At 32.4% G+C, this 57,671-nt stretch carries 55 protein-coding genes, 1 tRNA gene and 1 other RNA gene (1 of these 57 running past the window's edge); 38 read left to right on the forward strand and 19 right to left on the reverse strand.

The window, feature by feature from the left end:
* Positions 1-131: 131 nt before the first annotated feature.
* A complete protein-coding gene (locus tag ACU68U_RS04700) occupies positions 132-1,070 on the reverse strand; it encodes a linear amide C-N hydrolase (RefSeq protein WP_446762834.1) in 939 nt (312 codons plus the stop codon).
* A gap of 1 nt (position 1,071) precedes the next feature.
* On the reverse strand, positions 1,072-2,457 hold the full coding sequence (murC, locus tag ACU68U_RS04705; protein WP_446762835.1) for a UDP-N-acetylmuramate--L-alanine ligase: 1,386 nt from the start codon (positions 2,455-2,457) through the stop codon (positions 1,072-1,074).
* 146 nt (positions 2,458-2,603) lie between these two features.
* Between murC and ACU68U_RS04710 the strand changes: the two genes are divergently transcribed.
* Both ACU68U_RS04710 and ACU68U_RS04715 read left to right on the forward strand, forming a co-directional pair.
* The gene (locus tag ACU68U_RS04710; protein WP_446762836.1) at positions 2,604-3,389 is read left to right on the forward strand and encodes a PfkB family carbohydrate kinase; all 786 of its coding nucleotides are present in this window, start codon (positions 2,604-2,606) and stop codon (positions 3,387-3,389) included.
* Positions 3,390-3,491: 102 nt separating this feature from the next.
* Positions 3,492-4,364 (forward strand): YitT family protein, encoded by an 873-nt coding sequence (locus ACU68U_RS04715; protein WP_154271631.1) that lies wholly within the window; start codon positions 3,492-3,494, stop codon positions 4,362-4,364.
* A gap of 158 nt (positions 4,365-4,522) precedes the next feature.
* Here the strand turns inward: ACU68U_RS04715 and grdD are convergent, their stop codons facing one another.
* The 7 genes from grdD to ACU68U_RS04750 all read right to left on the reverse strand — a co-directional run bounded on the left by grdD (position 4,523) and on the right by ACU68U_RS04750 (position 11,239).
* Positions 4,523-5,668 carry a glycine/sarcosine/betaine reductase complex component C subunit alpha gene (grdD, locus tag ACU68U_RS04720; RefSeq protein WP_002835450.1) on the reverse strand — a complete coding sequence of 382 codons (1,146 nt, stop codon included), beginning with the start codon at positions 5,666-5,668 and terminating at the stop codon, positions 4,523-4,525.
* A 10-nt stretch (positions 5,669-5,678) separates the two neighbouring features.
* Positions 5,679-7,226: a glycine/sarcosine/betaine reductase complex component C subunit beta gene (grdC, locus tag ACU68U_RS04725; RefSeq protein ID WP_154271630.1), complete on the reverse strand. Its 1,548-nt coding sequence runs from the start codon at positions 7,224-7,226 to the stop codon at positions 5,679-5,681.
* Between the two features lie 39 nt (positions 7,227-7,265).
* Positions 7,266-8,576, reverse strand: a complete 1,311-nt coding sequence (gene grdB, locus ACU68U_RS04730) for a glycine reductase complex selenoprotein B (RefSeq protein WP_154271629.1) — start codon at positions 8,574-8,576, stop codon at positions 7,266-7,268.
* 18 nt (positions 8,577-8,594) lie between these two features.
* On the reverse strand, positions 8,595-9,071 hold the full coding sequence (gene grdA, locus ACU68U_RS04735) for a glycine/sarcosine/betaine reductase complex selenoprotein A (RefSeq protein ID WP_080545251.1): 477 nt from the start codon (positions 9,069-9,071) through the stop codon (positions 8,595-8,597).
* A gap of 59 nt (positions 9,072-9,130) precedes the next feature.
* The gene (locus ACU68U_RS04740; protein WP_094206886.1) at positions 9,131-10,423 is read right to left on the reverse strand and encodes a glycine/sarcosine/betaine reductase component B subunit; all 1,293 of its coding nucleotides are present in this window, start codon (positions 10,421-10,423) and stop codon (positions 9,131-9,133) included.
* A gap of 99 nt (positions 10,424-10,522) precedes the next feature.
* Positions 10,523-10,843 carry a thioredoxin TrxA gene (gene trxA / locus ACU68U_RS04745; RefSeq protein WP_002835444.1) on the reverse strand — a complete coding sequence of 107 codons (321 nt, stop codon included), beginning with the start codon at positions 10,841-10,843 and terminating at the stop codon, positions 10,523-10,525.
* A gap of 21 nt (positions 10,844-10,864) precedes the next feature.
* Positions 10,865-11,239 carry a GrdX family protein gene (locus ACU68U_RS04750; protein WP_094205388.1) on the reverse strand — a complete coding sequence of 125 codons (375 nt, stop codon included), beginning with the start codon at positions 11,237-11,239 and terminating at the stop codon, positions 10,865-10,867.
* A gap of 330 nt (positions 11,240-11,569) precedes the next feature.
* Between ACU68U_RS04750 and selA the strand changes: the two genes are divergently transcribed.
* Together selA and ACU68U_RS04760 are read left to right on the forward strand one after the other, a co-directional pair.
* Positions 11,570-12,958: an L-seryl-tRNA(Sec) selenium transferase gene (selA, locus tag ACU68U_RS04755; RefSeq protein ID WP_154254473.1), complete on the forward strand. Its 1,389-nt coding sequence runs from the start codon at positions 11,570-11,572 to the stop codon at positions 12,956-12,958.
* A 262-nt stretch (positions 12,959-13,220) separates the two neighbouring features.
* Positions 13,221-14,354: a YkvI family membrane protein gene (locus ACU68U_RS04760; protein ID WP_094206888.1), complete on the forward strand. Its 1,134-nt coding sequence runs from the start codon at positions 13,221-13,223 to the stop codon at positions 14,352-14,354.
* A gap of 192 nt (positions 14,355-14,546) precedes the next feature.
* Here ACU68U_RS04760 and grdA (ACU68U_RS04765) read toward each other — a convergent pair whose 3' ends face one another.
* Together grdA (ACU68U_RS04765) and trxB are read right to left on the reverse strand one after the other, a co-directional pair.
* Positions 14,547-15,023 (reverse strand): glycine/sarcosine/betaine reductase complex selenoprotein A, encoded by a 477-nt coding sequence (gene grdA / locus ACU68U_RS04765; protein WP_080545250.1) that lies wholly within the window; start codon positions 15,021-15,023, stop codon positions 14,547-14,549.
* Positions 15,024-15,195: 172 nt separating this feature from the next.
* Positions 15,196-16,128: a thioredoxin-disulfide reductase gene (trxB, locus tag ACU68U_RS04770; protein ID WP_446762837.1), complete on the reverse strand. Its 933-nt coding sequence runs from the start codon at positions 16,126-16,128 to the stop codon at positions 15,196-15,198.
* A 438-nt stretch (positions 16,129-16,566) separates the two neighbouring features.
* On the opposite strand from trxB, the gene ACU68U_RS04775 reads away from it, so the two are divergent.
* On the forward strand, positions 16,567-17,958 hold the full coding sequence (locus tag ACU68U_RS04775) for an alanine/glycine:cation symporter family protein (RefSeq protein ID WP_446762838.1): 1,392 nt from the start codon (positions 16,567-16,569) through the stop codon (positions 17,956-17,958).
* Positions 17,959-18,211: 253 nt separating this feature from the next.
* Here ACU68U_RS04775 and ffs read toward each other — a convergent pair.
* From ffs to ACU68U_RS04790, 3 genes are all read right to left on the reverse strand, one after another.
* An RNA gene (gene ffs / locus ACU68U_RS04780) (signal recognition particle sRNA large type) lies at positions 18,212-18,475 on the reverse strand.
* A tRNA-Ser gene (locus ACU68U_RS04785) sits at positions 18,475-18,565 on the reverse strand. Before ACU68U_RS04785 ends, ffs begins: the two co-directional genes overlap by 1 nt.
* A gap of 170 nt (positions 18,566-18,735) precedes the next feature.
* Positions 18,736-18,990: a GlsB/YeaQ/YmgE family stress response membrane protein gene (locus ACU68U_RS04790; RefSeq protein WP_094206893.1), complete on the reverse strand. Its 255-nt coding sequence runs from the start codon at positions 18,988-18,990 to the stop codon at positions 18,736-18,738.
* Positions 18,991-19,179: 189 nt separating this feature from the next.
* Here ACU68U_RS04790 and ACU68U_RS04795 point away from each other — a divergent pair, with 189 nt between their 5' ends.
* From ACU68U_RS04795 to ACU68U_RS04810, 4 genes are all read left to right on the forward strand, one after another.
* Positions 19,180-20,079: a Ppx/GppA phosphatase family protein gene (locus tag ACU68U_RS04795; RefSeq protein WP_446762839.1), complete on the forward strand. Its 900-nt coding sequence runs from the start codon at positions 19,180-19,182 to the stop codon at positions 20,077-20,079.
* Position 20,080: 1 nt separating this feature from the next.
* Positions 20,081-22,270, forward strand: a complete 2,190-nt coding sequence (locus tag ACU68U_RS04800; RefSeq protein ID WP_154271936.1) for an RNA degradosome polyphosphate kinase — start codon at positions 20,081-20,083, stop codon at positions 22,268-22,270.
* Positions 22,271-22,317: 47 nt separating this feature from the next.
* Entirely contained in the window at positions 22,318-23,100 is a 783-nt protein-coding gene (locus tag ACU68U_RS04805; protein WP_446762840.1) for a P-loop NTPase, read from the forward strand.
* A 157-nt stretch (positions 23,101-23,257) separates the two neighbouring features.
* Positions 23,258-24,241, forward strand: coding sequence for a helix-turn-helix domain-containing protein (locus ACU68U_RS04810; RefSeq protein WP_446762841.1), 984 nt, complete (start codon positions 23,258-23,260; stop codon positions 24,239-24,241).
* A 59-nt stretch (positions 24,242-24,300) separates the two neighbouring features.
* On the opposite strand, the gene ftsH is transcribed toward ACU68U_RS04810, so the two are convergent.
* Both ftsH and ACU68U_RS04820 read right to left on the reverse strand, forming a co-directional pair.
* Positions 24,301-26,187 (reverse strand): ATP-dependent zinc metalloprotease FtsH, encoded by a 1,887-nt coding sequence (gene ftsH, locus ACU68U_RS04815; protein WP_227905543.1) that lies wholly within the window; start codon positions 26,185-26,187, stop codon positions 24,301-24,303.
* Between the two features lie 9 nt (positions 26,188-26,196).
* Complete coding sequence (locus ACU68U_RS04820) at positions 26,197-26,634, reverse strand: MarR family winged helix-turn-helix transcriptional regulator (RefSeq protein ID WP_446762842.1); 438 nt, start codon at positions 26,632-26,634, stop codon at positions 26,197-26,199.
* A gap of 124 nt (positions 26,635-26,758) precedes the next feature.
* Between ACU68U_RS04820 and ACU68U_RS04825 the strand changes: the two genes are divergently transcribed.
* The 9 genes from ACU68U_RS04825 (at position 26,759) to ACU68U_RS04865 (ending at position 33,427) form a co-directional block, all read left to right on the forward strand.
* A complete protein-coding gene (locus tag ACU68U_RS04825) occupies positions 26,759-27,433 on the forward strand; it encodes a hypothetical protein (protein ID WP_446762843.1) in 675 nt (224 codons plus the stop codon).
* A complete protein-coding gene (locus tag ACU68U_RS04830; RefSeq protein ID WP_446762844.1) occupies positions 27,433-28,971 on the forward strand; it encodes a chloride channel protein in 1,539 nt (512 codons plus the stop codon). The genes ACU68U_RS04825 and ACU68U_RS04830 overlap by 1 nt, the downstream gene beginning before the upstream one ends.
* Positions 28,964-29,926, forward strand: coding sequence for a hypothetical protein (locus ACU68U_RS04835; protein ID WP_154271941.1), 963 nt, complete (start codon positions 28,964-28,966; stop codon positions 29,924-29,926). Before ACU68U_RS04830 ends, ACU68U_RS04835 begins: the two co-directional genes overlap by 8 nt.
* Positions 29,927-29,928: 2 nt before the next feature.
* On the forward strand, positions 29,929-30,510 hold the full coding sequence (gene yedF, locus ACU68U_RS04840; protein WP_311437300.1) for a sulfurtransferase-like selenium metabolism protein YedF: 582 nt from the start codon (positions 29,929-29,931) through the stop codon (positions 30,508-30,510).
* Entirely contained in the window at positions 30,510-30,764 is a 255-nt protein-coding gene (locus ACU68U_RS04845) for a DUF3343 domain-containing protein (RefSeq protein WP_002835422.1), read from the forward strand. Before yedF ends, ACU68U_RS04845 begins: the two co-directional genes overlap by 1 nt.
* Positions 30,765-30,767: 3 nt before the next feature.
* Complete coding sequence (locus ACU68U_RS04850; protein ID WP_316094581.1) at positions 30,768-31,607, forward strand: mechanosensitive ion channel family protein; 840 nt, start codon at positions 30,768-30,770, stop codon at positions 31,605-31,607.
* Positions 31,597-31,824 carry a DUF951 domain-containing protein gene (locus tag ACU68U_RS04855; RefSeq protein ID WP_373276985.1) on the forward strand — a complete coding sequence of 76 codons (228 nt, stop codon included), beginning with the start codon at positions 31,597-31,599 and terminating at the stop codon, positions 31,822-31,824. Before ACU68U_RS04850 ends, ACU68U_RS04855 begins: the two co-directional genes overlap by 11 nt.
* Before the next feature lie 17 nt (positions 31,825-31,841).
* A complete protein-coding gene (locus ACU68U_RS04860) occupies positions 31,842-32,831 on the forward strand; it encodes a GtrA family protein (protein WP_446762845.1) in 990 nt (329 codons plus the stop codon).
* A 122-nt stretch (positions 32,832-32,953) separates the two neighbouring features.
* Entirely contained in the window at positions 32,954-33,427 is a 474-nt protein-coding gene (locus ACU68U_RS04865) for a hypothetical protein (protein ID WP_156849831.1), read from the forward strand.
* Positions 33,428-33,497: 70 nt separating this feature from the next.
* Here the strand turns inward: ACU68U_RS04865 and ACU68U_RS04870 are convergent, their stop codons facing one another.
* A complete protein-coding gene (locus ACU68U_RS04870; protein WP_156849830.1) occupies positions 33,498-34,001 on the reverse strand; it encodes a GNAT family N-acetyltransferase in 504 nt (167 codons plus the stop codon).
* A gap of 138 nt (positions 34,002-34,139) precedes the next feature.
* On the opposite strand from ACU68U_RS04870, the gene ACU68U_RS04875 reads away from it, so the two are divergent.
* The 19 genes from ACU68U_RS04875 to sufU all read left to right on the forward strand — a co-directional run bounded on the left by ACU68U_RS04875 (position 34,140) and on the right by sufU (position 55,250).
* Complete coding sequence (locus ACU68U_RS04875) at positions 34,140-35,321, forward strand: arginine deiminase (protein WP_094203393.1); 1,182 nt, start codon at positions 34,140-34,142, stop codon at positions 35,319-35,321.
* Positions 35,322-35,323: 2 nt separating this feature from the next.
* Positions 35,324-36,313, forward strand: a complete 990-nt coding sequence (gene argF, locus ACU68U_RS04880; RefSeq protein WP_154271948.1) for an ornithine carbamoyltransferase — start codon at positions 35,324-35,326, stop codon at positions 36,311-36,313.
* Positions 36,314-36,495: 182 nt separating this feature from the next.
* The gene (locus ACU68U_RS04885; protein WP_446762846.1) at positions 36,496-37,722 is read left to right on the forward strand and encodes an O-antigen ligase family protein; all 1,227 of its coding nucleotides are present in this window, start codon (positions 36,496-36,498) and stop codon (positions 37,720-37,722) included.
* 99 nt (positions 37,723-37,821) lie between these two features.
* On the forward strand, positions 37,822-38,655 hold the full coding sequence (locus tag ACU68U_RS04890) for an MBL fold metallo-hydrolase (RefSeq protein WP_154272987.1): 834 nt from the start codon (positions 37,822-37,824) through the stop codon (positions 38,653-38,655).
* Complete coding sequence (locus ACU68U_RS04895; protein WP_094203397.1) at positions 38,630-39,457, forward strand: tRNA 2-thiocytidine biosynthesis TtcA family protein; 828 nt, start codon at positions 38,630-38,632, stop codon at positions 39,455-39,457. Before ACU68U_RS04890 ends, ACU68U_RS04895 begins: the two co-directional genes overlap by 26 nt.
* A 22-nt stretch (positions 39,458-39,479) precedes the next feature.
* Positions 39,480-40,673 carry an FprA family A-type flavoprotein gene (locus ACU68U_RS04900; RefSeq protein ID WP_412970191.1) on the forward strand — a complete coding sequence of 398 codons (1,194 nt, stop codon included), beginning with the start codon at positions 39,480-39,482 and terminating at the stop codon, positions 40,671-40,673.
* A gap of 182 nt (positions 40,674-40,855) precedes the next feature.
* Entirely contained in the window at positions 40,856-42,520 is a 1,665-nt protein-coding gene (locus ACU68U_RS04905) for a formate--tetrahydrofolate ligase (protein ID WP_256369395.1), read from the forward strand.
* A gap of 157 nt (positions 42,521-42,677) precedes the next feature.
* On the forward strand, positions 42,678-43,778 hold the full coding sequence (gene gcvT / locus ACU68U_RS04910; protein WP_094224482.1) for a glycine cleavage system aminomethyltransferase GcvT: 1,101 nt from the start codon (positions 42,678-42,680) through the stop codon (positions 43,776-43,778).
* A 12-nt stretch (positions 43,779-43,790) separates the two neighbouring features.
* Positions 43,791-44,171: a glycine cleavage system protein GcvH gene (gcvH, locus tag ACU68U_RS04915; RefSeq protein ID WP_094224483.1), complete on the forward strand. Its 381-nt coding sequence runs from the start codon at positions 43,791-43,793 to the stop codon at positions 44,169-44,171.
* Positions 44,171-45,517, forward strand: a complete 1,347-nt coding sequence (gene gcvPA / locus ACU68U_RS04920) for an aminomethyl-transferring glycine dehydrogenase subunit GcvPA (protein WP_446762847.1) — start codon at positions 44,171-44,173, stop codon at positions 45,515-45,517. Before gcvH ends, gcvPA begins: the two co-directional genes overlap by 1 nt.
* Position 45,518: 1 nt before the next feature.
* Positions 45,519-46,973 (forward strand): aminomethyl-transferring glycine dehydrogenase subunit GcvPB, encoded by a 1,455-nt coding sequence (gene gcvPB, locus ACU68U_RS04925; protein ID WP_156849827.1) that lies wholly within the window; start codon positions 45,519-45,521, stop codon positions 46,971-46,973.
* Entirely contained in the window at positions 46,973-48,382 is a 1,410-nt protein-coding gene (lpdA, locus tag ACU68U_RS04930) for a dihydrolipoyl dehydrogenase (RefSeq protein WP_304115425.1), read from the forward strand. The genes gcvPB and lpdA overlap by 1 nt, the downstream gene beginning before the upstream one ends.
* Before the next feature lie 168 nt (positions 48,383-48,550).
* Positions 48,551-49,753 carry a S1C family serine protease gene (locus tag ACU68U_RS04935; protein WP_446762848.1) on the forward strand — a complete coding sequence of 401 codons (1,203 nt, stop codon included), beginning with the start codon at positions 48,551-48,553 and terminating at the stop codon, positions 49,751-49,753.
* Positions 49,754-49,955: 202 nt separating this feature from the next.
* A complete protein-coding gene (locus tag ACU68U_RS04940; RefSeq protein WP_002835400.1) occupies positions 49,956-50,231 on the forward strand; it encodes a hypothetical protein in 276 nt (91 codons plus the stop codon).
* A 116-nt stretch (positions 50,232-50,347) separates the two neighbouring features.
* Positions 50,348-51,097 (forward strand): Fe-S cluster assembly ATPase SufC, encoded by a 750-nt coding sequence (gene sufC, locus ACU68U_RS04945; protein ID WP_002835399.1) that lies wholly within the window; start codon positions 50,348-50,350, stop codon positions 51,095-51,097.
* Positions 51,097-52,509, forward strand: a complete 1,413-nt coding sequence (gene sufB, locus ACU68U_RS04950; RefSeq protein WP_446762849.1) for a Fe-S cluster assembly protein SufB — start codon at positions 51,097-51,099, stop codon at positions 52,507-52,509. Before sufC ends, sufB begins: the two co-directional genes overlap by 1 nt.
* 9 nt (positions 52,510-52,518) lie before the next feature.
* Positions 52,519-53,568 carry a SufB/SufD family protein gene (locus tag ACU68U_RS04955; protein ID WP_446762850.1) on the forward strand — a complete coding sequence of 350 codons (1,050 nt, stop codon included), beginning with the start codon at positions 52,519-52,521 and terminating at the stop codon, positions 53,566-53,568.
* On the forward strand, positions 53,558-54,808 hold the full coding sequence (locus ACU68U_RS04960; protein WP_278730765.1) for a SufS family cysteine desulfurase: 1,251 nt from the start codon (positions 53,558-53,560) through the stop codon (positions 54,806-54,808). Before ACU68U_RS04955 ends, ACU68U_RS04960 begins: the two co-directional genes overlap by 11 nt.
* Positions 54,795-55,250 carry a Fe-S cluster assembly sulfur transfer protein SufU gene (gene sufU, locus ACU68U_RS04965; protein ID WP_002835395.1) on the forward strand — a complete coding sequence of 152 codons (456 nt, stop codon included), beginning with the start codon at positions 54,795-54,797 and terminating at the stop codon, positions 55,248-55,250. The genes ACU68U_RS04960 and sufU overlap by 14 nt, the downstream gene beginning before the upstream one ends.
* 120 nt (positions 55,251-55,370) lie before the next feature.
* On the opposite strand, the gene ACU68U_RS04970 is transcribed toward sufU, so the two are convergent.
* Together ACU68U_RS04970 and ACU68U_RS04975 are read right to left on the reverse strand one after the other, a co-directional pair.
* A complete protein-coding gene (locus ACU68U_RS04970) occupies positions 55,371-55,871 on the reverse strand; it encodes a hypothetical protein (RefSeq protein WP_227905520.1) in 501 nt (166 codons plus the stop codon).
* A gap of 89 nt (positions 55,872-55,960) precedes the next feature.
* Positions 55,961-57,082 (reverse strand): FAD:protein FMN transferase, encoded by a 1,122-nt coding sequence (locus ACU68U_RS04975; RefSeq protein WP_446762851.1) that lies wholly within the window; start codon positions 57,080-57,082, stop codon positions 55,961-55,963.
* A gap of 130 nt (positions 57,083-57,212) precedes the next feature.
* Between ACU68U_RS04975 and glmU the strand changes: the two genes are divergently transcribed.
* On the forward strand, positions 57,213-57,671 hold the start of the coding sequence (gene glmU / locus ACU68U_RS04980; RefSeq protein ID WP_446762852.1) for a bifunctional UDP-N-acetylglucosamine diphosphorylase/glucosamine-1-phosphate N-acetyltransferase GlmU. Its footprint extends 906 nt past the window's final position; only the first 459 of its 1,365 coding nucleotides appear in the window; its start codon is at positions 57,213-57,215; its stop codon lies off the right edge, out of view.

Genomic DNA, 57,671 nt, shown 5'->3' on the forward strand with positions numbered 1-57,671 from the left:
CTATTGATTTAAGTCCTCCTGATTCACCTGATAAGTATTCTAGTACTAATTTTATTTTAAATTCTTTTGTGTATTTTGGCATACAAAAACCCCTCCATCCGTATTCCGGATTTTGGGGTTCAGGTCATTGCCTATCCTTTTTGAATTCTCTTAAATTCTAATTTGTTTTCAAAATAGTATGAGTATATTTCATTTTCATCTGGTATATCATCAAAATCTATCAAATAAGTTTGGGTATTAGAATGTGTTCTAACGGCCATAGAAGCGGTCTGTGTGTCGAAAGCACTTATATACCTAGTAAATGTATAGTAATCATGTGAATCGTTCCTAAAGAAGCCCTCAGTGATTTTTAGAGGCTCTAAGATACTAAATGCTGATGAGTATGCTTCGTTTACATTATTAGATTTCTTGTGAGTTGACAGGATGTATTTTGCTCTGATGAATCTACTGACAGGGTCATAGGCTCCTGTCAAATCTTTTATCTGATTAAACTTGGACAAATCACCGACGGATTTTTCATATCTTTTAACGTGTGAAGAATATTTTGGTGAATTAGTCATTACTTTAGGATTGTCTCCACATGGGACTAATTTGTGATTTTTGTATTCTAAAACTGTTGAATCACCTGTTCTGTCCACAAACATAAAGTGGAAATCAGGGCATATCACAGAATTTCCATCAACATCTTTGTTAGCTAGGTGAATATTGTCCAAATCATTTAACAATTCTTCAACTGTTTTGTAATTTCCAAGTGCAAAATTCATGAAATCTAGTGAATTTGTGTTTATTTTCCCTTCAACTGGATGATTGCTAAACAAATTATTTGCGATAAACATATTAGTACAACCGCACAGTCCGTGTTCATTTACACCATCTTTGATTGGGTACAGATTTCTAAAACACATTCCCATCATTTTATATTTTGAACGCATTGGTTTGTGATACAAATCATCAGCATAATGAAATCCTCTTGGAATATAAATCATGTTGTATTCCAAAGGAACTTCAAAATCAAGAGTACGTGCCATCACAGAGCCTTGTGGATAATCTACAATAATTGTTGTACACATATTATTCGACTATCATCTTCGCAAGTACATCAGGGTTTCCACAACCAGTAGTCAATACCATGTCATTGTCTGAAACTTTAGAACGAAGATAATCACGTGCTTCTTCAAAAGTTTTGTAGTATTTTGCATTCACGCCATTTTTAACTAGTTTTTCGACCAAATCTGTAGAATGAATGCTGTTGTCGAATTTTTCCCTTGCAGCGTAAATTTCTGTTACAATGACTTCATCACAATCGTAGAATGCATTGGCAAAATCATCCAATAGCATCTTAGTTCTTGAGTAAGTATGGGGTTGGAATACGCAGTAGAATTTGCCCTTTTTGTGCTCATCTAATGCTTTCAACGTATTTTTGATTTCAGTAGGGTGATGGCCGTAATCGGTCTTTATTTCACAACCTTTGTAAAATCCTACAGTTTCCATTCTTCTATGAAGATTTTGGTATTCCTTCATATTTTTTCTTATTGTATCGATATCGATGTGGAATTCGTAACATGCGATAATCGCAGCCACTGCATCGTATATGTTATGACGTCCAATTATAGAAAGTGAGAATTCTTCGTCTTTGTCAAACTTTTTAGATGAAATTACAAATGTAGGATTGCCATTTTCATTAAAAGTTATATCGTGGACGTTGTAATCAGCCTTTTCATTTTCTATACCAAATGTTATGATTTCTCCTTTGATGTGAGATAATAGAGGTTCACAGTTTGGATCGTCTATGTTTATAATAGCTTTGGAATTTTCGTCCAAGTTTTTCATGTAGCCAATGAATGTTGCAACAATGTGGTTCAAATCCTTATAGTAATCCAAGTGGTCTTCATCGATATTCAAAATAATAGCCATTGAAGGATAGTAATTGAGAATATTTGCTTTGTATTCACAAGCTTCTGTAAGCATGTATTCACTATTTCCACAGTGAACATTGCCTTGAATTTCGTCTAATTTTCCACCTAAAAGTATAGACGGATCAACTTTTGCATCAATTAATATTTTCGCAATCATTGAAGTTGTAGTTGATTTGCCATGAGATCCACTAACTCCTATGGAGTATTTGTAATTTCTCATTAGTGCTCCAAGGAAGACACCCCTGCTTACAACATCTACTCCAAGTTCTCTTGCAGCAACTAATTCTTCGTTGTCGTCTAAGATTGCATCAGTGTATACAATTAAGTCAGGATTTTTGATATTTTCTCTTTTTTGTCCGATAAATATTTCAACTCCTAGACTTTTTAGTCTATTAGTTTCGTCAGATTCTTCTCTATCACTTCCAGAAACTTTGTATCCGTAGTGGTTTAATAACTCAGCGATACCACTCATTGATATTCCACCGATTCCAATAAAATGTATATATTTAAATTTGTGCTCTTCTATATTAAAATTGAACATAAGCCCCTCCTTATTTCCAACTGTTATTATATCACAAAAAATTGAGAAATATTGAGCTTTTAAGAGCCTAAAAATCTACAAAAACATTAAGATTTATTTGATATACAAATGTGGTTTTAGTGTTATAATTAGATGGAGGAGAAAACATGAAAGATATATTACTAATCAACGATATGCCAGGATATGGGAGAGTCGCTCTTAGTTGTATGATTCCTGTGCTAAGCAACAAAGGTAAAAGCGTTTTTAATTTGCCAACAGCTGTTGTGAGTAACACTTTGGATTATGGCAAATTTGCTATATTAGATACGACAGAATACATGAAACAAGCTACAAAAGTATGGGAAGAATTGGATTTTAGTTTCGATTTAATAGCTACAGGATTTTTATACAGCTTAAAACAAGTGGACATAATTAAAAAATTCATAAAAAAACAAAAAAACTCACCAGATGTTATTGTTGATCCAATTATGGCAGATAATGGAAAACTTTATAATGGATTGGACGATGACAATATTGAAAATTTCAGAAAACTTATAGATATAGCTACAGTAATTATTCCAAACGAAACAGAAGCTAGAATGATTACTTGTAAGATGAATGAACCGATTAATGATGTGGCAGAAAAACTTATCCAAATGGGTGCAAAATACGCCGTCATTACAAGTGTAGAAGAAAATAATGAACATTTTGTTTTCTGTATGGATGAGAATTTTGTATCAGATAAAATATATTATGAATACATCGACACATCTTATGCGGGAACAGGGGATTTGTTCTCAGCATTATTCATAAGTCAATATTCAGAAAATAAATCAATATTTGAGTCAGCAAAGTATGCTAGTTTAAAAACGACTGAACTACTGAAACTTTCCTTGGATATTAAGGACAAGGCTCGTGGACTACCAATAGAAAGATTTATAGATATCTTGTAATTTAGAATTATCAAATAATTATTAGAAATTAATGAATATATCGTTGTAAATTGTATATTCAATTGTTATAATATTATTGCAAAAAAATACTAGGGGGATAATATGATTGATTTAGACGCTTTAGAAAAGAGAAATAAAAGAAAAAGCGTGATTATGATGGCAGTTGGTGTCATTCTTATTGCATTGGGAATTCATTTTTTCTTAGCACCAAATAAATTGTCATTAGGTGGGGCAGCTGGTATGGCAATTGTAATAGGTAATTTCGTTCCTATTTCAACGGGTCCAATTTTGATTATCATCAACACGGTTTTATTTATTGTAGGATTTATCATGCTTGGTAAGGCATTTGGACTTAAAACTATAATATGTTCTTTGGGACTTAGTTTATTGGTGTGGATTTTGGATATTTTATTTCCTATGGACAAACCATTGTTTGAAGGAAAAATGATTCAACTTATTGCAGCAGTAATGATCTACGGAACAGGAGTAGGAATTGTACTTAATAACTACGCATCAACTGGCGGCTCTGACATATTCGCTAAGATATTGAATAAATACTTGGGAATTGAGTTGGGTAAAGGATGTTTGATGGTGGATTTCCTTATAACATTATCAGCATGGTATGCCTACGGAACAGAAATAGCTATATACTCACTTGTAGGTACTGTACTTAATGGCTTAATAATAGATTTTACCATCAATGGTATGAATACATCAAAACTTTGCACGATTACCACATCAAAGCCTGATGAAGTAAGCAAGTTCTTAGTAGACAATCTTACAAGATCTGCTAATATATACACAGCAAAGGGTGCTTATTCTGGAATGGAAAAAGAAATCGTTCAAACAGTTGTAAGCAACAGAGATTTTATTATGCTAAAGAAATACATCCAAGAAATAGATCCATTAGCTTTCGTTATTGTTTGTAATGCAAGTGAAACATACGGTTGGAGATGGAGAAATATAATAGAGTAATTTAATTAAAGACAACCTTAGATTATTAGTTTGATTAAACTTTTAATCTGAGGTTTTTTTAGTGGGGAAGAAGAGTAGGGAAAAATTGAGAAAAATATTAAAATAGCTCAAAAAAAAGATGTGTGAAAAATCACACATCTTTTTAAAAGCCTATAGAATTATTCTATATAACCATTTTGTTTTAGTATTTGTGATGCTTTATCTAAGTTTGCATCAGACACTTGAACGATTGGACCAGTGCAGCCCATACCGCTTTCAGCGTATATATTTTCTTTCCATAAAGCTTGAACAGCATCTTCAATTTCAAGAATATCAATTCCTGAGATTGTTGCAGATACAACTTCTTTGTCTGGCATTTTAACTTCTTCAGAAGATTCCTTTGGAGCTTCTTTCTTAGTTAAAGAATCTAAGATGCCTTTGAAGTCAGCCTTTTCAGCTTGTTTATAGATAGATTTTTTATTGTTATCAATTCCACCAGCTACTGTTTGGTAAGCATATTTTAAAGCATTTGCAACTACAGGAGCACCTGAAGCACGAGATACTATAAATATGTTTCTTTCGTAGCCTTCACCGATACCAGGACCATATCCAAAACCAGTAGTTTCGTAGTTACCACCTGATGTGAATGAACCGAACATCTTCATTAATAAGTTACCTGTTAATGAATCAGTTACCATTACATCACAGCTTCCCATAAGAAGGTCATTACCTCTCATTACGATACCACCATCAGCTCTTTGGCTTTCAGCAAATTCGATATCAAATCCGTTGTCTTTGAAGTGTTTCAAAGCTTTTTCTACTTGTCTAGCACCATCGATATTCAAAATACCAACTGTTGGTTTTGCGATACCACAAGATTTAGCTGCGATAACACCTGCAACTGCATTTCTTACCATAGCTTTTGTTCTTTCTGTATCACTAGTTCCTGTAGTAGTAGCTAAGAACATTTCTTTGCCAGTACCAGGAGTGATTACTCTACCAACTGTTGAAACACCGATAGGGAAGTTGTAGTGAAGAGTTACACAGGCTTGAATTTCGCCACTGTCAAGTAATTCTTCCATCTTTTTGTACATATCTTCATCGTTGTCAACTTCATAAGTTTCATGTTCGTCATCAACTTTTTCACCGATAACAACTACTTCAAAAAGATCAGAATCAGCTAATTCAATAGCTTTTTTCATGTTTTCAACACCGTGTTCACTACCTAAAGTAGTAAGACCGATTTTTACTTTCTTACCAAATTTTCCGCTTTCGATAGCTTCAGATATTTCAAGAAATACTTCGGAAATTTTTTTATTATCCATGTCTACACCTCTATTCTGCTAAAAGATTTTCAGCTAGTTTTCTCATGGATTCTGCGATTACTTTCTTAATTTGATCCTTTTCTGATTCAGATGAAACTGATGATTCATCTTCCATTTTACCATCATTTCTTTCCATAACGATAGATACACCATCAAATAAGTTAGTCATTCTACCTAGGAACAAACTACCTTTACCAACGAACATTACTCTGTTGTAATCTCCTTCAGTTAAGTCTTTAATAGCATGTCCTGCATAAGGAATACCTGATGGGATGTGTCCTTGTGTTGGAGCCCAACCTACTAAGCCTTTTTCTTTAATGAAATTAGCTAATTCTTTTCTGTCTAAGTCTCCTTGTTTAACAGCAAGGGCAGCGATCATCTTATAGTTAGCTTCAGGAACATTTCCAGCACCAGCAGGTTTAGTGATATCTGGGTTTTGCATTTCTACAGAGTATTTATCTACATCAGTAATCTTTAATCCATTTTCTTCTAATGAATGAGATACTAAGCTTGAGATAACTGCTTGTGGTGAAGAACCAGTCTTAACTGTGTGACGTCCTACGATGTCAGTTCTTAATACTGGGTGAACACCATCATTTTCTGAGATTAAAATTGCAAATCCACCAACTACGTCTTCAAGAACTGGGAAGCCCTTTTTAACGTGGTCTTTAGCGTTCATACCTAATTTAGCAGTTGAACCACCTGCTACTACCATAACATTTTTATAAACACCAGATTTAACTAAAGCACTTGCTTCGATTAATGAGTGAATAGGAGCTGCACAGAATCCTCTTGTATCAGAGCCTGTTGCATTTTGTAATCCTACGATTTCAGCGATAGATTTAGCGAAGTTACCGCCACCTCTTTGGTTAACGTCTCCGCAGGCTTCTTCTGAACATTCGATTACATAATCTATATCATCTCTGTTAATGTCATTCTTAGTAACTAATTCTACAGCTGCTAGTACACCTGAAGCTTTTACTACTAAGTTTTCGAACATTGTGTGAGCGCTTAAGTTTACGTCGATATCATGTGCTGCTTTGATATAACCACATACTTTTCCGTCATGGTATAAAGCTTCTGCCATGTGAGTGTCGAATAATTCTTGAGCATTTGAAATATCAGATCCTTTTAGGTGACCAAAATATGGTTCTAAAATAGGATATTCTTCTTCGATAACTGGTTTGATTTCGTTTACGAATTCTTCAGAAAGTTTTACTAAGTCGAATGCATCAGACATTTGTAATAATGCGATGAATACGTCTTGTTTTACGATTTTACCCATTTTACCATCAGCCTTACCTTCTTCGTAAGAGTGATCAGTAAATGGCATTTCGTAATTTTCAAGTTCTTGAGGAGAAACATTTCCTATATAAACTTGGTTAGGAAGATATTTTACTACCTCATCAAAACTTCTAATGTGTTTTCCAACTTCTTTTAAGAATTCAGAATCTGGGTTTACTACTCTTTCAGTTTGACATGTTGATCCATTTTGGATAATCATATCAGGAGTGTTGACTAATACATAGCCAGCTCCCTTTAATACTGGAAAATTCATCTGTTAACTATTCTCCTTTATTATTTATTTATATTTGAATTAGTCTTCAAAAACTGTTTGATCTTCTACCTCTGTAGTTAAAGCGTTTAATGCTTTCATAACAATCTTTTTACGAAGACTATATTCTTCTTCTTTAGTTAATGCTGGGTTTCCTAATGGGTGAGGAATAGCAATAGCTGGGACAATTCTGTTAGCACCTACTGTTAATGAGATAGGAGTAACTGTACAAATATGAACAACAGGAAGTCCTGTACGTTCAATTGCTTTTACCATCGTTGCACCGCAACGTGTACAAGTACCTCAGGTACTAGTAAGAACAACTGCGTCTACATTGTCAGCTAATAATTTTTCACCAATTTCTGTACCAAAAGCATCAGCGTTAGCAACGGCAGTACCATTACCTACAGTTGAATACCAAGTTTCGTGTAATGAACCAATAACGCCTTCTTTTTCTAATTCTCTCATAACATCGATTGGTAATACTCTGTCGCCATCTTCATTAGCGTATACTGGGTCGTATCCACCGTGAGCTGTTTCAGAGTTTTCATCTGTCAAATCATTGATTCCTGAGAAATCATAAGAACCGTATTTAGTTGCTGAAGATGATTCGATGTGATCTGGGTTTCCTTTTGGAACTGTACCACCAGAAGTTACAAGAGCGATTCTTGCTTTTGATAAATCTTTGATAGCTTTACCAGGTTCAACTCTGTCGAATGCAGGCATTGGATATTCTGTTTCGAATTCTTCGCCATTAATTTTCTTAATAAGCATTTCAACAGCTCTTTGAGAACCGATTTTGTCTGAGAAGAAGTTAACACGAACTCCTCTTTCAATATATCCTTCTTCTTTAGGAGCGCCAATTTCTTCTCCCTTAGCAACCTTAGGACCTAATTTACCGATTTTCTTCATAGCGTCTCTCATACCAGCGGCACTATTCTTAGTTTCTACGATATAAACGTCCTTTTTGTACATATCTGCACCTGGGTTTTCAGGATACATACCTGTTAATACAGGAATATTTAATTCATCTTTAACTGCTTTAGCCATTGTACCAGCAGCAACACCGTATCTACCAGCGTTGAATGCAGGACCAGTTACTACGAAGTCTGGGTTAGCTTCTTTGATCATTCCCAATACTTCTTTTTGAGCAGATTCCATATTTTCACCGAAATATGAGTCACCACATACTACAGTTCTAACTACTTCAAAATCTTCTCCCAATGCTTTAGCTAATTGAGCAGAGATAGGAGGTAATTGTTCTGCTATAAATGGTTTTATATCAGCTTTTTCTTCTCCACCAATACCAGCGAAGAATTGGTTTATATAATGAACAACTTTAATTTTATCCATTAAGCTTACTTCCTTTCTTTATAAAAATTTACAATAATCGCTTCTGATATCGTTCATTTCTTCAGCGATTTCATCAACGTCAAGAACCATTTCCATCATACCAACTTGTTCATCATAAACGTCAGCATCGAATTGTTCTTTACATTCTTCTTCAACAACATGGTAAACTAACAATCCAAGTTCAACGCCTGCTAATGGGCCTGCGAATGTTGGGTCACCTGCTGTTACTGTTTCAGCTGCAAGACCTGCAGCTTCAGCTTCTGCGGCACCTAGAAGAACCACTACGTTTTCAGCTCCGTATTGTTCAGCGAAGTCTTTAACTCTCTTTTGGTTTTCTAAGTCCATAGCTCCTGCACTAGTTCAGACGAAACATTCTGTAGATGAGAAAATTACTTCTGTGTTAGGAACTGTGTTTACACATGTTTCAATTGCAAGACCTGGAATTCCATCACGGTCTCCAATTATGATAACTTTTTTATTTTCTAAAAATCCCATAATTATCCTTTCTTAAGTTTATATTTTATTTAGTTTTGAATAAATCTTTTTTATATTAATTAATAAGTTTTTGCTGTTAATCTGTTGAATCCAGTTTCGTTAGTAGCACCAGTAATTGCTTGGATTTCTACTTCGATAGTACCGTCATCTTTTAATGCTCCATCAGATCCACCTGCGATAGTGTCAACGAATTGGATATGACCAATTACTTTGTCCATCTTTGGTAAAGTGATGAATTGGTTAGCATTACCACCAGTTACTACTGCGTTTGCAGCTGGGTCAGCATCTGCTAATGATTGAGAAGCACCGTCACGTCCTGCATATTCATCAGTGATGATAACAGTTTGGATTCCTTTGCCTTCAATCTTCTTACAGTTCATGATTAAGTCAGTATCTGGGTTACCGAAACCTTCTTGTGATACGATAGCAGCGTCAGCTCCTAAGAATTCACAAAGTTTTGCAGTCATGTCAGAGTGTCTGATCTTATCCATCAAGTATACATTTTCGTTAGTAATTACAACTCCTAAGAAGTTGATTGATTTACCGTGTTCTTTGTATAATTCTCTGATTACACCATTGTTTAAGTGAACGTAAGTTGGGTTTTTGTCACAAGCACTTACACAGTTACCTGAACAAATTGCTCCGTCCATGATTTCAGTTGGGTATAAGAAAGTTGGAATAATTTTCTTAGCGTCAACTCCATAAACATAAGTGTCGTGTAATAAACCTTGAGTTTGTAACATGTAAACATATACAACTTTTGGTAATTCTGGATATTGTTTAACTTGTTCTAAGATTGGAAGAGTTTCGAATGTTTCCCATTCATCTGCTTCTAAATCTTTTGCTAATCTACCGATGAAATCAGTGATTCTTAAACCAGCCATTCTAACGCCAGCTTCGTGATTGTGTTGTTTAACACCTTCAACTGGTTCGATAGTTACTACTAAGTTAACTGTCTTAGAGAATGGAGTGTATTCAGCACCTAAACCTGACATATCGATGATACCTTCTTGGAATCCTACGATTTTACCTGTTGTAACAACAGCAATGTCTTTAAGAGCGATAGTTTTACCTGAACCAACAGGATCAACTTTGTTTAAAATTCCTGGGAATACTTCTCCACCTTCAACTTTAACTCTTGGTTCGTTAACATCCTTAACTGGTGTTATACGAGTGCTTTCGCCTGGATGAGCGATATCAAAATCAATTGATTCTAAGTGTTCATCATCAGCTACACCTGATACATCTGCTAATTCTTTCTTATTAAGATACAAAATGTGGTCTTCGATTCTTGACTCACCTTCATCAAAGATGATGTCTTTAATAAAAATCTTACCTAATTCAAGACGCATATCTTAACCTCCTATAATAATTTTTTATTTAAACTCAATAGGGGAGTGACCCCTAATGAGTTTTTAACTAATTTACTTCTACTTTAATCTAGTTTTAGATTAGTTGTAGTGTTTTTGGATCATTGCTTCTATGTTTTCCAAATTAGCGTCATCTTTATTGATTTCATCAATTTTTTGACCGTCTTTGTACATTAACATAGTTGGTAATCCTAATACTTGTTGTTTGATAGCAACTCTTCTAGCTGAAGTAATGTTTAGTGAACAGAATTTAATTTTGTCACCGTATTTTTCAGCTAATTCATGAACGCCTGGCATAAGTGCCTTACATGGTTCACATCCGTCACTCCAGAAGTCTACGAATACTAATCCTTCAGCTTCTAATACTTCTGGTTCAAAAGTTTTCTTGTCTAATTCTAACATTTCAAATGCCTCCTAAAATTTTTATATTAATATTCTATCCAAAGTCTGACTAATGATGTCGAAATCGACAACCCTGAAATCATCTAAGATTTCGGGCGGCCAACGCTTTGGTTTAGAAATATTCATAAACTTAGTTGCAGTGTTGATAGATTCTTCAATCATCATCAAAGAATCAGTATCAAATTTGTCACCCTTTTCCAAAATAACAGATCTAAAAACAGTTTCGTTTGGTTTTACTGATCCATAAAGTGGGTGAGTGACTAGGCGATAATTTTGATGAATTAAATCGCGAGCTTTTTTCAAAATTCCGATGTAGTCGATATCAATGTATTCAACTGTTACATCATTCCTTTTGATAGCATCTTTAAAAAATTCATTGTTTGTGATTAATAACATCTTTTACCCTACCTGTCTTTTGATTCGTTATAAGCTATTTTCTAGCTCAATATTATTATATAACAAAATCACTCAAATGTAATCATATATAGAAAATCATAATAACCGCTCATAAAAAATCACAAATTACTTTATCAAATGAAATTTAATTTGTTAAAACCAAAACATTAAAACGTAAATAAAAAATTCGAATTCTATTCTGATTTAAAAAGCGATTACGATCTTCCAATCGCTATATGATAGACAATTCTCTGCTCTTATATTATAATTTACTCATAAGTTAATGTCAAATACGTATATAATATATAGAAGAAAATGGAGGACAAAAAAATGGGAGCTAATTTACAAGAAATGTTCAAGAAACTTCCTCAAGTTTCAGAAATTTTAGAATCGGAAGAAATTTTAAAGGCTTATGAAGAATATCCTGAAAGTTTAATTAAAGATTCTGTGAGAGAATCCATAGAATTTTTTAGAAATAGAATATTAAATAAAGAAGAGTTTGATTTTTATAACAAAGATGTTATTGATAAGGCATTTGAACTGATGGACAAAAATTTTTCTCCATCATTGAAACCAGTAATAAATGCTACAGGAGTTATTTTACATACAAATCTTGGTAGATCATTATTAAATGAAAAAGTAGTTGATAATTTGTGTAAAATCGCAGGGAATTATTCTAACTTAGAGTACGACTTAGATGAAGGAAAAAGAGGCTCCAGATATGTTCATGCTGTAGAACTTTTAAAAAGAATCACAAAAGCAGAGGATGCTGTAGTTGTAAATAATAATGCGGCGGCTGTTTTTCTTGCCTTAAATACTTTAGCTCAAAATAAACAAGCTATTATAAGTAGAGGAGAACTAGTTGAAGTCGGAGGATCTTTTAGAATATCTTCAATTATGGAAAAATCTGGTGCAAAATTAGTAGAAGTTGGTTCAACTAACAAAACACATTTATATGATTATGAAGATAATATTAATGAAGAAACTGCTCTTATAATGAAAGTTCATACTTCCAATTATTCTGTAGTAGGATTTAGCGAAAGTGTAAGTGGAGATGAATTGAGAGATTTGTGTGATGAGAAAGGCATACATTTAATAGAAGATTTGGGTTCAGGTTCGTTGATAGATTTGTCAAAGTTTGGGCTTAGTTATGAAAGAACTGTGAAGGATTGTATTAATGAAGGAATTGATTTGGTATCATTCTCTGGCGACAAGATTTTAGGTGGACCTCAAGCAGGAATTATTGTTGGAAAGAAAGAATTGATATCTAAAATTAAGAAAAATCAATTATTAAGAGCGTTCAGAGTTGATAAGTTTACACTAGGTGCTTTGGAAGAAACTCTAAAATTCTACTTAGATGATGAAAAGGCAATTGCAAATATCCCGACATTGAAGATGATATCCATGCCAAAAGAAGAAATTCTCAAAAAAGCAGAAAAACTTAAATCTATGATAGAAAAAGAAGTAGATTTGAATATGGAAATTGTGGAATCTCAAAGCGAAGTTGGAGGTGGGGCATACCCATTAGACAAACTAAATTCGTATTCTATTGCCATTAGACCAAAAATGAAAGTATCAGAATTTGAACGTAGACTTAGACTATCTGATGAACATATTATTGGAACTGTTCATGATGATACATTCTTCATGGATTTAAGGTGTGTTTTTGAAAAAGATTTTGAAAGAATTGTAAATGTAATAAAATCTAATTTATCGTAGAGAACTCTGAGGAAAATCCCGGATTTTTAATTCGGGATTTTTGACTATTTGAACAAAAAATTTAGAAAAAATGTAGGAAAATATTTACAAAGTTAGAATTAATATGTTATAATGACTAAAAAGGATTTGATCCTTGTTTTTTTATTGTTTATTGTTTTAATGTAAAATTTTTAAGTTAATAATATTTAACTCTTTGCATTTTTTGGAAAACGATACACATTAAATAATGTCAATCAGAAGAAAAATCAATAGGAGGTAAATTATGAAAAAAAAGTATAACATAGGTCAGGTAATCACCTATGCTGGAGCGTTTATCGCATTACTTATAGGATCTGGATTTGCAACGGGCCAAGAAATTTTACAATTCTTTTCTTCATATAGACTATATGGACTTATAGGAATTATGATTTGTTTTGGTTTGTTTACGTTTGCAGGATTATCATTCTTAAACGACGGTTATTATTCAAAATTTGAAAAACCAAACCAAATTTACAAATTAATGTGTGGAAATAAGATAGGAACTATCGTAGATTACTACGCGGTATTTTTTATTTTTTTATCTTATACAGTAATGATTGCCGGTGCACAAGCGACAGCTGTTCAACACTTTAATGCACCGAAATATGTAGGTGGAGCTATTATGGCTGCGGTTGTTATTTTAGTCGTAATGCTTGGACTAGGTAAGATTGTAGATGTTATTGGTAAGATTGGACCAGTTATTGCGATAATGGCAATAGTAATAGGGTTAATTTCTATATTCATGAATATGGGTAATTTACAATCAAGTCTTGATCTTATAGAAAAATTAGTTAACAGTGGAGAAATTAAAGTAGCTAGTAAGAACTTCTTCCTAGCAGCTGGATCATATGTAGGGTTCAATATGATATGGCTAGTTGCGTTCTTGGCAGAAGTTGGAAACACTGCAAAAAGCTTAAAAGATGCTGAAGCTGGTGTTTTCATAGGTTCTACTGGATTTTCAGTTGCAATATTCATAATGAGTATAGCAATCATATTATCAATTCCTGATTTGTACGATTCACAAATTCCGGTATTGGTTTTAGCCGGTAAAATTCATCCAGTTCTTGCAACAATATTCTCTATATTTATAATGTTGGGTATATTTACAACATCTGTTCCTTTGTTATGGACTGTAACAGGAAGATTCTTTGATGAAGGAACTAAGAAATACAAATTATTTACTTTAATAGCTGGTATTGTTGGGGCAATCATTGGATTGACTTTGAAGTTTGACTCATTAGTAAACATCGTTTACGTTGTTAATGGATATATAGGAATGGTTCTATTAGCATGGATGATAATTAGAAGTGCAACTGGAAAAGCTAAAAAACAAAGAATGGAAGCAGCACAAAGAAATAATATTGAATTTGAAGATTAAATTAGTCGGCGATTTGTATCGCTGACTTTTTAATGAGTTTATTTATAAAAATTTACTATTAATCAGATAAATTAATAACAAAATAATTTATTGTAAAAATCGAATATCTAACAAAAAAACAGCCTAATTAAAGGCTGTTTTCTTTTTAAATAATAATAAGAAGAATATTCACTTTAAGTGAAATGTTAGATTTTATAAAAATTTACAATAATCGCTTCTGATATCGTTCATTTCTTCAGCGATTTCATCAACGTCAAGAACCATTTCCATCATACCAACTTGTTCATCATAAACGTCAGCATCGAATTGTTCTTTACATTCTTCTTCAACAACATGGTAAACTAACAATCCAAGTTCAACGCCTGCTAATGGGCCTGCGAATGTTGGGTCACCTGCTGTTACTGTTTCAGCTGCAAGACCTGCAGCTTCAGCTTCTGCGGCACCTAGAAGAACCACTACGTTTTCAGCTCCGTATTGTTCAGCGAAGTCTTTAACTCTCTTTTGGTTTTCTAAGTCCATAGCTCCTGCGCTAGTTCAGACAAAGCATTCAGTACTTGAGAAAATTACTTCTGTATTTTCTACTGTGTTTACACATGTTTCAATTGCAAGACCTGGAATTCCATCACGGTCTCCAATGATTATAACTTTTTTATTTTCTAAAAAACCCATAATACATCCTTTCTGTATTTTAAAATATATTTTTCATTCTAATAAGAATGAAATTACCACAATCGAACGCCTATCGTTCGTTGACATCATTATAATATCATAATAAAAAAAAATTGCAAATTTCACAGCGGAAATCTGCAATTCTTTTATAGAAAATCTCAATAAATGAAATTTAGAATTTATCTACGTATTTTTCAGCTTGAGTGGCAGCGATAGCGCCGTCTGCAGCAGCTGTAACTACTTGACGTAGAGTTTTTTGTCTAACATCACCAGCTACATAAACGCCTTCAACGTTAGTGTGCATTTCTTCGTCAGCTAAAACATATCCGTAATCATCTAATTCGATTTTACCTTTGAATACATCAGAGTAAGGGATTGTACCTACGAATACGAATACACCCATAGTTCCGTCATCTTCGTCACAGTGGTATTCTTCTTCGTTACCTGATTCTTTGTCAACCATAACGATTGATTCCAAGATTCCTTCACCTTTGATTTCTTTAATAGAAGTGTTGAATCTCATAGATAAGTTATCGCAAGCTTTTGCTTCGTCTTCAGCAGTCTTATCACATTTTAAGTGATCGCCTCTAACTAAAAGAGTAACTATTCTAGCAAATTTTGTTAAGTAAGTAGCTTCTTCAACTGCAGAGTTACCACTACCAACAACGAATACTTCTAGGTCGGTAAAGAAATCTGCATCACAAGTTGCACAGTAAGATACACCTTTACCAGTGAATTCTTTTTCACCAGGGCATCCTAATTTTCTTGGAGCAGCACCAGTAGCTATAATAACAGATTTTGCTTCTAATACATCTCCGTTTTTTAATGTAAGTTTTTTTACTTTGTCAGAAAAATCAACGTCAACAACATCTGCTCTTCTAATTTCAAGACCGAAGTTGTCGATTTGGTCAGCCATTTTTTTGATTAAGCTTGGGCCAGATTCTCCAACAATTCCACCTGGATAGTTTTCAATAGAATCAGTAGTAGTAATTTGACCACCAGTTTTTTCTTTTTCAACTATCAATGTGTTCATTTTAGCACGTGCAGCGTATAAACCAGCTGATAAACCAGCAGGGCCAGCACCAATAATAATTAAATCATACATGTAAATTCACTCCTTAAATTTCTTTTGAGTAAGAACTCTATAAATAATAATATCATAAAAGGTCAAAAAAATCACTATTAAGCGTTTAGTTAATGTTAAAAAATAATTATAACAAAAATGTAACAATTAAGCTATTAGCATAATATAGCAGTTAGTTTACAATAAAACAATAAATGTCTGTAAAATAATAAAAATTTTAGTAAAGTTATTGCATTTTACTAAAAACATAGTATAATAATAGTAAGAGATATGAAAAGATTTTCATAAGTGATTTGGTTAGATTTACTTAGTCAAGCATTAGCATTAATTTATTTAATAATCCAGGATATAAGATTTTAAATGCTTGACAGAGGCAAATTTGAGAGAAGATTTGTTGTATCATAGTATAATCACAATAAAGGTTTTCAAGTATCTCAAAAAATTTAAGGAGGAAATTTTATGGATCAAAAAGCATTAAACGATACCATAGTGGCCATCAACAGTTTTCTAAGTAACAACATTTTATTGATTGCACTTTTAGGTTGCGGTATATTCTATACAATCTATTCAAAAGGCGTTCAATTTAGAAAATTAGGCGCAGCATTTAAACAAACTTTTGGAGGAGTTTTCTCAAAAGAAAAGAAATCTGAAGATGAAGGAGTATCTTCTTTCCAAGCATTAGCGGTAGCTATAGCAGCTCAAGTAGGTACTGGAAACGTTGCAGGGGTTGCAACAGCAATCATGGCAGGTGGTCCAGGTGCAATATTCTGGATGTGGCTTGCAGCAATATTAGGTATGGCTACAATCTATGCCGAAGCAGTTTTAGCACAAAAATTTAGAGAAAAGGACGATGAAGGTAACTTTGTCGGAGGTCCTGCTTACTACATTAAAAATGGTATTGGACCAACTCATCCTGGATTAGCAAAAGTAATGTCAACAGCATTTGCAATTTTAATTGTAATAGCATTAGGATTCGTAGGAAATATAGTTCAATCAAACTCAATTGCAACAAGTGTTGTAGCCGCTACAGGTGGTAAACTTAATCCTATTATTGTAGGTATTGTAGTTGCAGTATTAGCTGGTGGAGTATTCATCGGTGGTATTAAGAGAATTGCAAACTTTGCTCAATTAGTAGTTCCAATTATGGCTTTGATTTATATAGTTGCAGCTATTATTATGATGGTAAAATTCCATGAACATATTATCCCAGCTTTCAAACTTATATTTGAAGCAGCTTTCAACCCACAAGCAGCTCTAGGTGGTGCTATGGGTATCACTATAAAAGCAGCAGCAGCAAAAGGTGTTGGTAGAGGATTGTTCTCTAACGAAGCTGGTATGGGTTCTACACCACACGCTCACGCTACAGCTCACGTAGCTCATCCTGTATTACAAGGTTACACAGCTATGGTAGGTGTATTCATCGATACAATTGTTATTTGTACAGTAACAGCATTAATGATTTTAGTTACAGAATCTTGGACAGATAAAAGTCTTAACGGTGCATTAGTTACTCAAGAAGCTTTCACTAGAGCTTTTGGACCAGCTGGTACAATTTTACTAGCAGTAGCACTAGGCTTCTTCGCATTCACTACAATAGTTGGATGGTATTACTTCGGTGAAACAAACATCAGATTCTTATTCGGTCAAAAAGGTTTGTGGCCATACAGAATTTTAGTATTGTTATGTATCATTGCAGGTTCTTTACAAGAAGTAGACTTAGTATGGAACACAGCAGACTTAACAAACTCATTAATGGTTATACCAAACATTATCGCTATCATTATGCTTCATAAACACGTAAAAAATATGAGCTTGCATTATGAAACAAATGGTAAAGAAGGTTCATTATAAAATAAGTCAAGATTTATTTATAAGAGATAAAAAACATCACGAAAGTGGTGTTTTTTATTTTCCTAAAATTCTATTGAAGAATAAATGTAGTTTGTTTTGTGTAAAATGATAAGAATTTGATCTGGAATATGAGAAAATAAATGGGAATTTAAAAGTAAGTATTCAAAATTTTAAAATTAAACAAGAAAATTAAAAAGTGAATTGTATTTAAAAGAATGCAAAAAAAATTACCAGATAAATCTGGTAAATATGTAAGCACACCCGAGTCTGTTAGAAAAAGCGGAGGCGATTCTTAATAGTTAGCTCAAAATAGGCACCCTCACATCACACAGAAATAACTGCTTATGGCTGCTACCTTCCGATCCTGACCAGGTTCACAGGTTCCTGTTGCGTGAGACCCACTTCTCAACACCACTTTTTAAGTTCATACCAACACTTTTAATCCCGCGCTCGGGAATTCGATCCTGCTGTAGCGATTGCAGGTTACAGGGCATCGCTAATTCCCCATCTAGTGCATGGCGGAGAGTAAGGGATTTGAACCCTTGAAACACGTTAATGTTTACATGATTTCCAATCATGCTCCTTCGGCCAACTCGGACAACTCTCCAGATATCGTATTGTTAAATTATAATATGATAATTAACATTTGTCAAATTTTTACATAGTTAACAATAATACAAGAATTTTAAAATATCAAGCAGATAATTATAATAATTACCGTATTAGAGGAAACAAAAAAGTAGTATGCCTTAGTTGACATACTACATAAAATTCAATTTATTTTCTCTTTTTAATAGCATTAATAATAGATAATAATATTACTGAACCTAAAATTGCAACTAGGATGCTGTAAATATTAAATCCATTTACTCCGCTTTTTCCGATAATACTCATTATCCAGCCACCGATTGTAGCTCCGACAATACCGCAAAGAATGTTAGCACCTGCTCCCATGCTTGCATCATTACCAGTTATTTTAGATCCTATCCATCCTGCTAATGCTCCTACTATAATCCATGATAAAATTCCCATATATAATACCTCCTTATTGGTCATAATCTCTTACAGTTTAATTTATACCCTCGGTTTTGCAATTCTAAACATAGATTGTAAAAATAATTGGGAAAATTGTAAAATTAACGTAAACAATTTGATAATTTATTGTAAAACACTTAGAAAAACAGATAATATATAGTAAAATTAAATAAAGAGGTGTTATTAATGATTTATGCAGTCATAGATATAGGTTCAAATACAATAAGATTATCAGTATATAAGGTGATTAAAGATTCTGTCAAAAATCTTTTTAATCAAAAGTCCACAGCATCTTTAGCATCGTTCATTGAAAAAGGAGTCATGAATGAGCACGGCATTCAAAAACTAATCAATACATTAAATGAATTCAAGAATTTAATATCAAATTTCGAAGATATTTCAAAAACCTTTGCAATTGCTACGGCGTCAATTAGAAATTCTTCTAACAGACGTGAAATAATTGAAAGGGTAAGGACAGAGGTTGGAATTGATATTGAGTTGATTAGCGGAGAAGAAGAAGCAAAGTTGTCTTTTTTAGGTGCGGGAATTGATTCAAAAAGTGGAATTCTTACTGATATAGGAGGAGGAAGTAGCGAAATAGTAGTTTTCGAACAAGGAAAAGTTGTTAGAACTTCAAGTTTAAATATCGGATCGCTTGTAGCTTTCGATAATTTTTCAAAAAATTTGTTCATGACAAATGATGAGAAGAAACTGTTAGAAGATGATATCAAATTAATGCTTGCTTCTAATAATCTCAACAGAGTACAACACGATATCTTGTGTGCGGTCGGAGGAACTGCTCGTGCTTGTCTCAAATTATACAATGAAATTTATGACAAAGAGTCTGGTAATGTGATTATTACTATGGATGGACTAAAAAAATTGATTAATACACTCATGAGTATGCCTGATAGAGAAAAAATGAAACTTATTTTAAAGGTAAAGGCGGATAGGGTTCACACATTAATTCCAGGAATGATTATTTTGTATAGAATTTCTAAATATTTTTATGCCGATATTATTAGAATTAGCATGACTGGAGTTAGGGAAGGTTTTGTTTATAATAAAATTTTAGGAAGGGGATAAAATGTACGATATTTCGTTTACGCAAAATAGGGAACTATCGTGGTTGAAATTTAACGAAAGAGTTCTTGAAGAAGCATCAGAAAAGAACGTGGAATTATTTGAAAGATTGAAGTTTTTCTCAATATTTGATACTAACTTTGAAGAGTTTTTCATGGTTAGAGTGGGTAGTCTTACTGATATCAATGATATGAAAAAGAAGGTTATAGACAATAAATCATTGATGAATGCACAAGAGCAATTAGATTGTATTATGGATGAATCTAAAAAGTTATATGAGAAAAAAGATTCTGTTTATGAAGATTTAAAACAAGATTTACAAAAAGAAAATGTAAATATTTGTAAAATAGATGAACTCAATGATAGAGAAAAAAGGATATTGTATTATTATTTCAATTCTACGATTGCCCCTATTCTTAGCTTTCAAATAGTAGACAGGGTTCATCCATTCCCTCAAATTCCTAATTTGGCAATTGTAGTATTGTTTCAATTGACTTCTCAGTCTAAGAGTAAGAAACAATTTATGGGATTGATTCAAGTTCCAGATAAAATTAAAAGATATGTAAAATTATCTGACACAAGAGTTGTACTTATTGAAGATGTTATCAGAGAGTTTGGTCAAGAAATATTTGATAATTACGAATGTGAGTCAAAATACATTTTGTCTGTAACTAGAAATGCAGACATCGAATACGATGACGAGGATTTGGAATTTGATGATGATTACAGATCATATATGAAAAAGATGATAAAACTCAGAAAAAGATTGAGACCTGTAAGACTTGAAATTAACGAATTTCCAAATGATGAAACTAAAGAATTTTTGTTGAAAAACTTAAATTTGACAGAACATCGTATGTTTGTGACAAAAAGTCCGATGAGATGTGGATTTTTGTTTGATTTGGTATACGATATGCCAAAGGATGTAATTCAAAAATATACGTATGAAGAATTTTCTCCACAAGATTCTTCGATGATATCAAAAGAAAAATCGGTTATCGAGCAAGTTTACGATAAAGATTTGTTCCTTTCGTTTCCTTATGAATCCATCGATCCATTTATAAGACTTTTGAATGAGGCTGCTGAAGATGAGTCAGTAGTTTCAATTAAGATAACAATTTACAGATTGGCAAAAAATTCTGAAATCACTAAAGCTCTTATAAAAGCTGCCGAAAATGGCAAGGAAGTTGTGGTTCTTATGGAATTGAGAGCGAGATTTGATGAAGAAAATAATATTTTGTGGTCATCTAGATTAGAAAATGCTGGTTGTAGAATTATTTACGGATTTGACCATTACAAGTGTCATTCTAAGGTTTGTTTGATTACTAAAATTAAAGATGACAAGATTTCGTATATCACACAAATTGGTACAGGAAATTATAACGAAAAAACAGCGAAACTATACACGGATTTTTCGTATATGACAACTAGACATGAAATTGGTGCAGATGCTAAGGCGCTTTTCGATAATTTTTTGTTAGGGAATTTGAATGGTGAGTACAAACATTTGATGGTTAGCCCTCATTCTATGCAGGTTGGACTTGATAAATTAATCGATGAACAAATTGAAAAGGCTAAGTTTTCAGATGATGGTTATATTAGAATCAAAATGAATTCAATTTCAGACAGAAAATTAATAGACAAACTTTCCAAGGCTTCTTGCAAAGGAGTAAAGATTGATTTGATGGTGAGAGGAATTTGTTGTTTGGTTCCAGGTATAAAAGATAAAACTGAGAACATCAATGTTTATCAAGTAGTAGGAAGATTTTTGGAACATCATAGAATTTATCAATTTGGTAAGGCTGAAAATTGCAAAGTATACATTTCATCAGCAGATTTTATGACTAGAAATATTAGAAAAAGAGTGGAAGTTGCAGTTCCAATTTACGATGATTTTATTAAGAGCAGAATATTGAATTTCATGGATATTATGTTTGCTGATGATACTAAAATCAGAAAATTAAATCCTGATAAATCATACTCAAAAGTTGAAAATACTGATAATAAAAATGCTCAAGAAGTATTGATAGAAATTGCAAAAGAGAATGCTGAAAAACAAAAATCAGAATTTAACAATGAGAGTAGAGTTATTAATTCAAAATCTAGTAATTCTATAACTCAAGATAATAATGATAATAAAAGAATGAATTTATTCGATAAAATTAAGAATTTCTTCAAAAACTTGACACATTAATAAATTATGTGAGAATATTTAGGTATAATTTTTAATGGGGTGAAATTATGACAGAAAGAAAAGTTCCTAATTTTTTGATCGAATCAAATACAGGAAGTAATATAAAAAACATCGTCGGAATAGTAAGTGGTAAAGGTGGAGTAGGAAAAAGCCTTGTTACTTGTCTATTGGCAAACGAAATGGCAAAAAAAGGATATAAAGTTGGTATCATGGATGGTGATATTACAGGGCCATCTATTCCGAAATATTTTGGATTAACTGAAAAGGCAACAGCTGACTCAGAAGGTCACATCAACCCAGTTACGACATCTAATGGAATCAAAGTTATCTCAATGAATTTGATGCTTCCAAAAGATGATGATGCAGTAATTTGGAGAGGACCTGTAATCGCAGGCGTTGTTAAACAATTTTATCAAGATGTAAATTGGGGAGATTTAGATTATTTATTTGTGGATATGCCACCAGGAACTGGTGATGTTCCATTGACAGTATTTCAATCAATTCCAATTAAAGGAATTGTTGTAGCGATGTCTCCATCAGGACTTGTTGAAATAATTGTAAAAAAAGCATTGCATATGGCAAAAATGATGGGCAAAAAAGTAATAGGTGTAGTTGAAAATATGAGCTACTTGGAATGCCCTGATTGTGGAAAACACATCGAAGTTTTCGGAACAAGCACTGTTGATAAAATTGCCGAAGAAGAAAATATCGATACAGTTTGCAAACTTCCAATTAATCCAGAGATTTCAAAATTAACTGAAAATGGAAAGATAAGTGAAGTCGAAACAAATTATTTGGAAAATATTACAGAAAAAATAGAAACTTTATAAAACTTATAAAACTAGCTCGTTTGGGGCTAGTTTTTTTCATAAATGAGGGAAATATCAAAATTGCAACCGGTGGTTGCGTAATTTCAAATCAAAGTTTGTAGCAATCAACTGCAAGATTTCATAAAATTAAATTAACAAAAATCCAAGGAGGTTTGAAATGATATTAAGTGACAAGATAGTTCTTCTTAGAAAAAAGAATAATCTAACTCAAGAAGAATTGGCAGAAAAGTTAGGCGTTAGCAGACAATCTGTATCGAAATGGGAAATGGGAAACTCAATTCCAGATATCAATAAGATTATTCAATTGAGTGATGTTTTTGGAGTAAAAACAGACTACTTATTAAAGGATGAAATTGATGATATTGAATATTCGGATGATACTGTCGAAGAGTTGGAGGCTAAGAAGATAATTAGCGCAGAAGATGCTAATGATTTTATGAGTGCATACGAAGAATATTCAAATAACGTTGCTGAGAGCATAAGCTTATTCATAATATCTCCTGTTGCAGTTTTGGTATCTCAAATCATAGCGTTAACAACAAATGTTAAGAGCGAAGATTTTTTCGCCATAGGAGGAATTGTTGTATTATTTCTTATAATTGCTTTTGGTGTATATAAATTGATAGTGAAGGCGAATTTAATTGAAAAATATGACTTTATTTCAAAAGAATCATTTAATTTATCATATGGCGTAAAAGGATTAGTTGAAAAGAAAAAGGAAGAAAGAGAACAAAAAGATAATAAAGCAATAGCCACTGCGATAATAATGTATATATTATGTGTGATTCCTGTCATACTTGTATCTATATCAGATAGCGAAGTATTGCAATTATCGTCTGTAATATTGTTGTTAATTATTGTATCAGTAGCTACTAATATTTTAATCAAAAAGCTTTCTGTGATATCAAGTTATAACATGCTACTTCAAGTAGAAGATTACACTATGAAAAATAAAAAATTGAGAGAAAAGATGAGCGGATATATTACAGCCTTCTGGCTAATAATCACAGCAGTATATCTTGCAGTTAGTTTGTATACGAGCAGATGGGAAATCACTTGGGTGATTTTTGCAGCAGGAGCGGTTTTATTTGCGGCATTTTATTTCATCTTAAAATCTCATTTCAACAATAAAATGAAATAATAAATCAAAAAAACATTCTCTAATGTTGAGTAAACTCAAAATAGAGAATGTTTTTGTTTTTATAAATCGCTAACTGTAGTATCATCGACTTCTTCTTTTTTCACTGTGTTTTCATCTATTTCAGGTTTCTTTTCATCTTCAAGATTAAGAATTTCCATGAATTCTTCGCCTGTGATAGTTTCTTTTTCTAGCAAGAATTTTGAAATTTCGTGAAGTTTATCGATGTTTTCAGTTAAAATATTTCTAGCTTTTTCGTGAGCAGCTTTTATTATAGATTCTACTTTATTATCTATTTGACCTGCTTTATGATCGCTTGCAGCTAAAGTATTGCCACCGCCAAGATATTTTGAGTTTGTAGTTTCCAAACTCATCATGTCGAATTCGTCAGTCATACCGTACTGAGTGACCATCGCACGAGCGATTTTTGTAGCTTTTTCTATATCATTTGAAGCTCCAGTAGTTCTTGTGTTAAACACAACTTCTTCTGCACTTCTTCCTCCTGTTAATGTAACTATCATGTTAAATAGTTCTTCTTTGTTCATGAGGAATTTTTCTTCTTGATCTACTTGCATTGTGTAGCCCAACGCACCGCTTGTTCTAGGAATAATTGTAATCTTAGTAACTGGGGCGGAATGTGATTGCATTGCAGCAACTAATGCGTGTCCAACTTCGTGATAAGCTATAAGTTCTTTTTCTTTTGGAGTTATAACTGTGCCTTTTCTTTGTTGACCAGCTATTACAACTTCAACAGATTCTATCAAATCTTCTTGTGTTACGATATTTCTTCCCATTCTAACAGCTCTTAGTGCAGCTTCATTTACGATATTTGCCAATTGAGCACCACTTGTACCTGCTGTCATCAAAGCAACAGCTTTGTAATCCAAATCTTTTTCGATTTTGATTTTACGTGCGTGAACTTTAAGAATATCGATACGTCCTTGTAAATCTGGAAGTTCAACAGGAATTTGTCTGTCAAATCTACCAGGTCTAGTAAGTGCTGGGTCTAAAATTTCAGGTCTATTAGTAGCAGCTAGTATAACAACTCCTGAATTCCCACTGAAACCGTCCATTTCATTTAATAATTGGTTAAGAGTTTGTTCTCTTTCGTCGTTACCAGAAATTCCAGCAGTATCACGTCTCTTACCGATAGCATCTATTTCGTCGATGAATACAATACAAGGAGCTTTTTCTGCTGCTTGTTTGAACAAATCACGAACTTTACTAGCTCCTAATCCGACAAACATTTCAACGAATTCTGAACCACTCATTGAAAAGAATGGAACTTTTGCCTCACCAGCAACAGCTTGTGCAAGCAAAGTCTTACCAGTTCCAGGAGGGCCCACTAATAAAACACCCTTTGGCAACACTGCACCAATTTCGTTGTATCTTTTTGGATCGTGCAAGAAGTCGACAACTTCCAACAAAGCATCCTTAGCTTCTTCTTGACCAGCAACATCTGTAAATTTCTTTCCAGTTTGACTTTCAACGTAAATTTTTGCATTGCTCTTACCAAATTGTAATGCATTGCCTCCCATTTTTTTAGTAGCTTGGCTCATTGCTAATTGCAAGAACCCAAATATTATTATAAATGGCAAGACAAATTGTAAGAAAATTGATAAAAGTGGTGCATATTTACTAGGAATGTCGCTTGAAAATTGGACTTTACTTTCCAATAGACGATCAACTAATTTTTCGTCTCTAATCAAACCTGCTTTATAAATGACGTTGTTTTTATCCTTTGCTTTGAAATTGATATGAGTGTCTAATATTTTTACCTCTTTAACTTCTCCTTTATCGAGCATTTCGATAAATTTATTGTAAGGTACTTCTTCTTCTTTTGTTTTTGAAAAAGTAGGGAAAAGCAAGCCGGCAACCACAGCATAAAGAACTATAGCTATAAGATAATAAATTATTATCTTCTTCTTATTTTGCTTGTTTTCTTTCATATTTTGCCACTACATTAATTCAATGTTTAATTTTTCGTTTAATAAATTCAAACTTTTGATAATACTATTGTATTCTTCGTTAGTTAATTTAATTTGTTTTTTGTATTTTTCAGAAATTTCTTCAACGATATTGTTGATGATTTTCTTACCTTTTTCTGTCAAACGAACAGTAACAATTCTTTCGTCTTTTTCAGATCTTTTTCTTGAAACATATCCTTCTTTTTCTAGTGCTTTACACAAGTTAGAGATGTTTCCACCAGCCATACCAACTAAAACTCCGATATCACCGATAGTCAAATCATCATTTTTGCCTAATTCAAATAAAGTTTTAACTTTCATAATAGTTAATCCGTATTTATCTGAAATTGGTGCCAATAAAGCGTCTGTTTTACGATAAGTTTCTCTCAACAATTGAGATAACTCTGTGTTAATTAAATTGTAATCCATATTTTCCTCCATTTAATTTTTAAAATATTATGTGTTTTGATATAATAAAATACACATAAGTGGTTATCCACTAATTACAGTATATATGTTAATTATATAGAAATTATGGAGATAAATGTAAAATATGGAAAATTTTAATAAAAAAGACTATAAAAAATTGTGGGTGAATTTTGAGTCTAGTACACAAGCTATGGATTTACTCGTAATTTTATATAATATAGAAATTTTTGAAATATCTTTAATTACAATAGAATCTGATGTAAATAATAACGTTCTAGATTTGATGGATAATTTGGATTGGGATGTAGAAGTTGTATTTTTGAAAGATTTTATGAGTGAAAATGATGTCGTATTATCAAGATTTTTAGGTGATTTTAAAAATATTGATTTGCTTAATTTCTCTAACATGAAATATTTGTCAGAATTTTTTACGGAAAACACTGAGACTCTTGAATCATTAGATGATATTTTCATGTACGATAAATACGTAAAATCAGACAACGGCGATTTGAATGTATTAAATGGTAAAAGTGTGTTTATGATTACAAATGACACATTTAACAAGAATGATTATACTGATATTTTGAATGAAATGTTTGATGAATCATCAGAAAAACTAATTGGAGATTTGTTCTTGTTGTACGCATACTCCAAAAAAGATCATTTTATTTATGCACAAACAAATTTAAAAATTGATGAAGAAAATAATTTGATTGAAGGAGAGGGAATTGAAACGTACATTTCAGTTACATATAATATCGATAGATTTAGAGAATTTTTAGAAAGCGTGATTATTTAATGAAAACAAAGTTTAAAATAGGCTCTTCTATGTCACTTTTCTTAGGAAGTTTATCCATCGGAGTATTTTCAGGTGGACTGGCTGTCTTTTACAGATATTTGTTAAGTAAATTAGAAGTGGTTAGAAATGCCGTTTATTCTAACAACAGTTTTTCAAGAGCTATTTTAATTATCGCAGTATCATTTGTCCTAGGAATTGTGGTTAGCAAATTACTTAAATGGGCTCCACTTTCTGGTGGCAGTGGTATTCCGCAAGTTCAAGGAGAACTTATCGGAGCTTTTAATCAAAATAGTTTTAGAGTTACTGTTTCCAAAATTGTAGGAGGAGCAATTGCCTCATTAGTGGGACTTTCTTTGGGAAGAGAAGGCCCTTCAATTCAATTGGGAGCTAGTAGTGCTAAGTGGCTATCAGAAAAATTTGGAAAAAGCAAAACGGATGAGAAATTGTATTTAACTGCAGGAGCTGCGGCAGGTCTTTCAGCTGCTTTTTCAGCACCAATTTCAGGTCTTGTTTTCATATTGGAAGAACTTCATAAATCTTTTTCAAAAAAAGTAGTTGCAATAAGTTTTGCAGCAGCGGTGGTTGCTGATGTCATAGCTGTTGGAATATTCAAAATCAAACCAGTGTTTTCTTTTGGAATGACTCATGTACTGCCAACAAAATACTATTTGTTGATTTTTCCGATGATTATACTTTGCTGTGCCGTTGGGAAATTATTTAATTATTCAATCACGTTTTTCCAAGATGTATTTGCGAAAATTAAGCTTGAACAAGATTTGAAAATAGCGATATTTTTTGCGTTTGTATCTGTAGTTGGATTATTCTACAAAGATATTTTAGGTGGCGGACATTCATTTATAGAAAACATGGCAGCACACAATTACAATTCATTTTTATTGCTGATAATACTTTTGTTATTTAAAATGTTTATGACATCAACATCTTATGCAACTGGAACTCAAGGTGGTATTTTCTTGCCGGTTTTGGTTCTAGGTGGAATTACAGGATTATTTTATTTTAATTTAATGAGTGCTTTCGGAGTTGTGCAAGATGTTTATTTGTCAAATTTTGTTGTGCTTTCTATGGTTTGCGTTCTAACAGCTGTTGTTAGAAGTCCTCTTTTGAGTGTTGTGTTGGTACTGGAATTAAATGGAAATATGACACATCTATTGGGGTTGGCATTTTGTTCAATCATGGCATATTTTATATGCATGGCTTTAAATTTCGAACCAATTTACGATATTTTATTAAAGAGAATGTTGAACAAAAGAGTTGTTGGAAAAGGTGTTAATGATAAATTCACAATGTTTGATATAAAACTTGGATATGAAAATTGTGTTTCCAATAAAAAAATCAAAGATATTGAATTTCCAAAAGATGCTTTAATTGCAGAAGTGGATTCAAATGGCGAAAAATACGTTCCAAATGGAGATAGTGTACTGAAAACAGGAGATATCGTCACTGTTTTAGTAAAAGATGAACAACTTTATGATACTAGAATGAAAGTTCTTGAAGTTTTTGGAGAAAATAATGGATAAAATAAAAGAAAACTTGAACTATATATTACTTGCAGTTGTCGCTATTCTTGTATGTGTCTTGGCAGTGATGATGTTTTCTAAAAAAAATGTATACAATATTAACACTGGAAATAGCACCGTATTGAAGAAAAATTACGTAGTAACTCACTACGATAACAAGATTTTGATGTACCAAAATGAAAACTTAATTCTAAAACAAGATTACGACGACAAAAAGCCTTATTATTTTGATGGCAAATTTCTTTATTTGATTGATAAAAAGGATTTGTTGCAATATAATACAAAAGGAAAGGTGAATTCGAAGCTATCTTTTAAGTCTGATATTTCTTATATTTTTGCAAACAAAGACCATATTATTGTCGATACACAAAATGAATTTTCAATTGTTAATAATATGAAAATTTTGGAAAGTTTTGAGATGAAAGACGAAGTATCTAGCTTGATAGTATCGGATAAATCAAATTATGCTTTTAGCACGATAGGAAAGCGTGATGGAAGAATTTTTTCTAAGATTTACATGTACGATGACAAGGGACTCGTTTACAAAAATATTTTCATCGATAAGCCGATTTTTAGAATGAAATATGTCGATGGCAAATTAATCGTAGTATTTGATGGGTACATCAAAGTTTTTGACAAAGCTAAAATTACAAAATCGAAATCATTCGACGGTACAAAAGATGTTGGGGTTTCAGATAAAAATGTATATGTAATTACAAAAAATGGGGAACTTTTAATTTACGATAAGGATTTGAAATTGGTGAGCCAATCTAAGATAGATGATTCACTTAAAATATATTCTAATGACAAAAACTGCATATTATATAACCAAAATGGGTATTTTATGTTTGAGGATTCCAAACTAGTGGAATATAAAGCATCGGATCTTAAATCAATTACAGGAGAAGATGATTTTTATTTAGTATTTAATAACAGAATAGAAAGGATTAGGTAATTATGGAAATTGTAGATGCAAGAGGACAAGTTTGTCCAAGACCAATTATTATGACAAAAAATGTATTTGATGAATTAGAAGAAGGTACTGTTAAGACACAAGTTGACGACATGTACTGTGTTGAAAATTTACAAAAATACGCAAATGGTCAAGGTTTCGAATTCAGTTATGTAGAAACAGATTATGGATTTGAAACTACTATCGTAAAAGAAAAGGGAGCACAAAAAAAGGTTGAAGAAACTAACGGTAATTTAGTTTTAGCATTCTCAAGCGATAGAATGGGTGATGGAGATGAAAAATTAGGGAAATCACTTATTAAATCATACATTTATTCTATAGCAGAAGCCGACGAAGTACCAAGTACATTATTATTCTTCAACTACGGAATACATTTGACAACTGAAGGCTCAGAAGTTATCGACGATTTAAAGAGAATCGAAGAAAAAGGCGCAAAGATTATGACTTGTGGCGCTTGTTTGGACTTCTACGACAGAAAAGAAAAACTTTTGATAGGCGAAGTTACTAACATGTATGTAATTTACGATACTTTATCAAAAGCTGACAGAAATGTAATTATAAGATAATGGAAAAAATATTACTAACTTTTACATCAGTTAATTTTACAATGATGACAGAAAGTAAACTTGTGAGTATGGGATACGATATTAAAACTATCCCTACTCCAAGGGAAATTTCTGAAAGTTGTGGATTAGCTATTATGTTGGATCCTGATAAAAAAGATGAGATGATTGCATTGAAAAAAGAACTTCCAATCGCTAAGATATGGTCGTATCTTAAAGTAGATGGAGTAATTTTTGTAAATGAGGTAAAAGAATAATTCATGTTATTTAATATTGAAAAGTTCAACCAAATATTTTATAATTCTGCTGGTCAACTAAATTTGTTGGCCAAGATTTTATTATCCCTGCTAATTATCGTGCTTACGCAAATCGTCGTAAGCATTTTAACTAAAAGCTTCGATAAATTATTAATGAAAAAGGGAAAATCTATTGAAGGCAGACAAATCACAGTTACCAAACTGTTGAACAATACCATCAAATATATAATTTATTTTTTCTGTGTAGTCCATGTACTAGATTTGTTTGGAGTAAAAACAGATAAGATATTGGCTACTGCTGGTATTGGTGGGGTTGCCATTGGTTTTGGTGCACAATTTATAATAAGAGATGTAATTAGTGGACTTGCATTGATTCTTGAAAATCAATTCAAAGTCACAGACCATGTGATTATAAATGGAATTGAAGGTAACGTTCAAGAATTGGGACTTAGAATTACAAAAATAAGAGGATTTGACGGAGCTATTCATATGATAAGTAATGGTCAAATCAACACTGTGACTAATTTATCCAAAGAAAACCAAAGAATTGAAGTTAAAATGGAAGTTCCAATTAAATACAGTTTGGATCAATACACTGAAATTGTGAATGAGATTTCTGATGAATTGGTCGATAAGTATTCAGATATTGTAAAAAAACCAGAATTAATTGGCGTTACAAAAATGGATAAAAACTCCATGACTATTACGATTTGGGGAAGTTGTAAACCAGAATCTCAATACTTGTATCAAAGAGAAATTATCAAAAAATTCATAGAAAAAGCCAAATCAAAATCAATGGATTTGAATTGTTATTTTGTAGCAGGTGATGAAGATGAAATATAAAGTAAATGATATTGTAACACTAAAAAAAGGTCACCCATGTGGTGAAAACAAATGGGAGATTTTAAGAACTGGAGCAGATATTAAATTGAAATGTTTGGGTTGCGATAAAATAGTGTGGCTTACTAGGTTAGAATTTAATAAAAGAATCAGGAAAATTCAAGATAAAAACGGCAAATTTGTATCCATAGTTCATTACGAACCAGAAGATGACGAATAAAAAACGATAGGAGAATTATGAATTACGTTGTAATACCAGCGTACAAACCAGATGAAAAACTCACAAAATTGGTGGAAAATTTAAACAACAACCACCTCAATATAATTGTGGTTAAAGACGGTCCGTGCGAATATGATTTTTCAAAACTTAATAATATAGTTCTTCTTGAGCATGAAACAAATATGGGAAAAGGGGCCGCATTAAAAACGGCATTCAAATATTTGAAATCACAACAAGCGTCAGGGACTGTGGTTACAAGTGATGCAGATGGACAGCATTTGGTCAAGGATATTTTGAAATTAATAGAATATTCTGAACAAAATCAGGATAAGTTGATACTGGGAGTGAGAGATTTGAAAAGAGGAATCCCTCTTAAATCTCTGCTTGGCAATACTATAACTAGAATGGTATTTTATTCTAGTTCATCAAAATACATCAAGGACACGCAAACGGGACTCAGAGCTTTTAATATGTCTAATCTTGATAAAATGATAAGAATCGAAGGCGAAAGATACGAATATGAAATGAATATGCTTTACGAATTCGATTCTGAAAGCATAATGCAAGTTCCTATCGAAACTATTTATATAGAAAATAATGAAACAAGTCATTTTAATGCACTAAAAGATTCAGTCAAAATCTACAAAAGCATACTGAAATTTTCTGCGTCAAGTTATTTGAGCTTTTTGGTGGATTATTTTACTTTTTTATTGTTAGTTTACAAATTAGACGTACAAAGTTTGGTGATGTCCAATATAATAGCGAGGGCAGTGTCAAGCACGTTTAACTTTTATGTGAATAACAAATACGTATTCAAAAACAAAGATAAAATCTTAAAAAAATACATCAAATACGTGACGTTAGTAGTGTTCATACTAGCTTTGAATACTATTGTGTTGAAAATTTTGTCAGGTTTAGGAATTAAAGTTTTTGTGGCAAAAATTATAACTGAAGCTTTGATGTTCATAGTAAGCTACAACATTCAAAAAAGAATAATATTCAAATAGCACTTTTAATAGAAAAAATTATAGAATTTTTAATAGAAGTGCTTTTTTAGTGCAAATCTTTAAAATTTTGTAGATTTTTGTGCATTAGGTTTGTTGTATAATAATTTTGAAAGGAGTTTATTATGAAAAAAATTGGATATTTGTTATTTGCGATTATCATTTCACTATTAATGGTAAGTTGTGCGCAAAGTGACAAATCAAGAGTCTCTGATGAACTTAACTTAAAATTAGTTAAAGCAAATCAAATCATGAAATACGATGATCATGGAGCAATGGGAGACGGAACAAGATTTATAACATTTGAATTTGATAGCAACGATACATTGAATCAGATAAAATCGGATAGTAACTGGAAGAAATTTCCATTGGATAAAACAACGAAAATTTTAATGTATGGAGATGAAAAAACATCATCTTATGTGAAGGATCATAATTCCAGGTCGCTTTTTCCAGAAATTTCGGAAGGTTATTATATGTTAATTGACAGACAAGAAGACAAGAGTCAAAATATTTTAAAACGTTCATCTTTAAATTTTACACTTGCGGTCTACGATACAAAAACTAATACTTTGTATTTTGCGGAAATTGATACTTAAAATTGTAAATTGAAAAAATAGCAAACCAACGTCGTACAATCCTCACGTAAATGGTTTGCTATTTTTTGTTTTATTTCAGTAGTTTTTCGAATGCTATTCTCTCGTCTGTTTTTCTTATATAAACTATCCCACATTTTTGAAATCCGTTTTTCTCAATAAATCTTAGCATGGATTTGTTGTCTTTGTGAGTGTCCACTCTAATTGAATCGTAGTTTAGTTCTTTTAATTTATCTTCAAAGAAATCCAACAGATTTTTGGCTACATTTTGCGATTTGTAGTCTGGATTTACTGCTATTCTATGAATTACTCCGTATTTTCCATCAGATAGCCATTTTCCATCAATGTTTTTGTAATCTGCATCTCCATCCAAGACCAACACAGCCATTCCTACAACTTTTCCTTTAATCTCTGCTACGTATAATCTATTTTCTTTCAAGTCAGCCAAGAACACATCTTCATTGGGATAATTTTCGCTCCATTGATTTATTTTGTTTTCTTTCATATATATTTTGGCATTTTCTATTATTACCATTATATCAATCAAATCAGTTTTATTTGCGTGTTTAATAATCATTTCTCACCTCATTTTATATAAAATTTTAACATATTTCAAAAAGTATTTTAATATTAAAAAAATTTCGATATTTTTGTGTTAATTTTTATTGTAAATGTGTTATAATTTTATGTGGAAATCAGTTAAGGAGGCAACATATTGAAACCAAATATTTACTCTGAGATTGATAAGTTAAAATCTGTAATAGTTCACAGACCGGGAGAAGAATTAAACAATTTGACGCCTGATTTTATGGAAGAGCTATTGTTCGATGAACTTCCTTACTTGGAAAATGCTATCAGAGAACATGATTTTTTCTGTGAAACTATGCGTAATGAAGGTATTGAAGTATTATACCTAGAAGATTTGGCTGCAGAATCTATTAAACAAGATGACGTTAGAAAACAATTTATCGAAGATTTTCTTGAAGAATCGGGAAATAAATCCGCAGATGAAATCAATTTACTAAGAGATTTACTTACAAATATTTCAGATGAGAAAGAATTGATACTTAAAACTATGGCAGGAGTTAGATTAGATGAAATCGGTATTAACGACGAAAGCGGAAGACTTTTGGCTGTTAATCCAATGCCTAACTTGTATTTCACAAGAGACCCATTTTCTTTTGTGGGAAATTGTGTAAGTATCAACAGAATGTGGTCAGAAACTAGAAATAGGGAAACGCTTTATGCAAAATACATTTTCACTTATAATTCTAGATTCAACGATATTGAAAAGATCTACGATAGAACAGAAGACACTTCTATCGAAGGTGGAGATATTTTAATTTTAAACAGCGAATGTGTAGCTGTTGGTATTTCTCAAAGAACACAAAAAGAAAGTGTGGACAAATTCGCTAAGAATTTATTAGAAAAATCAGATTTTAAATTTGTTTTGTCTTTCAAAATTCCTAATAAAAGAGAATTTATGCACTTGGACACTGTGTTTACAATGATTGATAAGGGAATTTTTACGGTTCACCCACTAATCGAAGGACCTTTGTATGTTGAAAAGTTGTATCTTGAAGATAATACTTTACAAAGAGAAGTTCAAAAAGGTTCATTAGAAGAAATTTTATCTACAAATTTACACGTTGATAATGTAAAAATTATAAGATGTGGTGGAACTAATCCAATAGATCAAATGCGTGAACAATGGAATGACGGTTCAAATACTTTGGCGATTGCACCAAATACTGTTATTGTTTACGACAGAAACAATGTTACAAACAGCTTGCTACAAGAAGCTGATGTAAATATAAGAACTATTAAATCAGGCGAATTATCTAGAGGACGTGGGGGTCCAAGATGTATGAGTATGCCATTTGAAAGGGAGATGTAATTATGTTAAAAGGAAGAGATTTTTTAACTTTAAAAGATTTCACTAAAGAAGAAATCGAACATTTACTAAATGTAAGTGCTGCATTAAAAGAAAAGAAAAGAATGGGTATTGTAGGAGAAACTTTAAAGGGCAAAAACATTGTTTTGTTATTTGAAAAAACTTCTACTAGAACAAGATGTTCATTTGAAACAGCTTGCCACGATGAAGGTGGTAATGTAACATTCTTAGGTATGAATGATAGCCAATTTGGTAAGAAAGAATCTGTAAGAGACTCTGCTTTAGTATTATCAAGATTCTACGATGGTATCGAATTTAGAGGATTTGACCATGCAACTGTAGAAGAATTAGCAAAATATTCTTCAGTTCCAGTTTGGAATGGTTTAACTGATATTTATCATCCAACACAAATCTTAGCAGACTTTTTAACTGTAAAAGAAAACATCCACAAAAACTTAGACCAAGTTAAATTCGTTTATGTTGGTGATGGTAGAAACAACATGGCAAACTCTTTAATGATTGGAGCTGCTAAATTAGGTATGGAATTTGTAAATCTTGCACCAAAAGAATTACATCCATCAAACGAAATGATGAACTCTATCCAAGAAATTGCCAAAGAATCTGGTGCTAAAATCACAGTTACAGATGATTTCAATAGCCTAAAAGGTGCAGATGTAATCTACACTGACGTTTGGGTATCAATGGGTGAAGAAGCTCAATTCGAAGAAAGAATCAACTTGCTTAAAGATTACCAAGTAGATATGAAGAAAATCGAAATGACTGAAAATCCTAACGTAATTTTCTTACACTGCTTACCATCTTTCCACAACTTAGAAACTAAAGTTGGTCGTGAAATCCACGAAAAATTTGGCTTGTCAGAAATGGAAGTAACTGATGAAGTATTCTACAGCAAATATTCAAAAGTATTTGATGAAGCTGAAAACAGAATGCACACTATCAAAGCAGTTATGGTAGAAACAATCGGCAATAAATAAATTTTAGATTTTTGAGAGATAGCTTTTGGGTTATCTCTCATTTTTTATTGCAAAATATTGCAAAATTCTAAAATCTTTGATAAAATATCTTGTCATCGTCAATAGTTACGATTTGTCAAAAAACGTATATTATAACGAATTTTTGATATTATATAAGTAATGATACGAATGAGAGGTGAAATATGAAAAGTTTTTACAATAGAATATTGGATTACACTACAGATCAAAAATTTATTCTGTTGACCGCTATTGCAATGTTTATGCCGTTTTATATCGGAATCGGCGTTTTGATAGTGGATATGTTTTATTTTGTGTATCAAAATAAATTCAAGGAAATTTTTGACAAGACTAATCTGTCTGTGTTTGGATTGATCTTCGCTGTTTATTCATTAGTAGTTAGCATTGTGTTCAACAATACTTATGGAATACTTGCGACAGTCGGAATGTTTGTGCTTTTCGTATTTGTGCTCTTTATCAGGAAAAATATGACAGAACAATTTATGGAAGACTGTATGATAATTATAATGTTGTTTGCATCGTTTTGTTTTTTGATAACATTGACTCAGTATTCGATAATTTTGAAGAACAATTCATTCAACTACGCTCAATTTATGAAATACATCAGTGAGAATAGAACTACTGTTGGAACATTCTTTTTCAATGCAAATTATTATGCTATGGTTTGTTCTTTGGTTGGGATAATCAGTGCGTACAAATATTTTTCGACAGAATCATTTGAAAGATTATTTTCTCTTGTGGTTGGGGTTTTAAGCGTTTTAACTTTATTAATCACAGATTCAAGAGGAGCGATGTTTGCTAGTTTCATATCGGTGTTTGCTCTTACGATTATGATGAAAAAAAGAAAGTATACTATTGCGATTATTTCTTTATTTGTACTTGCTTTTGTTGGAATTGTTGCAGCTGGAAGAATGGATTTGATTCCAAGAATAGACAAAATTGGTTTTGATATGGGACTTAGAAAATCTATTTGGATTAGTGCTATTGAAGCTTTCAAGAAGAATTTTGTAATAGGAGTTGGCCCACTAGGAATACACAATATTTACGCTACAATAAGAAATCGTGCAATTCTTCATTCGCACAATTTGTATTTGGATATTTTGGTTAATTTTGGATTGATAGGAGCAGGATTGTTGGTTCCAATTATCTGTCAATTGTTCAAAGAAATCAAAAGCTTGTATTCAAAAAAATACACTAAAATGATTGTTGCAATGATAATTATGGTTATGATTCACAGTATGGTGGATGTTACAATATTTTGGACACAAACTTCGTTCATATTTTTAACATTTGTGGTAGGAGTTGGTGAATTATCAACTGTTCCAGTTACAGAATTAAGTTTGTTTAAGAATAAGAAATCTTTTAATACAAAAAATATTTACGAAAAATAAAACAAAAACTTCAAGATAGTTGGTAAAATTTGCCGACTATCTTTTTTACTTTAAAAAAAACCCAATATCAATTATAATAGTAAATAAGGAGGATTTTGAATGAGTTTTAAATTCTGTTCGTTATCTAGCGGTTCAAGTGGAAATAGCGAATATATAGAGACAGAACACTCCAAAATTTTAATCGACGCAGGTTTTAGTGGTAAAACTATTGAAAACCTACTTAAATATATAAACGTAGACCCAAGTAAATTAGATGCAATCTTTGTGACTCATGAACACGCAGACCACATTAAAGGAATTGGCGTGTTGAGTAGAAGATACGATTTGCCAATTATCGCAAATACTGAAACTTGGTATGCAATGGATAACAAAATTGGAAAAATAAATGATAAGAATATTTACGTCTTCGAAAATAATAGACACATTAATTTCAAAGATTTGGATATTTTACCGATTAAAACTAGTCACGATAGCGCAAATAGTTGTGGTTATGTGATTAGCAAGGACGACAAGAAAATTTCTTTAGTTACTGATACTGGAATTATCGAAGATAGCGTGTATGAAGAAATTAAAGATTCGAATCTTTTTTTTATTGAAGCAAATCATGATGTCGATATGCTAAAGTACGGAAGCTATCCTCCAGCGTTAAAACAAAGAATATTGTCAGATCACGGACATTTGTCCAATGATTCCTGCGCGTATTTATTGGGAGATATTTTAAGAGGTAATCATGAAGTGGTTCAATTGGCACATTTGAGTAAGGAGAACAATACTCCAAGAAAAGCGCTAAGTACTGTTGAAGATTATTTGAGGAGTTTAGGACTTGATGTTGGAGAGGCTGCGACAGTAGAAGTAGCTGAAAGATATAGCCCTAGTAACATAGTAGATTTAGAAAAAATGGAGATATATGCAAAGAACTGTACAAGAAGTTGAAAGAGCAATTATAAAAAAATATAGAAAACACATTTGGTCGAAGTTTATAAAGGCCATAAAAGAATATGATTTAATTCAAGACGGAGACAAAATAGCTGTGTGTATGAGTGGTGGCAAGGATAGTTTACTTCTTGCGAAATTATTCCAAGAACTTCAAAAACACGGAATGAATAATTTTGATCTTGAATTTATAGCGATGAATCCAGGATATAGCGAAGAAAATACTAGACTTGAGAAGGAAAATTTTGAAAAACTTAACATTCCATATCACATGTATGATACCGATGTATTTAGTGTTAGCGAGAAAATTTCATCTAACAATCCGTGCTACATGTGTGCGAGAATGAGAAGAGGTGCGCTTTATTCCAAAGCAAAAGAACTTGGTTGCAATAAAATGGCATTGGGACATCATTTTGATGATGTAATTGAAACAATTTTATTGAATGTTTTGTGTTCTGGAAATTATAAAACTATGATGCCAAAGCTTCACTCTAATAACTTTGAAGGAATTGAACTTATCAGACCGATGTATTTGATTAGAGAAGAATCTGTAAAAAGTTGGTTGAATTACTCAGGATTAAAAGCATTAGATTGTGCTTGTTCTGTAACTAAGAAAACAGAAGGATCTATGAGAAAACAAATCAAACTATTGATTGCAGAATTGTCGGATAGAGGATTTACTAATGTAGAAAATTCTATATTTAAATCCAGTGAAAATGTTGATGTATCTAGAATTCTTGGGTATGAATATAATGGAGAAAAGTATAACTTTTTGGATACTTACGGTGAAAATGATTTATAATTGTTAATTTATAGGAGGAAATATGGGAACAGAACCAATTAAAATCCAAGAAAATTTATATTACTTGGGTGTAAATGACAGACAAACAGAATATTTTGAAAACATGTGGCCATTGCCTTATGGAGTAGCTTACAATTCTTACTTACTTACAGGAGAAAAAACTTGCTTGTTGGACACTGTAAAAGTTAGCAAAAGTGATGAATTTGTAGATAGCGTTAAAGCTATTTTAAAAGATAGAGAATTAGATTATTTGGTAATTCATCACATAGAACCAGATCATTCAGGTTCAATTCCACAAATTTTAGACCTTTATCCAGATTTAAAAATCGTAGGAAACAAGAAAACAAGATCTATGTTAAATGATTATTTTGAAATTGATTCTGACCATTTTATCGAAGTTGGAGAAGGTGACGAATTAGATTTAGGAGATAGAAAACTAACATTCTATTTAACAGCAATGGTTCACTGGCCAGAATCAATGGTTAGTTACGATTCTGAAAATAAAATTTTATTCTCACAAGATATTTTCGGTGGATTTGGAACTAATGACGGAGCAATATTTGATGACGAATTAGATTACGAAGTTAGAAGAACAGAATTCAGAAGATATTATACAAATATCGTTGGAAAATATTCTCAAATGGCTGTACGTGCTATTAATAAATTATCTTCACTTGAAATCAAAACAATTTGTCCTGTTCATGGTTGTATTTGGAGAAAACAACCTTCAAAAATCGTTGAAGATTATACAAAATGGGCAACTTATGAAGTAAATGAAGGAGTTGTAATAGCTTATGCATCAATGTATGGAAATACAGAATTGATGGCAGATCAATTAGCTAGATACTTAGCTGCTGAAGGTGTTAGAAACATCGAAGTATTTGATGTAAGTAAAACTCACGAATCATATATACTTTCTAATTGCTGGGAAAAGAAATCATTAGTATTAGGTTCTTGCACATATAACAACACTGTATATCCAGTGATGAGCAATTTATTGAACGTATTGAAAATGCAAAAATTAAAAAATCATGTAGTTTCTGTATTTGGATCTTATGGATGGAGCGGTGGCGCTGTCAAAAATCTAAAACAATTTGTTGAAGAAGGAAAATTCGAAACAACAGAAACTGTTGTAGAAGCTAAAGGTCGTATGAAAGATGAAGACGATCAAGGTCTAAGACAAATGGCAAAAGAAATTGCAGCGAAAATTAAATAATAAACTTCAGAGCCAATCATTAATTTGATTGGTTCTATTTTTTTATTTGAAAAATGTGTTAAATTAATAATAATTATCAAAAAAATAAAAAAAAGAGTTTTTTAGTGTTATTATTGAATAAAGTTGGGTATAAATAGCTTAGTGGTTATTAGGATAATAGCTAATAAATAAATTTGGAGGTAATGATTATGGCTACAGATGTAGAAATTGCTCAAAAAGCGAAATTAGAAAAAATCAGTGTTATCGCTGAAAAAATGGGATTAACAGAAGAAGATTACGAACAATATGGTAGATATAAGGCAAAATTAGATTTAAATCTTTTTGAAAAAAACAAAGACAAAAAAGATGGTAAATTAATTTTGATGACAAGTATTAACCCAACTCCAACAGGAGAAGGTAAAACAACTATGAATGTTGGTTTGGCAATGGGACTTAATAAAATAGGCAAAAATGCTATCTCAGTTTTAAGAGAACCATCATTAGGACCAAACTTTGGTATGAAAGGTGGAGCAGCTGGTGGTGGATATGCACAAGTAGTTCCAATGGATGAAATCAACATGCACTTCACAGGTGACTTCCACGCAATCACTACTGCAAACAACTTAATTTGCGCAATGATGGATAACCACATTCACCAAGGTAATGCGTTAAACATCGATCCAAAACAAATCTTAATTAAAAGATGTATGGACATGAATGAACGTGAATTAAGAGATATAATCATTGGCGTTGGCTCAAAAGGTAACGGAGTTATGCGTCAAGATGGTTTCGAAATAACTGTTGCAAGTGAAATCATGGCTATTTTATGTCTTGCAAAAGATTTGAAAGACTTAAAAGAAAGAGTTGGAAACATTCTTATAGCTTTTGACAAAGAAGGTAAACCAGTTTACGCAAAAGACGTTAAAGCTGATGGTGCTGTAGCATTAATCATGAAAGAAGCTATCAAGCCAAACTTAGTTCAAACATTAGAACATACTCCAGCAATTATTCATGGTGGACCATTTGCCAACATTGCACACGGATGTAACTCTGTAATAGCTACAAAATTAGGATTAAAGCTTGGAGATTATGTTGTTACAGAAGCAGGTTTCGGTGCTGACTTAGGAGCAGAAAAATTCTTCGATATCAAATGTAGAAACGACTTACATCCAAATATGGTATGTATCGTAGCTACAATCAAAGCATTAAAACATCACGGGGAAGCAGAAGATTACAAAGTTGAAAATGTAGAAGCTTTAGAAAAAGGATATGCTAACCTTAAACGTCATATCGAAAACATGAAGAAATACAAAGTTCCAGTAGTAGTAGCAATCAATAGATTCGCAAATGATACTGATGCTGAAATTAAGAAATTAACTGAATTGGTTGAAGCAGACGGAACAAGAGCTATTTTCTGTGATGTATGGGCTAAAGGTGGCGAAGGTGCAAAAGAATTAGCAGAATACGTTGTTGAAAATACAAAAGAAGAAAACGAATTTGAATTCTTATATGACCTTGAATTACCAATCAAAGAAAAAATCGAAAAGATTGCAAAAGAAATCTACAGAGCTGACGGCGTAGAATTTAGTGCAAAAGCTAAGAAGAAATTAAAACAAATCAAAGAATTAGGATTAGACAATTATCCAGTATGTATGGCTAAGACTCAATACTCATTCTCTGATAATAAAAAATTAATCGGAGCTCCAACTGGATTTACAATCACAGTAAGTGATTTCAAAATCTCAAGAGGCGCTGGATTTGTTGTTGCACTATTAGGTTCTGTAATGACAATGCCAGGTTTACCAAAAGTACCTTCAGCAGAAAACTGCGATGTTTTAGATGATGGTACAGTTGTAGGATTATTCTAGAAAAAAATTAAAGCCTGAATTTGTGTAAATTTATTATGATTTATAAAAATTTTCTATAAATTCAGGCTTATTTATTATCAGAATTAATAAATTTTGTTACAAATACTAATAACTTTTATGGTACAATAGTTATGAAAAGGATTATAAGTAAAAGGAGATGCTTATGAGTACAAAAAAAACTCCTCTATATGAGGAACACAAAAAATTAGGTGGAAAAGTTGTTGACTTCGCTGGTTTTTACTTACCAGTTGATTATGAAGGATTGCAACAAGAACACGAAGCAGTAAGAAACAACGTTGGTTTATTTGATGTAAGCCACATGGGTGAATTTACTGTTAAAGGCAAAGACGCTTTAAAATTCATCAACTATGTTTGCACTAATGATTACACTAAATGTGCAGATGGTCAAATCCAATATTCTTTATTATTACATGAAGATGGTGGAATGGTTGATGACTTATTAGTTTACAAAAACAACGATGAAGACTTTTTAATGGTTCCTAACGCAGCCAACACTGAAAAAGACTTTAAACATATCTCTAAATATGTAGATAAGTTCGACGTTGAACTTAAAAACATAAGCGACTCTGTTGCAGAAATCGCTATTCAAGGTCCTAAGGCTGAAGAATTATTACAAAGATTAGTTGAATTTGATCTTTCAAAAATTGAATACTATCATTTTGTAAAAGACATTAAATACAAAGAATATGATGTATTAATTTCTAGAACTGGTTATACTGGTGAAGATGGATTCGAAGTTTATGCAACTGCAGAAGCAATTGTAGACTTATGGAATGAATTATTAGAAAAAGGAAAAGACTTAGGTGTTAAGCCTTGTGGTCTTGGATGTAGAGATACATTGAGATTTGAAGCAGCAATGCCTTTATATGGAAATGAACTTGCAGATGAAGTATCTCCATTAGAAGTTGGCTTGAAATTTGCAGTTAAAATGGACAAAGACGACTTCGTTGGTAAAGCTAAAACTCAAGAAAAAGTTGATGCTGGAATCGACAAGAAACTTATTGGTATCGAAATGCAAAGCAAACGTATTGCAAGACAAGGTGCTGAAGTTCAAAAAGATGGTAAAACTATCGGTAAAGTAACTACAGGATACCTTTCACCAACATTGGGCGTATGTTTAGCAAATGCATTTGTAGATAAATCAGCTGTAGCATTAGGTGATGAAGTTGATGTTGTTATCAGAAATAAACCAGCTAAAGCAACAGTTGTTAAAAGAAAATTTTTGGATAGAAAATAGGGGGAAAAGAAAATGGCAGAAGTAGCAAAAGATTTATTTTACACAAAAGATCATGAATGGATTAAAGTAGACGGAGACGTTTATGAAATTGGTCTTGCAGATTATGCACAAGACAGTTTAGGAGACATCGTATACGTTGAATTACCAGATGTTGATGATGAAATTGATGCAGAAGAATCTGTAGCAAGTGTTGAATCTGTAAAAGCAGCATCAGAAGTTTACACTCCATTTGCTTGTACAATTGTAGAAGCTAATGAAGAATTAGATGATGAACCAGGTAACATCAATAAAGCTCCATACGAAAGCTGGATTGCTAAGGTTAAATTCGAAGACTTCGATGAATCTAAATTAATGACTGCTGATGAATACGAAAAATTCTTAGGAGAATTATAATGTATCCATACATCTCAATTACTGATCAAGAAATTGAGGAAATGCTAAAAACAATTGGCATTTCCTCTACTGATGAACTATATTCAGATATTCCTGAAAATGTTCAATTCAAAGGAGAACTTAACATACCAAAAGCAAAAAGTGAAGTTGAAGTTAGAAGATATTTCGACGAAATTTTTGCTAAGAACACATCTACTGACGATAAGGTTTGTTTCTTAGGTGGTGGAGCTTATGATAGATACGTTCCTTCTGTTATTCCAGCAATGGCAAGCAGAAGTGAATTCTACACTTCATATACACCATACCAACCAGAAATAAGCCAAGGTACTCTTTCCTATATTTTTGAATATCAAACAATGATGGCTAACCTTACTGGTATGCCAATATCAAACGCTTCTTTATACGATGGTGGAACAGCTATCACAGAAGCAGCTTTGATGACTATCCAAAAGTCCAAAAAATCAAAAATTCTATGCGCTAATACAGTTAGTCCTTCAGCAAAAGAAATATTGTTGACTTATTGTCACGATAGAAAAGTTGAAGTAGAATTTATCCCAATGAAAGATTTACTAACAGATATGGACGAATTGGAAAAAATGATGACTGACGAAGTAGGTACAGTTATCGTTCAATCTCCAAACTATTACGGATATATCGAAGATGTTAAAAAATATGAAGAGTTAACTCACTCTATCAAGAAAAACTACTTGATAATGTCAGCAGATCCTATGAGTTTAGGTTTGTTGAAGAAACCATCTGAATATAATGTTGACGTTGTTGTAGGTGAAGCTCAACAATTCGGAGTTAACTTACAATATGGTGGACCTTATTTAGGATATATGTGCTTTACTGATGAATTTGTTAGAAAATTCCCTGGCCGTGTAGTAGGACAAACTACTGACGAAGACGGTAAGAGATCATTTGTTTTAACACTTTCAGCAAGAGAACAACACATTAAACGTGATAGAGCAACTTCAAATATCTGTTCAAACCAAGGTGTTAACTTACTTGCAGCAAGTATTTATTTATCACTTTTAGGTAAAACTGGTATTAAAGAAGTAGCAACTCAATCATTACAAAAAGCTCACTATCTATTTGAAGAATTGAAGAAAATAGACAAAGTTAAAGTTCTTAGTGAAAAACCATTCTTTGATGAATTCACTATCGGTTTTGACAAAGACACTGAAGAAGTTAAGAAAGCATTATTTGATAAAGGATTCTTAGCTGGAATTAGCATTAAAGAAGCTACAGATGGATGTGGCAATGGTTTAATTATTGCTGTAACAGAAAAGAGAACAAAAGAAGAAATAGACAATTTTGTAGCAGCAGTTAAGGAGGTATTATAATATGGCTTATAACAAGTTAATATTTGAATTATCACAACCAGGTAGAACTGGATATAAACTTCCTGAATTAGACGTAGAAGAAAAAGATAACTTAATTCCTGAAGAATTTTTATCAAATGAAGAATTAGATTTACCAGAAGTTAGTGAAGTTGACGTAGTTCGTCACTATACTAATCTTTCAACTCTAAACTTCGGCGTAGATACAGGTATGTATCCATTAGGATCTTGTACAATGAAGTACAACCCTAAAATAAATGAAGAAATCATAGCAAACCCAAAACTTGCTCGTCTTCACCCAAAACAAGATGACTATCAAGTTCAAGGTGCATTGGAAGCAATGTATACTTTACAAAAATCACTATGCGAAATCTCTGCAATGGATTATATGACATTACAACCAGCAGCAGGTGCTCATGGTGAAATCACTGCTATTACAATCTTCAAAAAATACCACGAAGTTAATGGTAATTCTGAAAAGAATGAAATCATAGTTCCAGACTCAGCTCACGGTACTAACCCTGCAACAGCTGCAATGGCAGGATACAAAGTAGTAGAAGTTAAATCAAACGCAAATGGTGTAGTAGACGTTGAAGATTTAAGAAAAGTTGTAAACGAAAAAACAGCTGGTTTGATGTTAACTAACCCTAATACTTTAGGTTTATTTGAAACTAAAATCAAAGAAATAGCTGAAATAGTTCATGAAGCTGGCGGATTACTATACTATGATGGAGCAAATGCTAACGCTATTTTAGGACATGCTAGACCAGGGGACATGGGATTCGATGCAATCCACTTCAATGTTCACAAAACATTCTCTACACCACACGGTGGTGGAGGTCCAGGTGCAGGTCCTGTAGGTGTTAAGAAATTCTTAAGAGATTATTTACCAAAACCAATCGTTGAAAAAGACGGAGATAGATATTTCTTAGATTATAGCATGGAACATTCTATTGGTAGAATGAAAGACTTCCAAGGTCACTTCGGAATTTTAATGAGAGCATTGACTTATATCCTAACTATGGGTAGTGACGGATTGAAATGTGCATCTACTACAGCAGTATTAAATGCAAACTATCTACAAGCTCAATTAAAAGACGATTACAACTTACCACATGACTTCATCTGTAAACACGAATTCGTATTAGGCGGATTAAAGGATGATTGCGATGGTCAAGTTAAGACATTGGATGTAGCTAAGAGACTGTTAGACATGGGATTCCATCCACCAACAGTATACTTCCCATTAATCGTTCATGAAGCATTAATGGTAGAACCTACTGAAACTGAACCAAAACAAACTCTTGACGAATTCGTAGCTGCAATGAAACAAATTGCACAAGAAGCAAGAGAAAACAAAGATATATTATTAGAAGCTCCTATTACAACTGTTGTTAGAAGACCTGATGAAACAGAAGCTGCTAAGAAGTTAATATTGACTTACAAAAAAGGAGAATAATGACTAAAGATATCATTATTATCGGCGCTGGACCTGGTGGCTATGAAACAGCCATCAGGGCATGCCAGCTCGGTTTAAATGTAACTTTAATCGAAAAAGCTGAAGTAGGTGGTACATGCTTGAACAGAGGATGTATACCTACTAAAACTTTATGGAAAATTGCTGATTTGTACAAAGAAATTAAAGAATCAGAAACTTTTGGAATTGAAGTTAATGACCATAAATTATTAGCCGATAAAATTAAACAAAGGAAAACGGAAATTATCGAAAGACTTAGAAGTGGTGTTGAATACCTTTTCAAAACTTACGATAATTTAACTTTTATTAGAGGAGAAGCTAGCTTTAAAGATAATAAAACAGTTGTTGTGAAGACTTTAGAAGGAGAAACTAAAGAACTTACAGCTGATAAAATTATCATAGCTACTGGATCCAAAGACTATAAGCCAACAAATATTGAAGGCATTGACCACCCTAAAGTTTTGACATCAACTGGACTTTTGGAATTAGAAGAAATTCCAAAATCAATGGTTGTTATCGGAACTGGCGTAATAGGAATGGAATTTGCATCAATCTATTCACAATTTGGAACAGAAGTTACTGTAGTTGGTAACAAACTGTTGAAAACTGAAGATGGCGAAATCCAAAAACGTCTAAAATCAATCTTGAAAAGCGATACTTTGAAGTTTGTAACAGGAGTATATGCTAAAAAAATTGTTGAAGAAGACGGTAGGCTTAAAATCATTAGTCAAAAAGTTGGCAAAGATAAATTCGAAGAAACTTATGCAGATTACGTTCTTGTAGCAAGTGGAAGAAGCAGCAATATAGATAATCTTGGACTTGAAAACACAGATATTAAAACTGAAAAGAACGCTATTGTTGTGGATGAAAATCTTCAAACAAATGTCGAAGGAATTTACTCCATCGGAGATTGCGTTTACAAGAATACGCAACTAGCACACGTTGCAAGTAATCAAGGTAAAAATCTTGTAAGAGTATTTTCTGGAAAAGAAAAAAATATCAACATGGATATAGTTCCGGCAGTTGTGTTTACTGTTCCTGAAATTGCATCTGTAGGATTAACTGAAGAAAAAGCAAAAGAACAAAACATCGATTATGTAACAAGCAAATTTATGTATCAAGCTAACGGTAAGGCATTGAGTTTGAATGCTACTGAAGGTTTTGTAAAAATAGTTGCTACAAAAGATTTATCTAAGATTTTAGGTTGCCACATAATTGGTCACGATGCATCCACGTTAATTCACTTCGCAGCAATTGCTATGAACAATAATGTTGGAGTTGAAGGTTTATCAGCAATGATTTACGCTCACCCAACTATTAGTGAAGTGTTCATGGATTCTGTTGAACAATTAGAAGGTTTATCTATCAATACGCCAAACCCTAACAAATAAATCAAATCCTCGTATTTAATTTCCAAGAGAAATTAATACGGGGATTTTTTAATGTTTACAAAAAGTCAAATATAAAGTTTGATTTTTCGTAAACTTTAGCGACGTTTTACTCACAGTTCAAACACATTTGCTTGATAAAGTATAAGTATAAAATATGGAGGTGTAGATATGGACAGAGACCCATACTCTGATTACAACGATTATATAAGAAAAAGAAGAGACGGCTTGAGCGAAAGAAAAGTCGAAAATATGATAAAAGAAGAAATAGCAAAGAATAAACCCAAAATTGGTTGGTTAAAAGCACTCACAATATTTTTATTAATTTATTCTTTGGTTATGAGCTATTTCGTAGCAAAAAATATGACTGGTATTACTGAGACTATTAACAAAAATGGTCAAGTCGAAAGTAGTACTATTTCTATAAAAAACAATAGTGTGTCCACAGAAAATGCCGTAGCCAAGAAATCTTTGGACTCTGTAGTTGGTATAACAACTGTAGGTGTTCAAGAAAATATGTTTTTCCAAGGCAGAGTTGTAGAAGGTGTTGGAAGTGGTGTTGTTGTTAGTCAAGATGGATATATCCTTACTAACGCACACGTTGTACAAGATGGTAAGGCAGAAAAAATCGAAGTGCTACTTACAAATGGCAAGAAATCATCTGCAAAATTATTGTGGTATGACACAACGCTGGATCTTGCAGTAATTAAAACTGATATGACTGGATTAAAACCAGTTGAAATGGGAGATAGCGACAAAGTTCAAATAGGAGACAAGGCGATTGCTATTGGTAATCCATTGGGATTGGATTTGCAATCAACATTGACTAGTGGTTATATTTCAGGAAAAGATAGAACAATCACTTTACAAAATGGTCTACAAATGGATGGTTTGATGCAAACAGATGCTGCTATAAACTCAGGAAATAGTGGTGGTGGACTTTTCGACCAAGAAGGAAAACTAATTGGTATAAACACTGCAAAAGCTTCAGCAGAAGGAATCGGATTTACTATTCCTATTAACGTAGCCAAAACTATAGTAGACAATATAGTTTCTGGGGGCTCTTTTGAAGGAGTTAAGTTGGGAATTAGTGGAGTTGATGTAAAAACATTTCAACAAGCTACTGGTCAAAAATTATCTATAGACAAGGGAATTTATGTAGTGGAAGTTGTCAGAGAATCTTCTGCACAAAAAGCTGGAGTAACTAGAGGAGATATAATTACAAAAGTTAACGGTAAAGAAATCAATACGATGAGTTCTTTGAAGAAGGCATTGCTTGAAGTTAGACCACAACAAAAAGGCAAGATAACTGTCTATAGAGATGGCAATACGAAAGATTTGGATATTGAGTTTAGTACTTTACAACAAAAATAAGGTATCACGTTTTTTCCTTCCTTAATTTGCGTGAGATTTGAAATATATAAATTTGAAAGCGATAGTGAGAACTATCGCTTTTAAATTAGCAAAAACAAATAAATTCTTAAAAAACGCCTAAAAAATCTAAATTTTTCGCTGTAGCTATTTACACAATGAATTAATTAGTATAAAATATGGGAGTGTTGAGGAGGAGAAAGATTTGAAGCAAATTTATTCTGTAAAAATGATTTTGAAATACAAGACAGATGTGTCTATATATGAAGAAGATATTGTTCTTATAGAAATGGAAAGCATTGATGAATTAAAAGACAAATGTTTGGAATATGTAGATTTAATTCAAGAGGATTTGAACGATCATGAATTCGTAGAATTACATGAGATTGTGAATTGGAATTTAGCAAGCGAAAAGTTCGATAGTTCTATGAATTTCAAGGAAGTTTATTCGGAATTTATAGACGAAGACGAAATTGCGTAGTAAAATAGTAGGTTTTTGTTTGAAGGCTTAACTATTTTGCTTTTTTCGTGTATAATATAGTAGGACATAAGGATCTCTTATATATATATTTATTACATAACTGTAAGGAGGTTATTATGTCAAAAAATTTATTAACTATTAAAGACTTATCCGCAAGGGTAGGAGATAAAGAAATATTAAAAAACATAAATTTAAATATAAACTATGGTGAAGTTCACGTTATTATGGGACCAAATGGTTCTGGTAAATCAACTTTAGCCAATGTTATTTTGAACAATCCACAATATGAAACTACTTCAGGTGATATTTTACTTGATGGTGAAAGTATTATGGATTTATCAACAGATAAAAGAGCCAAAAAAGGTATTTTTATGTCTTTCCAAAATCCAATGGAAGTTTCAGGCATTAGTGTAGAAAACTTCATCAGATCTGCCAAAATAGCAAAAACTGATGAAAATATAGGATTCTTAGAATTCAGAGAAGAACTGGAAGATAATATGGATATACTTGAGTTTGATCATGGATATTCTTCCAGATATTTGAATGTCGGTTTTTCCGGTGGTGAAAAAAAGAAGAACGAAATTCTACAAATGTTAATGCTACAACCAAAACTAGCAATCCTTGATGAAACAGATTCTGGTCTTGATGTTGATGCTGTTAGAACTGTATCAAAAGGTGTAAAGGAATTCTTACATGACAATAATTCAGTTATTGTAATCACACATCACAAGGAAATCTTAAAAGAAATTAAGCCAGATTTCGTTCATGTAATCATGGATGGCACTATTGTAAAAGAAGGTTCTAGCGAACTTTTAGATCAAATTGAAGAAAAAGGATTCAATTGGATTAGAGAAGAGGTGAAATAATGGCACCTAAAAAGAAGACTCAAGTCGATGAAATGGATAGAGGTATCTATGACATCAAGAATAAATTTACTTTTAGAAGAAAAACTGAAGAGGGCTTGACTCCTGAAATTGTAAGACAGATTTCAGAAGAAAAAAATGAACCTCAATGGATGCTCGAAAAAAGATTGGAAGCTCTTGAAATATTTTACAATTCAGAAGATCCTGAATGGGGGCCGGATTTGAGTGCCGTTGATATGAATAAGGTCACAACATACATTAGACCTGATGCAGACAGATCAAGCGACTGGAACGAAGTTCCTGATGAAATCAGAGATACTTTTGATAAGTTAGGTATCCAAGAAGCTGAAAAAGAAATGATGCTTAGCGGTGTTGGTGCACAATACGATAGTGAGGTTGTGTATCACAACATTCAACAATCTTTGGTAGACCAAGGGGTTATTTATACAGATTTTGATACGGCTCTTAGAGAACATGAAGATATTGTTAAACAATATTTTGCAAAATCAATCACACCAAGATTGCACAAATACGCAGCACTTCACTATGCAGTGTGGTCAGGTGGATCATTTGTATATGTTCCAAAAGGAGTAGATGTTAAAATCCCACTTCAAAGTTATTTCAGATTGAATGCTCCAGGAGCAGGTCAATTCGAACATACAATGATTATCGTAGAAGATGACAGTTATTGTCACTTCATTGAAGGTTGCTCAGCTCCAAAATATAACGCGTTAAATGTACACGCTGGTGCAGTTGAAATCTTCGTTGGAGAAAATGCTACTCTTAGATTTTCAACAATCGAAAACTGGTCACGAAATATGTACAACTTAAACTCGAAAAGAGCAATCATTGAAAAAAATGGTAAGGTTGAATGGGTTTCTGGTTCATTTGGATCAGCGGTATCCATGCTTTATCCATCAAGTGTCTTAAAGGGAGAAGGTGCAAGCAGTGAATACACTGGTATTTCATTTGCAGGACGTGACCAAAACTTAGACACAGGTGCTGTTATGATTCACGCAGCCCCCCACACAACAAGCTATGTAAACAGCAAGTCTATCTCTAAATCAGGTGGAATCAGTGTTTACAGAGGTTTAGTAGACATAAAAGAAAATGCTTACGATTCAAAATCATCAGTAAGTTGTGAATCGTTAATGTTAGATAATGAAAGTAGATCAGATACAATTCCAGTTGTTAAAATAGGAAATAAACATGTCGATTTGGGACATGAAGCATCTATCGGTAGAATAGATGATCAAGTTATTTTCTATTTGATGACAAGAGGTATTCCAGAAGAAGAAGCAAAATCAATGGTAGTTCGTGGATTTGCGGAACCAATAGCTAAGGAATTACCTATGGAATATGCGGTTGAGATGAATAATTTAATTAATCTTGAATTAGAAGGAAGCATAGGATAGGAGTTGTATATGGAACAAATTAAAGGCAATAAACTGGGATTTAAAACTTTCAAATATTTGAAGGTTAACGATACAGAAATCAATCTTCCAGATATAGATATAAAAGAATACAGAATAGACTCTGATCCAGTAGAATCATTAGACAACAAAGATTTTGGCGTGTGTCAAGAAGCTTTGAATATGAACGAAAAATCAGGCAATCTATTCAAAAAATATAAGACAGAAGAAAATCAAGTAAAAGATTTCGGAATTATCGATTTGGTAACTGACAGAGAATATGATATTTTGTTGGATACTCACAAAATTGTAGCCGAAAAAAACTCAAGCTTACGAGTTGTACTTGATTATAGAGACAATGACGACAATAAGAAATTCAGAAGTTCAGTAATAGAAATCAATGCTAAAGAAAACAGCAATGTTGAAGTTTTTGTAATTCAAACAGAAAAACACACAACAGCATTGGAATCATTGATTTTGAACTTAGATGAAGAAAGTAATGTAATTCTTAGCCAATACGAATTAGGAAGCAAGGACAATTATGTCAATACTAAAGCTAATTTGAATGGCAAACATTCTAACTTGGATATCAACAGTATTTACTTCACACATGGAGATAATTCATTGAATATGCTTTATGAAATCAATCATTTCGGCAAAGAATCCAAATCTTCATGTATCGTAAATGGTGCATTAAAAGAATCATCTTATAAAAACTTCAAGTCAACTCTTGATTTCAAAAAAGGATCCATGGGATCCACAGGAACTGAAGAAGAATACGCAGTATTGTTATCAGATGATGTGAAAAACTTGTCCGTTCCAATACTTTTAGCAGGAGAAGACGATGTAATAGGAAATCACGCAGCAAGTGCAGGTAAGATAGATGCTGATATGCTATTTTATATAATGAATCGTGCTATATCCAGAGATGTAGCTGAAAGTATGATAGTTGAATCCAAATTTAGCGAATCATTAAGCAGATTAGATGACGAAAACTTGGAAAACAAACTACTTTCATTCATCAGAGAAAAAATGGCAAAGAGGGAATTGGATGTTAGATAAAAAACAAGTAGAAGATATAAGAAAGGACTTTTTGTATTTGGATAAAGAATACAAAAATCCGATAGTTTATTTGGACAATGCAGCTACCAGCCAAAAACCGATTCAAGTCATAGATAGCGTAAGTGAATTTTACAAGTATGAAAATGCAAATCCTCACAGAGGAGCACACACATTGAGCGTTTTATCTACAGATGTTTACGAATCTGGAAGAGAAAAAATCGCAAAATTCATAAATGCAGCAGATTCTTCAGAAGTAGTGTTCACTAGAAACACTACTGAATCTTTGAATTTATTAGCTTATTCGTACGGCTATAATAATTTAAAAGAAGACGATGAAATAGTCATATCAATAATGGAACACCACAGTAATTTAGTAACTTGGCAAGAAGTGTGCAAGAAAACTAAGGCTAAGCTAAAATACTTGTATGTTGACAAAGAAAATATGCAATTGGATTTTGAAGAATTCAAGAAAACAATCACTGAAAAAACGAAAATTTTCTCAATAACACAAGCATCAAACGTAGTGGGAACTATGCCTGAAGTTGAAAAAATGATAAAATACGTCAAATCAGTTAACAAAGATTGTATATGTATCGTGGATTCTGCACAATATATTCCACATAACAAAGTTGATGTACAACAATTAGGTTGTGATTTCTTAGTATTTTCAGGTCACAAAATGCTTAGCATAATGGGAGTTGGAATACTTTATGGAAAGAAAGAATTATTGAACAACTTAAAGCCTTTCTTGTATGGTGGAGATATGATTGAATATGTGTTTGAAGATAAATCATCGTACTTGGATGCTCCAGGAAGATTTGAAGCAGGAACACAAGATGTAGGAGCGGTAAAATCGTTAATAGCAGCGATTGATTACATCGAAAAAATCGGAATAGAAAATATTAGAGATTATGAAAAAGCATTAATGGATTATGCTTATGACAAAATCAAACAAAAATCCGACATCATTGATGTATACACAACAAGTGACACTCATAGATCACCAGTTTTAGATTTTAACTTCAAAGAAGCTCACCCACATGATGTTGCAAGTATTATGGATAGTTACGGAATTGCAATTAGAAGTGGGCACCATTGTGCACAACCACTTCACAGATATTTGAAGACAAATTTCTCATGCAGAGCAAGCTTTGCATTCTATAATACATTTGAAGAAGTTGACTTTTTCATTGAACATCTTGAAGACGTAAGGAGATTGATGAGAATTGGAACTAGGTAGTTTATATACAGAATTAATATTGGAAAAAAGCAGGGATAAATCAAACAGACGTGAATTGGAACATCCGACTCATTGTGAGTTGGGACACAATCCAAGCTGTGGAGATGAAATCACATTGCAACTAAAAGTTCAAGACGATACAATTGAAGACATTGCATACACTGGAATGGGATGTGCTATATCACAAGCATCCACATCTATAATGTGCGATGTAATCAAAGGAAAATCAGTAAGTGAAGCAATAGATTTGTGCAACAAATTCATATCCATGATAAAAGGAGAAATCACTGACAGAAAAGAACTAAAAGTTCTGAAAGATGCAGTGTGCTTTCAAAGTATATCCACATTACCAGCAAGAGTAAAATGTGCAGTTCTTTCATGGTATACATTAAAAGATATGCTTGAAAACGACAAATCAGAAGGTTCATTTATTCCTGATTAATAGAAAATAAAATAGATAATAAATTTTTAACTGGTGAAACGTGTGTTTCATCAGTTTTTTTATTAAACTAAAAAAGAGATAGCTCACAATGAGTTATCTCTTAATTTAAATAATCAATTATTAGAAAGCTTTGAATCTTTCAACTTTATCTTTGTCGATTCCATGTTTTTCATTATAAGTCATTTTTGTTGTACTAATCATGAATGGAACTCCATCGATTTTACGAGCTTCTAAGAAGTTTACAACTTTTGTGTAATCTCCTGAATTTTTTCCACCTTTTTTCATTATTTTCATAATTGAATATGGGTGTTCTGGTTCTTTGATTGTGATTAGTGAAGAATTTGGTTTATCGAATGCTTTTTGAACGATATCTTCGAATTCTTCAGTGTCGATACCAGGAATTAAATAGTATTCAGCATCTTCGTCCATGCTTTCTAATCCTTTAACTTGAACTGATTTGAATTGTTTCTTAGCAATTCCCATCATAATAGCTAATAATTGTCTGATTCCTGTTGATCTATGTCCTGAAATAATAATATTTTCGTGGTTTTCAATTGCTTTTTCGATGAATTCTGCTTGTTGTTCATCTAAAAACTCTGAATCCACAAATCTTTTTATCATTGGGTGCATAAAAATCCTCCTTATGTTTGATTTAATAACAATAATATTCTATCACATATTCAATAAAATATCATACTATTTTAATAATTCTACTGTTCTAGTTCCATAATGTCTTTTAAGCCGTCAGTGTATTTGATGTCGTTGTTTTCTAATACCCAAAATGCTTCAACTCCATCGATAGAGTCTACCAATTTTCTACCTTCTTCGTAATTCATAACGAAAACTGTTGTAGATAGAAAATCTGCAAGTCCAGAATCTTTCGTGACGATTGTTACTGATTTAAAATGATCTGCTGGATTTAGTGTATCTGGATCAATTATGTGATGGTATTTTTTGTTGTTGTAAACGTAAAATCTTTGATAATCACCACTTGTAACCATAGATGTTGTTTCTGGTATTTTCAAGATTGCGACGTATTGTTTGTCTGGCTCTTCATTCAAATTAGGATTTTGGATTGCGACTACCCAGCTGTCTTTTCCTTTAATAATTGGTTTTCCAATTGTTCTGACATTTCCACCTGCTGAAATAATTCCCGATTTTAGTCCACGTTTTTCTACTTCTTGGGCTATTTTTTCTGTGGCGTATCCTTTTGCAGTAGCTCCCAAGTCTAGTATTGAATCTTTATCTTTCAAGAAAACTGTGCTGTTTTGCTCATCCAAAACGATGTTGTCGATACTTGTGTGAAGATTCTTTTCTTTCAAAACATCTGCTGAAGGAATTTCGATTTTTTTCTTTTCAATAGCATTGTCTCTGTACTCTTTCCACAAATCAGTTACAGAACCAAATGCGATGTTTGTTTTCTTATTGTATTTGGAATAATCTTCTACTGACCATTTGATTAAATCAAACAAATCCTTGTCGACTTTTACAGGTTTAACTCCTGCGTTATCGTTGATTGTCTTCGCATTATCCACGCCATCAAAATTTTCGTAAGTGCTGTATAGTTTGTGAAGTCTATCAAATTCATCGTTGATAAACTTGGAATACTCATTGAATTCTTTTTCAGATTTTGTATACAAACTATATCTTATTACTGTGTCAAATTTGTCATAAAGTGTGGCTTCGTGTTTCTCAAAATCTTTAGATGAAGATTCAGCATTTTCATTTACTTGTGGTGCTGGATCTTTTGGAACTGGTTTATTTTCACCTTTTTCTTGAGAACAGCCAACTAACATTGTTAATGTTAAAAATACTAATATAAATTTTTTCATATAATCACCACATACATTATATCAAATTTTGGAAAATAATTTGACATCTTTGACTTATTTTAACATTATATGCTTCAAAAATTCCTGTTTTATAGTATAATGGTAGTGATAATTTTTTAGGAGATGAATAATGAAGAAAGCTATTATACTTTCTGCCGGAGAAGGCACTAGAATGAAATCTCACAACTCAAAAGTTTTGCACAAACTTTTGAACAAGACTATGATTGATTATGTCATGGATGCTTGTGATTTTGTGGATCAGAAAATAGTAGTCGGCGGAAATAATTACGATATTTTAAGAGAAAACTTAGATGAAAGTATTCATCTAGTAAAACAAAATATAGGAGAGCAATATCCATATGGAACAGGATATGCCGTTAAAATGTGTTTAAATGAAATAAATGACGGCGATAAAGTTATTATTTTAACGGGAGATACTCCATTAATAAAGCAAGACACGTTGAAGAAGTTTTTTGATTTCCATGAACAACAAAATTCCGTTGCAACAGTTCTTACAAGTGAAATCGACGATCCATTTGGATATGGAAGAATTGTAAAGGACGAAAAGGGTAATTTGCTCAAAATCGTT

It is taken from the genome of Finegoldia sp. P3-F-LR, from assembly GCF_052932165.1.

Coding starts and splice junctions, on each gene's coding strand:
- yedF (WP_311437300.1), top strand. CDS start 29,929: ATGGAAATTGTAGATGCAAGAGGACAAGTTTGTCCAAGACCAATTATT.
- ACU68U_RS04885 (WP_446762846.1), top strand. CDS start 36,496: ATGAAAAGTTTTTACAATAGAATATTGGATTACACTACAGATCAAAAA.
- ACU68U_RS04860 (WP_446762845.1), top strand. CDS start 31,842: ATGAATTACGTTGTAATACCAGCGTACAAACCAGATGAAAAACTCACA.
- selA (WP_154254473.1), top strand. CDS start 11,570: ATGGGAGCTAATTTACAAGAAATGTTCAAGAAACTTCCTCAAGTTTCA.
- ACU68U_RS04700 (WP_446762834.1), bottom strand. CDS start 1,070: ATGTGTACAACAATTATTGTAGATTATCCACAAGGCTCTGTGATGGCA.
- ACU68U_RS04865 (WP_156849831.1), top strand. CDS start 32,954: ATGAAAAAAATTGGATATTTGTTATTTGCGATTATCATTTCACTATTA.
- ACU68U_RS04760 (WP_094206888.1), top strand. CDS start 13,221: ATGAAAAAAAAGTATAACATAGGTCAGGTAATCACCTATGCTGGAGCG.
- ACU68U_RS04715 (WP_154271631.1), top strand. CDS start 3,492: ATGATTGATTTAGACGCTTTAGAAAAGAGAAATAAAAGAAAAAGCGTG.
- gcvT (WP_094224482.1), top strand. CDS start 42,678: ATGCTTATGAGTACAAAAAAAACTCCTCTATATGAGGAACACAAAAAA.
- ACU68U_RS04830 (WP_446762844.1), top strand. CDS start 27,433: ATGAAAACAAAGTTTAAAATAGGCTCTTCTATGTCACTTTTCTTAGGA.
- ACU68U_RS04845 (WP_002835422.1), top strand. CDS start 30,510: ATGGAAAAAATATTACTAACTTTTACATCAGTTAATTTTACAATGATG.
- ACU68U_RS04900 (WP_412970191.1), top strand. CDS start 39,480: ATGGGAACAGAACCAATTAAAATCCAAGAAAATTTATATTACTTGGGT.
- argF (WP_154271948.1), top strand. CDS start 35,324: ATGTTAAAAGGAAGAGATTTTTTAACTTTAAAAGATTTCACTAAAGAA.
- ftsH (WP_227905543.1), bottom strand. CDS start 26,187: ATGAAAGAAAACAAGCAAAATAAGAAGAAGATAATAATTTATTATCTT.
- ACU68U_RS04775 (WP_446762838.1), top strand. CDS start 16,567: ATGGATCAAAAAGCATTAAACGATACCATAGTGGCCATCAACAGTTTT.
- ACU68U_RS04895 (WP_094203397.1), top strand. CDS start 38,630: ATGCAAAGAACTGTACAAGAAGTTGAAAGAGCAATTATAAAAAAATAT.
- gcvH (WP_094224483.1), top strand. CDS start 43,791: ATGGCAGAAGTAGCAAAAGATTTATTTTACACAAAAGATCATGAATGG.
- ACU68U_RS04740 (WP_094206886.1), bottom strand. CDS start 10,423: ATGCGTCTTGAATTAGGTAAGATTTTTATTAAAGACATCATCTTTGAT.
- ACU68U_RS04905 (WP_256369395.1), top strand. CDS start 40,856: ATGATTATGGCTACAGATGTAGAAATTGCTCAAAAAGCGAAATTAGAA.
- ACU68U_RS04825 (WP_446762843.1), top strand. CDS start 26,759: ATGGAAAATTTTAATAAAAAAGACTATAAAAAATTGTGGGTGAATTTT.
- sufC (WP_002835399.1), top strand. CDS start 50,348: ATGTCAAAAAATTTATTAACTATTAAAGACTTATCCGCAAGGGTAGGA.
- ACU68U_RS04975 (WP_446762851.1), bottom strand. CDS start 57,082: ATGAAAAAATTTATATTAGTATTTTTAACATTAACAATGTTAGTTGGC.
- ACU68U_RS04800 (WP_154271936.1), top strand. CDS start 20,081: ATGTACGATATTTCGTTTACGCAAAATAGGGAACTATCGTGGTTGAAA.
- ACU68U_RS04890 (WP_154272987.1), top strand. CDS start 37,822: ATGAGTTTTAAATTCTGTTCGTTATCTAGCGGTTCAAGTGGAAATAGC.
- ACU68U_RS04870 (WP_156849830.1), bottom strand. CDS start 34,001: ATGATTATTAAACACGCAAATAAAACTGATTTGATTGATATAATGGTA.
- grdD (WP_002835450.1), bottom strand. CDS start 5,668: ATGGATAATAAAAAAATTTCCGAAGTATTTCTTGAAATATCTGAAGCT.
- ACU68U_RS04710 (WP_446762836.1), top strand. CDS start 2,604: ATGAAAGATATATTACTAATCAACGATATGCCAGGATATGGGAGAGTC.
- murC (WP_446762835.1), bottom strand. CDS start 2,457: ATGTTCAATTTTAATATAGAAGAGCACAAATTTAAATATATACATTTT.
- ACU68U_RS04805 (WP_446762840.1), top strand. CDS start 22,318: ATGACAGAAAGAAAAGTTCCTAATTTTTTGATCGAATCAAATACAGGA.
- grdC (WP_154271630.1), bottom strand. CDS start 7,226: ATGAATTTTCCAGTATTAAAGGGAGCTGGCTATGTATTAGTCAACACT.
- trxB (WP_446762837.1), bottom strand. CDS start 16,128: ATGTATGATTTAATTATTATTGGTGCTGGCCCTGCTGGTTTATCAGCT.
- ACU68U_RS04750 (WP_094205388.1), bottom strand. CDS start 11,239: ATGTTATTAATCACAAACAATGAATTTTTTAAAGATGCTATCAAAAGG.
- gcvPA (WP_446762847.1), top strand. CDS start 44,171: ATGTATCCATACATCTCAATTACTGATCAAGAAATTGAGGAAATGCTA.
- ACU68U_RS04855 (WP_373276985.1), top strand. CDS start 31,597: ATGAAATATAAAGTAAATGATATTGTAACACTAAAAAAAGGTCACCCA.
- gcvPB (WP_156849827.1), top strand. CDS start 45,519: ATGGCTTATAACAAGTTAATATTTGAATTATCACAACCAGGTAGAACT.
- ACU68U_RS04935 (WP_446762848.1), top strand. CDS start 48,551: ATGGACAGAGACCCATACTCTGATTACAACGATTATATAAGAAAAAGA.
- ACU68U_RS04790 (WP_094206893.1), bottom strand. CDS start 18,990: ATGGGAATTTTATCATGGATTATAGTAGGAGCATTAGCAGGATGGATA.
- ACU68U_RS04850 (WP_316094581.1), top strand. CDS start 30,768: ATGTTATTTAATATTGAAAAGTTCAACCAAATATTTTATAATTCTGCT.
- sufB (WP_446762849.1), top strand. CDS start 51,097: ATGGCACCTAAAAAGAAGACTCAAGTCGATGAAATGGATAGAGGTATC.
- trxA (WP_002835444.1), bottom strand. CDS start 10,843: ATGTTAGAATTAGACAAGAAAACTTTTGAACCAGAAGTATTAGAAGCT.
- lpdA (WP_304115425.1), top strand. CDS start 46,973: ATGACTAAAGATATCATTATTATCGGCGCTGGACCTGGTGGCTATGAA.
- ACU68U_RS04810 (WP_446762841.1), top strand. CDS start 23,258: ATGATATTAAGTGACAAGATAGTTCTTCTTAGAAAAAAGAATAATCTA.
- ACU68U_RS04795 (WP_446762839.1), top strand. CDS start 19,180: ATGATTTATGCAGTCATAGATATAGGTTCAAATACAATAAGATTATCA.
- ACU68U_RS04955 (WP_446762850.1), top strand. CDS start 52,519: ATGGAACAAATTAAAGGCAATAAACTGGGATTTAAAACTTTCAAATAT.
- ACU68U_RS04960 (WP_278730765.1), top strand. CDS start 53,558: ATGTTAGATAAAAAACAAGTAGAAGATATAAGAAAGGACTTTTTGTAT.
- ACU68U_RS04835 (WP_154271941.1), top strand. CDS start 28,964: ATGGATAAAATAAAAGAAAACTTGAACTATATATTACTTGCAGTTGTC.
- ACU68U_RS04970 (WP_227905520.1), bottom strand. CDS start 55,871: ATGATAAAAAGATTTGTGGATTCAGAGTTTTTAGATGAACAACAAGCA.
- ACU68U_RS04820 (WP_446762842.1), bottom strand. CDS start 26,634: ATGGATTACAATTTAATTAACACAGAGTTATCTCAATTGTTGAGAGAA.